The 57,350-nt window shown below is 57.8% G+C and carries 45 protein-coding genes, 7 tRNA genes, 3 rRNA genes, 1 pseudogene and 1 riboswitch (2 of these 57 running past the window's edge); of the genes and pseudogenes, 41 read left to right on the top strand and 15 right to left on the bottom strand.

Features of this window, described 5'->3' with window-relative positions; all coding sequences use genetic code 11:
* The 7 genes from ACRRSD_RS08065 to astE all read left to right on the top strand — a co-directional run.
* Positions 1 to 1,036, top strand: the 3' portion of a protein-coding gene (locus ACRRSD_RS08065) for an aspartate aminotransferase family protein (RefSeq protein WP_397482089.1). Its footprint begins 185 nt before the window's first position; 1,036 of the gene's 1,221 nt are visible here — the last part of the coding sequence; its start codon lies beyond the left edge, outside the window; its stop codon occupies positions 1,034 to 1,036.
* A 204-nt stretch (positions 1,037 to 1,240) separates the two neighbouring features.
* The gene (gene aruF, locus ACRRSD_RS08060; protein WP_150693342.1) at positions 1,241 to 2,260 is read left to right on the top strand and encodes an arginine/ornithine succinyltransferase subunit alpha; all 1,020 of its coding nucleotides are present in this window, start codon (positions 1,241 to 1,243) and stop codon (positions 2,258 to 2,260) included.
* Between the two features lie 51 nt (positions 2,261 to 2,311).
* Positions 2,312 to 3,337, top strand: a complete 1,026-nt coding sequence (astA, locus tag ACRRSD_RS08055) for an arginine N-succinyltransferase (protein WP_008077921.1) — start codon at positions 2,312 to 2,314, stop codon at positions 3,335 to 3,337.
* Complete coding sequence (gene astD, locus ACRRSD_RS08050) at positions 3,334 to 4,803, top strand: succinylglutamate-semialdehyde dehydrogenase (protein WP_435038487.1); 1,470 nt, start codon at positions 3,334 to 3,336, stop codon at positions 4,801 to 4,803. The genes astA and astD overlap by 4 nt, the downstream gene beginning before the upstream one ends.
* Positions 4,804 to 4,966: 163 nt before the next feature.
* Positions 4,967 to 6,313, top strand: a complete 1,347-nt coding sequence (astB, locus tag ACRRSD_RS08045) for an N-succinylarginine dihydrolase (RefSeq protein ID WP_016983957.1) — start codon at positions 4,967 to 4,969, stop codon at positions 6,311 to 6,313.
* Positions 6,314 to 6,370: 57 nt separating this feature from the next.
* On the top strand, positions 6,371 to 6,661 hold the full coding sequence (locus tag ACRRSD_RS08040) for a hypothetical protein (RefSeq protein WP_007919345.1): 291 nt from the start codon (positions 6,371 to 6,373) through the stop codon (positions 6,659 to 6,661).
* Positions 6,662 to 6,673: 12 nt separating this feature from the next.
* Positions 6,674 to 7,684 (top strand): succinylglutamate desuccinylase, encoded by a 1,011-nt coding sequence (gene astE / locus ACRRSD_RS08035; RefSeq protein ID WP_435037729.1) that lies wholly within the window; start codon positions 6,674 to 6,676, stop codon positions 7,682 to 7,684.
* A 156-nt stretch (positions 7,685 to 7,840) separates the two neighbouring features.
* On the opposite strand, the gene ACRRSD_RS08030 is transcribed toward astE, so the two are convergent.
* Complete coding sequence (locus tag ACRRSD_RS08030) at positions 7,841 to 8,350, bottom strand: 6,7-dimethyl-8-ribityllumazine synthase (protein ID WP_016983960.1); 510 nt, start codon at positions 8,348 to 8,350, stop codon at positions 7,841 to 7,843.
* A gap of 101 nt (positions 8,351 to 8,451) precedes the next feature.
* Positions 8,452 to 8,624: riboswitch (FMN riboswitch) on the bottom strand.
* Positions 8,625 to 8,822: 198 nt separating this feature from the next.
* Here ACRRSD_RS08030 and ltaE point away from each other — a divergent pair.
* From ltaE to ACRRSD_RS07990, 8 genes are all read left to right on the top strand, one after another.
* Positions 8,823 to 9,827: a low-specificity L-threonine aldolase gene (gene ltaE, locus ACRRSD_RS08025; RefSeq protein ID WP_435037728.1), complete on the top strand. Its 1,005-nt coding sequence runs from the start codon at positions 8,823 to 8,825 to the stop codon at positions 9,825 to 9,827.
* Positions 9,828 to 9,973: 146 nt separating this feature from the next.
* On the top strand, positions 9,974 to 12,592 hold the full coding sequence (gene alaS / locus ACRRSD_RS08020; protein WP_435037727.1) for an alanine--tRNA ligase: 2,619 nt from the start codon (positions 9,974 to 9,976) through the stop codon (positions 12,590 to 12,592).
* 90 nt (positions 12,593 to 12,682) lie between these two features.
* A complete protein-coding gene (locus ACRRSD_RS08015) occupies positions 12,683 to 13,924 on the top strand; it encodes an aspartate kinase (RefSeq protein WP_007919332.1) in 1,242 nt (413 codons plus the stop codon).
* Between the two features lie 187 nt (positions 13,925 to 14,111).
* Positions 14,112 to 14,300: a carbon storage regulator CsrA gene (gene csrA, locus ACRRSD_RS08010; RefSeq protein WP_002554426.1), complete on the top strand. Its 189-nt coding sequence runs from the start codon at positions 14,112 to 14,114 to the stop codon at positions 14,298 to 14,300.
* Between the two features lie 62 nt (positions 14,301 to 14,362).
* A tRNA-Ser gene (locus ACRRSD_RS08005) sits at positions 14,363 to 14,453 on the top strand.
* A gap of 107 nt (positions 14,454 to 14,560) precedes the next feature.
* A tRNA-Arg gene (locus tag ACRRSD_RS08000) sits at positions 14,561 to 14,637 on the top strand.
* A gap of 72 nt (positions 14,638 to 14,709) precedes the next feature.
* Positions 14,710 to 14,786, top strand: a tRNA-Arg gene (locus ACRRSD_RS07995).
* A gap of 72 nt (positions 14,787 to 14,858) precedes the next feature.
* Positions 14,859 to 14,935, top strand: a tRNA-Arg gene (locus ACRRSD_RS07990).
* A gap of 19 nt (positions 14,936 to 14,954) precedes the next feature.
* Here the strand turns inward: ACRRSD_RS07990 and ACRRSD_RS07985 are convergent.
* Positions 14,955 to 15,473: a cell envelope protein SmpA gene (locus tag ACRRSD_RS07985; RefSeq protein ID WP_435037726.1), complete on the bottom strand. Its 519-nt coding sequence runs from the start codon at positions 15,471 to 15,473 to the stop codon at positions 14,955 to 14,957.
* Between the two features lie 321 nt (positions 15,474 to 15,794).
* Here ACRRSD_RS07985 and mgtE point away from each other — a divergent pair, with 321 nt between their 5' ends.
* Complete coding sequence (mgtE, locus tag ACRRSD_RS07980) at positions 15,795 to 17,237, top strand: magnesium transporter (RefSeq protein WP_038366547.1); 1,443 nt, start codon at positions 15,795 to 15,797, stop codon at positions 17,235 to 17,237.
* Between the two features lie 319 nt (positions 17,238 to 17,556).
* Positions 17,557 to 18,804, top strand: a pseudogene (gene ltrA, locus ACRRSD_RS07975) (group II intron reverse transcriptase/maturase); the annotation flags it as partial.
* A 140-nt stretch (positions 18,805 to 18,944) separates the two neighbouring features.
* Here ltrA and ACRRSD_RS07970 read toward each other — a convergent pair.
* A complete protein-coding gene (locus tag ACRRSD_RS07970) occupies positions 18,945 to 19,271 on the bottom strand; it encodes an Arc family DNA-binding protein (protein ID WP_003178899.1) in 327 nt (108 codons plus the stop codon).
* A gap of 390 nt (positions 19,272 to 19,661) precedes the next feature.
* Here ACRRSD_RS07970 and phnN point away from each other — a divergent pair, with 390 nt between their 5' ends.
* On the top strand, positions 19,662 to 20,231 hold the full coding sequence (gene phnN / locus ACRRSD_RS07965; protein WP_435037725.1) for a phosphonate metabolism protein/1,5-bisphosphokinase (PRPP-forming) PhnN: 570 nt from the start codon (positions 19,662 to 19,664) through the stop codon (positions 20,229 to 20,231).
* Here the strand turns inward: phnN and ACRRSD_RS07960 are convergent.
* Both ACRRSD_RS07960 and ACRRSD_RS07955 read right to left on the bottom strand, forming a co-directional pair.
* Positions 20,206 to 20,385 carry a PA3371 family protein gene (locus ACRRSD_RS07960; protein WP_435037724.1) on the bottom strand — a complete coding sequence of 60 codons (180 nt, stop codon included), beginning with the start codon at positions 20,383 to 20,385 and terminating at the stop codon, positions 20,206 to 20,208. The genes phnN and ACRRSD_RS07960 overlap by 26 nt on opposite strands.
* A gap of 19 nt (positions 20,386 to 20,404) precedes the next feature.
* Positions 20,405 to 20,641, bottom strand: coding sequence for a hypothetical protein (locus ACRRSD_RS07955; protein ID WP_435037723.1), 237 nt, complete (start codon positions 20,639 to 20,641; stop codon positions 20,405 to 20,407).
* A gap of 294 nt (positions 20,642 to 20,935) precedes the next feature.
* On the opposite strand from ACRRSD_RS07955, the gene ACRRSD_RS07950 reads away from it, so the two are divergent.
* From ACRRSD_RS07950 to rrf, 6 genes are all read left to right on the top strand, one after another.
* Positions 20,936 to 21,012, top strand: a tRNA-Arg gene (locus ACRRSD_RS07950).
* A gap of 695 nt (positions 21,013 to 21,707) precedes the next feature.
* Positions 21,708 to 23,244: ribosomal RNA gene (locus tag ACRRSD_RS07945) — 16S ribosomal RNA — on the top strand.
* Positions 23,245 to 23,325: 81 nt separating this feature from the next.
* Positions 23,326 to 23,402: transfer RNA gene (locus ACRRSD_RS07940), tRNA-Ile, on the top strand.
* Positions 23,403 to 23,432: 30 nt separating this feature from the next.
* A tRNA-Ala gene (locus ACRRSD_RS07935) sits at positions 23,433 to 23,508 on the top strand.
* A 247-nt stretch (positions 23,509 to 23,755) separates the two neighbouring features.
* Positions 23,756 to 26,649: ribosomal RNA gene (locus tag ACRRSD_RS07930) — 23S ribosomal RNA — on the top strand.
* A 169-nt stretch (positions 26,650 to 26,818) separates the two neighbouring features.
* Positions 26,819 to 26,934: ribosomal RNA gene (gene rrf / locus ACRRSD_RS07925) — 5S ribosomal RNA — on the top strand.
* The 16S, 23S and 5S rRNA genes sit together here with 2 tRNA genes alongside, the layout of an rRNA operon.
* Positions 26,935 to 27,153: 219 nt before the next feature.
* Here the strand turns inward: rrf and ACRRSD_RS07920 are convergent.
* Positions 27,154 to 28,431 carry a lysozyme inhibitor LprI family protein gene (locus ACRRSD_RS07920; protein ID WP_435037722.1) on the bottom strand — a complete coding sequence of 426 codons (1,278 nt, stop codon included), beginning with the start codon at positions 28,429 to 28,431 and terminating at the stop codon, positions 27,154 to 27,156.
* A 282-nt stretch (positions 28,432 to 28,713) separates the two neighbouring features.
* On the opposite strand from ACRRSD_RS07920, the gene ACRRSD_RS07915 reads away from it, so the two are divergent.
* The 4 genes from ACRRSD_RS07915 (at position 28,714) to ACRRSD_RS07900 (ending at position 33,898) form a co-directional block, all read left to right on the top strand.
* On the top strand, positions 28,714 to 30,318 hold the full coding sequence (locus ACRRSD_RS07915; RefSeq protein WP_435037721.1) for a response regulator: 1,605 nt from the start codon (positions 28,714 to 28,716) through the stop codon (positions 30,316 to 30,318).
* The gene (locus tag ACRRSD_RS07910; protein WP_435037720.1) at positions 30,315 to 31,007 is read left to right on the top strand and encodes a sensor histidine kinase; all 693 of its coding nucleotides are present in this window, start codon (positions 30,315 to 30,317) and stop codon (positions 31,005 to 31,007) included. Before ACRRSD_RS07915 ends, ACRRSD_RS07910 begins: the two co-directional genes overlap by 4 nt.
* Before the next feature lie 200 nt (positions 31,008 to 31,207).
* Entirely contained in the window at positions 31,208 to 32,449 is a 1,242-nt protein-coding gene (locus ACRRSD_RS07905; protein ID WP_435038486.1) for a glutamine synthetase family protein, read from the top strand.
* 69 nt (positions 32,450 to 32,518) lie between these two features.
* Positions 32,519 to 33,898, top strand: coding sequence for an MFS transporter (locus ACRRSD_RS07900; RefSeq protein WP_435037719.1), 1,380 nt, complete (start codon positions 32,519 to 32,521; stop codon positions 33,896 to 33,898).
* A gap of 74 nt (positions 33,899 to 33,972) precedes the next feature.
* Here the strand turns inward: ACRRSD_RS07900 and ACRRSD_RS07895 are convergent, their stop codons facing one another.
* The 4 genes from ACRRSD_RS07895 to flgA all read right to left on the bottom strand — a co-directional run bounded on the left by ACRRSD_RS07895 (position 33,973) and on the right by flgA (position 36,560).
* Positions 33,973 to 34,719: a flagellar brake protein gene (locus ACRRSD_RS07895; RefSeq protein ID WP_435037718.1), complete on the bottom strand. Its 747-nt coding sequence runs from the start codon at positions 34,717 to 34,719 to the stop codon at positions 33,973 to 33,975.
* Positions 34,720 to 34,807: 88 nt separating this feature from the next.
* Positions 34,808 to 35,275, bottom strand: a complete 468-nt coding sequence (locus ACRRSD_RS07890; RefSeq protein WP_435037717.1) for a flagella synthesis protein FlgN — start codon at positions 35,273 to 35,275, stop codon at positions 34,808 to 34,810.
* 48 nt (positions 35,276 to 35,323) lie between these two features.
* On the bottom strand, positions 35,324 to 35,650 hold the full coding sequence (gene flgM, locus ACRRSD_RS07885) for a flagellar biosynthesis anti-sigma factor FlgM (RefSeq protein WP_435037716.1): 327 nt from the start codon (positions 35,648 to 35,650) through the stop codon (positions 35,324 to 35,326).
* A 148-nt stretch (positions 35,651 to 35,798) separates the two neighbouring features.
* Positions 35,799 to 36,560: a flagellar basal body P-ring formation chaperone FlgA gene (gene flgA, locus ACRRSD_RS07880; RefSeq protein WP_435037715.1), complete on the bottom strand. Its 762-nt coding sequence runs from the start codon at positions 36,558 to 36,560 to the stop codon at positions 35,799 to 35,801.
* A gap of 82 nt (positions 36,561 to 36,642) precedes the next feature.
* Between flgA and ACRRSD_RS07875 the strand changes: the two genes are divergently transcribed.
* The 6 genes from ACRRSD_RS07875 to flgE all read left to right on the top strand — a co-directional run bounded on the left by ACRRSD_RS07875 (position 36,643) and on the right by flgE (position 41,781).
* Positions 36,643 to 37,575: a chemotaxis protein CheV gene (locus tag ACRRSD_RS07875; RefSeq protein ID WP_007917585.1), complete on the top strand. Its 933-nt coding sequence runs from the start codon at positions 36,643 to 36,645 to the stop codon at positions 37,573 to 37,575.
* 46 nt (positions 37,576 to 37,621) lie between these two features.
* Complete coding sequence (cheR, locus tag ACRRSD_RS07870) at positions 37,622 to 38,449, top strand: protein-glutamate O-methyltransferase CheR (RefSeq protein WP_007917583.1); 828 nt, start codon at positions 37,622 to 37,624, stop codon at positions 38,447 to 38,449.
* A gap of 370 nt (positions 38,450 to 38,819) precedes the next feature.
* Positions 38,820 to 39,227 (top strand): flagellar basal body rod protein FlgB, encoded by a 408-nt coding sequence (flgB, locus tag ACRRSD_RS07865; protein ID WP_007917581.1) that lies wholly within the window; start codon positions 38,820 to 38,822, stop codon positions 39,225 to 39,227.
* A 3-nt stretch (positions 39,228 to 39,230) separates the two neighbouring features.
* Positions 39,231 to 39,674 (top strand): flagellar basal body rod protein FlgC, encoded by a 444-nt coding sequence (gene flgC, locus ACRRSD_RS07860; RefSeq protein ID WP_003227217.1) that lies wholly within the window; start codon positions 39,231 to 39,233, stop codon positions 39,672 to 39,674.
* A gap of 15 nt (positions 39,675 to 39,689) precedes the next feature.
* A complete protein-coding gene (flgD, locus tag ACRRSD_RS07855) occupies positions 39,690 to 40,415 on the top strand; it encodes a flagellar hook assembly protein FlgD (RefSeq protein WP_435037714.1) in 726 nt (241 codons plus the stop codon).
* A 31-nt stretch (positions 40,416 to 40,446) separates the two neighbouring features.
* A complete protein-coding gene (flgE, locus tag ACRRSD_RS07850; RefSeq protein ID WP_435037713.1) occupies positions 40,447 to 41,781 on the top strand; it encodes a flagellar hook protein FlgE in 1,335 nt (444 codons plus the stop codon).
* Positions 41,782 to 42,054: 273 nt separating this feature from the next.
* Here the strand turns inward: flgE and ACRRSD_RS07845 are convergent, their stop codons facing one another.
* Positions 42,055 to 44,949, bottom strand: a complete 2,895-nt coding sequence (locus ACRRSD_RS07845) for a ribonucleoside-diphosphate reductase subunit alpha (protein WP_095051108.1) — start codon at positions 44,947 to 44,949, stop codon at positions 42,055 to 42,057.
* 875 nt (positions 44,950 to 45,824) lie between these two features.
* Here ACRRSD_RS07845 and ACRRSD_RS07840 point away from each other — a divergent pair.
* Together ACRRSD_RS07840 and ACRRSD_RS07835 are read left to right on the top strand one after the other, a co-directional pair.
* A complete protein-coding gene (locus ACRRSD_RS07840) occupies positions 45,825 to 46,547 on the top strand; it encodes a response regulator (protein ID WP_435037712.1) in 723 nt (240 codons plus the stop codon).
* The gene (locus ACRRSD_RS07835; RefSeq protein ID WP_435037711.1) at positions 46,544 to 48,154 is read left to right on the top strand and encodes an ATP-binding protein; all 1,611 of its coding nucleotides are present in this window, start codon (positions 46,544 to 46,546) and stop codon (positions 48,152 to 48,154) included. The genes ACRRSD_RS07840 and ACRRSD_RS07835 overlap by 4 nt, the downstream gene beginning before the upstream one ends.
* Positions 48,155 to 48,271: 117 nt before the next feature.
* Here the strand turns inward: ACRRSD_RS07835 and ACRRSD_RS07830 are convergent, their stop codons facing one another.
* A complete protein-coding gene (locus ACRRSD_RS07830; RefSeq protein WP_435037710.1) occupies positions 48,272 to 48,997 on the bottom strand; it encodes a 4'-phosphopantetheinyl transferase family protein in 726 nt (241 codons plus the stop codon).
* Positions 48,998 to 49,147: 150 nt separating this feature from the next.
* The gene (locus tag ACRRSD_RS07825) at positions 49,148 to 49,939 is read right to left on the bottom strand and encodes a dienelactone hydrolase family protein (protein ID WP_435037709.1); all 792 of its coding nucleotides are present in this window, start codon (positions 49,937 to 49,939) and stop codon (positions 49,148 to 49,150) included.
* Between the two features lie 143 nt (positions 49,940 to 50,082).
* On the opposite strand from ACRRSD_RS07825, the gene ACRRSD_RS07820 reads away from it, so the two are divergent.
* The 3 genes from ACRRSD_RS07820 (at position 50,083) to ACRRSD_RS07810 (ending at position 52,856) form a co-directional block, all read left to right on the top strand.
* Complete coding sequence (locus ACRRSD_RS07820; protein ID WP_435037708.1) at positions 50,083 to 50,688, top strand: hypothetical protein; 606 nt, start codon at positions 50,083 to 50,085, stop codon at positions 50,686 to 50,688.
* 147 nt (positions 50,689 to 50,835) lie between these two features.
* Positions 50,836 to 51,513: a response regulator transcription factor gene (locus ACRRSD_RS07815; RefSeq protein ID WP_016987432.1), complete on the top strand. Its 678-nt coding sequence runs from the start codon at positions 50,836 to 50,838 to the stop codon at positions 51,511 to 51,513.
* Entirely contained in the window at positions 51,510 to 52,856 is a 1,347-nt protein-coding gene (locus ACRRSD_RS07810; RefSeq protein WP_435037707.1) for an ATP-binding protein, read from the top strand. The genes ACRRSD_RS07815 and ACRRSD_RS07810 overlap by 4 nt, the downstream gene beginning before the upstream one ends.
* Positions 52,857 to 53,058: 202 nt before the next feature.
* Here the strand turns inward: ACRRSD_RS07810 and ACRRSD_RS07805 are convergent, their stop codons facing one another.
* Complete coding sequence (locus tag ACRRSD_RS07805) at positions 53,059 to 54,057, bottom strand: AraC family transcriptional regulator (RefSeq protein WP_435037706.1); 999 nt, start codon at positions 54,055 to 54,057, stop codon at positions 53,059 to 53,061.
* A 351-nt stretch (positions 54,058 to 54,408) separates the two neighbouring features.
* Between ACRRSD_RS07805 and ACRRSD_RS07800 the strand changes: the two genes are divergently transcribed.
* Positions 54,409 to 55,743, top strand: coding sequence for a dicarboxylate/amino acid:cation symporter (locus ACRRSD_RS07800; protein ID WP_435037705.1), 1,335 nt, complete (start codon positions 54,409 to 54,411; stop codon positions 55,741 to 55,743).
* Between the two features lie 145 nt (positions 55,744 to 55,888).
* Positions 55,889 to 57,070, top strand: a complete 1,182-nt coding sequence (locus ACRRSD_RS07795; protein WP_435037704.1) for a CaiB/BaiF CoA transferase family protein — start codon at positions 55,889 to 55,891, stop codon at positions 57,068 to 57,070.
* A gap of 108 nt (positions 57,071 to 57,178) precedes the next feature.
* Here ACRRSD_RS07795 and ACRRSD_RS07790 read toward each other — a convergent pair whose 3' ends face one another.
* Positions 57,179 to 57,350, bottom strand: partial view of a SprT family zinc-dependent metalloprotease gene (locus ACRRSD_RS07790; RefSeq protein ID WP_007917517.1) — the end only. 323 nt of this gene lie beyond the right edge of the window; only the last 172 of its 495 coding nucleotides appear in the window; its start codon lies beyond the right edge, outside the window; its stop codon occupies positions 57,179 to 57,181.

Raw genomic sequence — 57,350 nt, 5'->3', positions numbered from 1 at the left:
GCTGGTCGGTGCCTTGACCGAGCAAGCGAACAAGCTGTGGCACGTGTCCAACGTGTTCACCAACGAGCCAGCGCTGCGCCTGGCGCACAAGCTGATCGACGCCACGTTCGCCGAGCGCGTGTTCTTCTGCAACTCCGGCGCTGAAGCCAACGAGGCCGCGTTCAAGCTGGCCCGTCGCGTTGCGTTCGACCGCTTTGGCACTGAGAAATACGAAATCATCGCCGCGCTGAACAGCTTCCACGGCCGTACCCTGTTCACCGTCAACGTCGGTGGCCAGTCGAAGTACTCCGACGGCTTCGGCCCGAAAATCACCGGCATCACTCACGTGCCTTACAACGACCTGGCAGCGCTGAAAGCGGCGGTTTCCGACAAGACCTGCGCGGTCGTGCTGGAACCGATTCAGGGCGAGGGCGGCGTACTGCCCGCCGAGCTGGCTTACCTGCAAGGTGCCCGCGAACTGTGTGATGCGAACAACGCGCTGCTGGTGTTCGACGAAGTGCAGACCGGCATGGGCCGCAGCGGCAAGCTGTTCGCCTACCAGCATTACGGCGTGACCCCGGACATCCTCACCAGCGCCAAGAGCCTGGGCGGCGGTTTCCCGATCGCGGCGATGCTGACCACCGAGGCGCTGGCCAAACATCTGGTCGTCGGTACTCACGGCACCACTTACGGCGGCAACCCGCTGGCGTGTGCAGTCGCGGAAGCGGTGATCGACGTGATCAATACCCCTGAAGTGTTGAGCGGCGTGAACGCCAAGCACGATAAGTTCAAGGCGCGCCTTGAGCAGATCGGCGAGAAGTACGGCCTGTTCACTCAGGTGCGTGGCCTCGGTCTGCTGATCGGCTGCGTGCTGAGCGATGCCTGGAAAGGCAAGGCCAAAGACATCTTCAACGCCGCTGAAAAAGAAGGCCTGATGATTCTGCAAGCCGGCCCGGACGTGATCCGTTTCGCCCCGAGCCTGGTGGTAGAAGACGCCGATATCGATGCCGGTCTGGACCGCTTCGAACGCGCTGCCGCCGCTCTGACGCAAGCCTGATAGACCCTTCGGCGCCTGGAGTTTTTTCAGGCGTCGAACCCAATTTTTGATGCCGGTGAGATTCATTGTGGGAGCGAGCCTGCTCGCGAAGAGGGAGTTTCAGTCGCCATCTATGCTGACTGATACACCGCTTTCGCGAGCAAGCTCGCTCCCACAGTGTCCGGTTATTTTTTCTGTGAATTCATAAGAGAAAGGAGTGACACCATGCTGGTGATGCGCCCCGCGCAAATGGCTGATCTGGGCGAGGTACAGCGTCTGGCTGCGGACAGCCCGATTGGTGTCACTTCCTTGCCGGATGACGTGGAACGTCTGAGCGACAAGATCGCTGCGAGCGAAGCCTCGTTCGCTGCTGAAGTGAGCTTCAACGGCGAGGAAAGCTACTTTTTCGTTCTCGAAGACTCGATCACCGGCAAGCTGGTCGGCTGCTCGGCCATCGTTGCTTCGGCCGGTTATTCGGAGCCGTTCTACAGTTTTCGCAACGAGACTTTCGTGCACGCTTCTCGCGAGCTGAAGATCCACAACAAGATCCACGTGCTCTCGCAGTGCCACGATCTGACCGGCAACAGCTTGCTGACCAGTTTCTACGTGCAGCGCGAGCTGGTGGGTTCACCGTGGTCGGAACTCAACTCCCGTGGCCGTCTGTTGTTCGTTGCCAGCCACCCGGAGCGTTTCGCCGATTCGGTGGTGACCGAGATCGTCGGTTACAGCGATGAAAACGGCGATTCGCCGTTCTGGGATGCGATCGGTCGCAACTTCTTCGACCTCAACTACGCCGAAGCCGAGCGTCTGTGTGGGCTGAAAAGCCGCACGTTCCTGGCCGAGCTGATGCCGCATTACCCGATCTACGTACCACTGCTGCCGGATTCCGCCCAAGAGGCGATGGGCCAGGTGCACCCGCGTGCGCAGATCACCTTCGACATCCTGATGCGCGAAGGCTTCGAGACCGATCACTACATCGATATTTTCGACGGTGGCCCGACCCTGCATGCACGTGTTTCGGGGATCCGTTCGATCGCCCAGAGCCGTGTGGTGCCGGTGAAGATCGGCGAGCCGGTCAAAGGTGCCGGGCGCCAGTATCTGGTGGCCAACGCGCAGTTGCAGGATTACCGCGCGGTGCTGCTGGAGCTGGATTACGCGCCGGGCAAACCGGTGACTCTGGATCTGGAAGCAGCCGAAGCCCTGGGCGTCGGTGAAGGTGCCAGCGTGCGCCTGGTGGCGGTTTAACGCCTTAGCGAGTTTCACGGGTGGCGAAGGCGGCCCGTTTGAGGAGATAGCATGATTGTTCGTCCTGTACGCAGCAGCGATTTAGCCGCTCTGATCGACTTGGCCCGCAGCACCGGCACCGGCCTCACGACCTTGCCGGCCAACGAAGAACGTCTGGCCCATCGGGTCGGCTGGGCCGAGAAGACCTTTCGCGGTGAAGCCGGCCGTGGTGATGCGGACTACCTGTTCGTGCTCGAAGACGATGACGGCCGCGTGGTGGGGATTTCCGCCATCGCTGGCGCGGTCGGCATGCGTGAGCCTTGGTACAACTTCCGAGTCGGCCTGACGGTCAGCGCTTCGCAAGAGCTGAACATCTATCGCGAAATTCCGACGCTGTTTCTGGCCAACGACCTGACCGGTAATTCCGAGCTGTGCTCGCTGTTTCTGCACGCCGATTATCGCAGCGGTCTCAACGGTCGCATGTTGTCGAAAGCGCGGATGCTGTTCATCGCCGAATTCCCTGAACTGTTTGGCAACAAGATCATTGCCGAAATGCGTGGTGTGTCTGATGACGCCGGCCGTTCGCCGTTCTGGGAAAGCCTCGGTCGGCACTTCTTCAAAATGGAATTCAGCCAGGCCGATTACCTCACCGGTGTCGGCAACAAGGCGTTCATCGCTGAGCTGATGCCGAAATTCCCGCTGTACACCTGCTTCCTCTCCGAAGGCGCGCGCAGTGTCATCGGTCAGGTTCACCCGGACACCGAGCCAGCCTTGGCGATGCTCAAGGGCGAAGGTTTCAGCTATCAGGGTTATGTCGACATCTTCGACGCAGGCCCAGCCATCGAATGCGAAACCGGCAAGATCCGCGCAGTACGTGACAGCGAAGCGCTGGTGCTGGCCGTCGGCACGCCGGGCGACGACGCCACGCCATTCATCATCCATAACCGCAAGCGCGAAGACTGCCGCATCACTGCTGCGCCGGCGCGTCTCGCCGCCGGCACCCTGGTGGTCGATCCGCAGACCGCCAAACGTCTTCAACTCAACGCTGGCGATCAAGTGCGCGCCGTGGCGTTGTCCGCTGCACGGGAGTCGAAATAATGAATTCGCTATACATCGCAGGTGAGTGGCTGGCCGGTCAGGGCGAAGCTTTTCAATCGCTGAACCCGGTGACCCAGCAAGTGCTGTGGTCGGGGGAGGGCGCAACCACCGCTCAAGTCGAGTCGGCTGTACAAGCTGCGCGTCAGGCGTTTCCGGGCTGGGCGCGGCGTTCGCTGGACGAGCGCATCACTGTGCTGGAGGCGTTTGCCGCTGCGCTGAAAAACCACGCTGACGAACTGGCCCGCACCATCGGTGAAGAAACCGGTAAACCGCTGTGGGAAGCCGCGACCGAAGTCACCAGTATGGTCAACAAGATTGCCATCTCGGTGCAGAGCTACCGTGAGCGTACCGGCGAGAAGAGCGGCCCGTTGGGCGACGCCACCGCCGTACTACGCCACAAGCCGCATGGTGTGGTGGCGGTGTTCGGTCCTTACAACTTCCCCGGCCACTTGCCGAACGGCCACATTGTTCCGGCGCTGCTGGCGGGTAACAGCGTGCTGTTCAAACCAAGCGAACTGACCCCGAAAGTTGCCGAGCTGACAGTCAAATGCTGGATCGAAGCCGGTCTGCCGGCAGGCGTTTTGAACCTGCTGCAAGGCGCTCGCGAAACCGGCATCGCGCTGGCGGCGAACCCGGGCATCGATGGTCTGTTCTTCACCGGCTCGAGCCGCACCGGCAATCACCTGCACCAGCAATTCGCCGGGCGCCCGGACAAGATTCTGGCGCTGGAAATGGGCGGCAACAATCCGCTGGTGGTCGATCAGGTCGCGGATCTGGATGCGGCGGTTTACACGATCATTCAGTCGGCGTTCATCTCTGCCGGTCAGCGCTGCACCTGTGCACGCCGCTTGCTGGTGCCGCAAGGCGCGTGGGGCGACAGTCTGTTGCAGCGACTGGTTAAAGTCAGCGCGACCATTGAAGTTGGTGCTTTCGATCAGCAACCGGCGCCATTCATGGGCTCGGTGATTTCCCTTGGCGCGGCGAAAGCGCTGATGGACGCTCAAGCACATCTGTTGGCCAATGGTGCGGTGTCGCTGCTGGAAATGACTCAGCCGCAGGCGCAAGCCGCGTTGCTCACACCGGGCATTATTGATGTGACGGCGGTTGCCGAGCGTCCAGACGAAGAGCTGTTCGGACCGTTGCTGCAAGTGATTCGCTATGTTGATTTCGAAGCGGCGATCACTGAGGCCAATGACACTGCTTATGGTCTGGCCGCTGGTCTGTTATCGGATTCCGAAGCGCGCTATCAGCAGTTCTGGCTGGAAAGCCGTGCCGGCATCGTCAACTGGAACAAACAGCTGACTGGTGCTGCGAGCAGTGCGCCTTTTGGTGGTGTCGGGGCTTCGGGTAACCATCGTGCCAGCGCCTATTACGCAGCGGATTATTGCGCGTATCCGGTGGCGTCGCTGGAAACCCCGAGCCTGGTGTTGCCATCGGCCCTCACGCCAGGCGTGAAAATGGCGTAACGGCCATTCGCGAGCAGGCTCGCTCCCACAGGATTTGTGTCGTGCACAACATGTGTGACCACCACCGAACCTGTGGGAGCGAGCCTGCTCGCGAAGGCCGCGCCTCGGTCGCAAAGAATAGTTACTGAAGCCTATAACAACAGATTCTCGTGGAGCCTCGCTGATGAAATCCTATGAAGTCAATTTTGACGGTCTAGTGGGGCCGACCCATAACTACGGTGGTCTGTCCTACGGCAACGTTGCCTCCCAGAGCAACAGCCAGCAGTCTTCGAATCCGAAGGAAGCGGCGCTGCAAGGTCTGGCGAAGATGAAAGCGCTGATGGAAATGGGCTTTCAGCAGGGTGTGCTGGCGCCACAGGAACGTCCGGACGTGGCCGCTCTGCGCCGCCTGGGTTTCAGTGGCACTGATGCGCAAGTGATCGAGCGCGCCGCCAAAGAAGCCATGCCGCTGCTGGTCGCCAGTTGCTCGGCGTCGAGCATGTGGGTAGCCAACGCTGCCACGGTCAGCCCGAGTGCCGACACCGCTGACGGTCGCGTGCACTTCACCGCCGCCAACCTCAACTGCAAATACCACCGCAGCATCGAGCACCCGACCACTAGCCGCGTGCTCGGCGCGATGTTCGCCAATCAGCAGCACTTCGCCCATCACGCCGCGTTGCCGGCAGTGGCGCAATTCGGCGACGAAGGCGCGGCCAACCACACGCGTTTCTGCCGTGAGTATGGCGAAGCAGGCGTCGAGTTTTTCGTGTTCGGTCGCAGTGCTTTCGACAATCGTTTCCCGGCGCCACAGAAATATCCGGCGCGCCAGACCCTCGAAGCCTCGCAAGCCGTTGCGCGTCTGCACGGTCTGCGTGACGAAGGCGTCGTCTACGCCCAGCAAAACCCGAACGTGATCGATCAGGGCGTGTTCCACAACGACGTGATCGCAGTGGGTAATGGCGAGGTGCTGTTCTATCACGAGGACGCCTTCCTCGACACCGAGTCGATGCTGGCCGAGCTGCAAAGCAAACTGGCCAAGGTCGGTGGCAACTTCCAGTCCGTGTGCGTGCCGCGTTCGGCGGTGACCGTGGATGACGCGGTGCGCTCGTACCTGTTCAACAGCCAATTGCTCTCGCGTCCTGATGGCTCGATGTTGCTGATCGTGCCGCAGGAGTGCCAGGCCAACGAGCGCGTCTGGGCTTACCTGCAAAGCCTGACCAGCTCCGGCGGTCTGATCCGCGAAGTAAAAGTCTTCGACCTCAAGCAAAGCATGCAGAACGGCGGTGGCCCGGCGTGCCTGCGACTGCGCGTCGCGCTTAACGAAACCGAACTGGCAGCCGTCAACCCAGGGGTTATCATGACGCCACCGTTGTACGGTTCGTTGACCGCATGGGTTGAAAAACACTACCGCGACCGCCTGAGCGAAACCGATCTGGCGGATCCGCAATTGCTGCTTGAATGCCGGACGGCACTGGATGAACTGACGCAAATCCTTAAACTGGGCGCGGTTTATCCATTCCAGATCAATTGATGGCCGGCGCGTCGCCTGAACGCGGCGCGCGGCTTGTCTCCCCAAGAGAGTAAAAACATGAGCGATTCCCTGCAGCTGATCCTTGAAGACACCGACGGCACGCAACTGGAGACCTCCTGCACCCGCGTCGCGGTCATGTGGCAAGGCAAAGAGCTGTGGATCCAGCAGGACGGCCGTGGCCAGCTGCTGATCGGCGTGGACGTTGAAGAAGGTGACGCCGAGTACGCCAACCTGCTGCTGCGCCCATTGGCGACTAATCTGGTAAGTCTGCAACTGGAAATGGAACCGGCTGACGTCGGCGACGACGAAGACCACGTGCACGGCCCGGATTGCAACCACGACCACTAAGGAAACCGCTCTATGCTCGCCCTCGGCAAACTGCTTGAACTGACCCTCGCCGGCCGCGAACCGGCGGAGAAGACTCAACTGACTGTCGAAGGCGTGCGTATGCGCTGGTTGAGCGAAGGTGCGCTGGAAGTCCGGCCACCGCAAGCACGCGACAATGGCCTGGACCTGCTGCTGTCGGCAGGCATCCATGGCAATGAAACCGCGCCGATCGAGTTGCTTGATCGGCTGCTGCACGACATCGCTCGCGGCGATCTTAAGCCGCGCGCACGCATTCTGTTCCTGTTCGGCAACCCGGAAGCGATTCGCAAAGGCGAGCGTTTCGTCGAGCAGGACGTCAACCGGCTGTTCAACGGCCGTCATGAACAAAGCAGTGGCTCGGAAGCTCTGCGGGCCTGTGAGCTGGAGCGTTTGGCCGCAAGTTTCTTCAGCCTGCCGGATCGCCAGCGCCTGCATTACGACCTGCACACGGCGATTCGCGGCTCGAAGATCGAGCAGTTTGCCTTGTATCCTTGGAAGGAAGGGCGCCGGCATTCGCGTCTTGAACTGGCGCGATTGCGCGCTGCCGGGATGGAAGCGGTGCTGTTGCAGAACAAACCGTCGATCGTGTTCAGCTCGTACACCTACGACAAGCTCGGTGCCGAGGCTTTCACGCTGGAACTGGGCAAGGCACGGCCGTTCGGGCAGAACGACGGGGTTAACGTCTCTCTGCTGGAAACCCGCCTGAAGCAGATCATCGAAGGCACCGAACCAGAGGTTGCCGTGGAAGGCCTGGACGGGTTGCAGCTGTTCAGCGTCGCGCGGGAAATCATCAAGCACAGCGATGCGTTCCGCCTCAACCTGCCGCAGGACATCGAAAACTTTTCCGAGTTGGAAGTGGGTTATGTGCTGGCCGAAGATCTGGCCAATACCCGCTGGATCATCGAGGAAGAGGGCGCGCGAATTATCTTCCCGAATCCCAAGGTCAAGAACGGTCTGCGGGCGGGCATCCTGATCGTCCCGACCACCGACGAAAATCTCGCCTGACCCCAGTTTCGGTTTCGGCATATAACCCTGTGGGAGCGAGCTTGCTCGCGAATGCTATCTGACATTCAATATTTGAGTTGGCTGTCAGTCCGCTTTCGCGAGCAAGCTCGCTCCCACAGTGGAAAGAGTGAGGCCCAAGGCCTCACCCATGGGCTATCAGACCGCTACAGCACGCGGCTCAGTACGGCGCAGCGCACGAACCTTCTGCAGTGTATCCGCGCAAGTCCTTGCTGCTTCCTGACCTTTATGCACAAAGTGCTCAAAGAAGAACTTCTGATGCTCGTCGCCAGCATGGAAGTGATGCGGCGTCAGCGACACCGAGAACACCGGCACTTCGGTTTCCAGCTGCACCTGCATCAGGCCGCTGACCACCGACTGGGCAACGAACTCGTGACGGTAGATGCCGCCGTCCACCACCAGAGCAGCGGCGACGATGCCGGCGTAACGGCCGGTTTTGGCCAGCAACTTGGCGTGCAGAGGCATTTCAAAGGCGCCGCCGACTTCGAAGATATCGATGTCCGATTCCTGATAACCCAAGGCAATCATTTCGGCGACGAAGCCTTTACGGCTCTGATCGACGATTTCCTTGTGCCAGCAGGCCTGGATGAACGCGACGCGCTCACCATGCGGGTGTTTGCTTTTGCTGTCGATAGCGGTGGGTTGCATGTTCTGACTCCTGTTTGTGTGAAAAACAGGGCGTTATGAATCGAAAGGGATTCAAGGGTGCGCACACGCACGACATCGCGCGGACGGCCCTTTGGCGTTAATCCCGTTCTCTCTTCATCCGGACTATGACCGTCGGCCCCGGGATCACACCGGGTCTGCTGACCTTGCCGTCGATCACTGCTTAATGCCGTGTTCGCCGCCAAGCGCTCGCGGGCTATGCGCATTGCGCGCAATTACCGCCGGTGGGGAATTGCACCCCGCCCTGAGAACGTTTTTGCCGCCCTTTCTCGGGCGGCGCCGCGTTTTTAACACAGATTGTGTGTCTGTGCATTGCGCCTTTCTGATGATTGCCATCGATTTTTTTGCAGGCTCGAAATGACTTTTCCTTGCGCAAGGGTTGATTAATCCACGCGGTGACCGCAGTAATTCCACTTCGTAAAGGGATTTCCCCTGCTGACTTGAGGCCAGGTTCATGAGCGTTATCGATCTTCGCAGCGACACCGTCACCCAACCGACTCCGGCCATGCTCGACGCGATGACTGCGGCGGACACCGGTGATGACGTTTACGGCGAAGATCCAACGGTCAATCGTCTGGAAGCGGAGTTGGCCAAGCGTTTGGGTTTCGCCGCCGCGTTGTTCGTGCCTACCGGCACCATGAGCAATCTGCTGGGGTTGATGGCGCATTGTGAGCGCGGCGACGAATACATCGTTGGCCAGCAGGCGCATACCTACAAGTACGAGGGCGGTGGTGCAGCAGTACTTGGCTCGATCCAGCCACAGCCGCTGGAAGTGCAGGCCGATGGCTCGCTGGATCTGGATCAGGTCGCGGCAGCAATCAAGCCGGACGACTTCCACTTCGCGCGCACTCGTTTGCTGGCGCTGGAAAACACCATGCAGGGCAAAGTCCTGTCGCTGGAATATCTGGCCCGCGCTCGCCGCTTCACTCAGGACAAAGGCTTGCAGCTGCATCTCGACGGCGCGCGCCTGTACAACGCAGCGGTGAAACTTGGTGTGGATGCTCGAGAAATCACCAGGCATTTCGATTCGGTATCGGTGTGCCTGTCCAAAGGCCTAGGCGCACCAGTGGGCTCAGTGTTGTGCGGTTCGGTCGAGTTGATCGGCAAGGCTCGTCGTTTGCGCAAAATGGTTGGTGGCGGCATGCGTCAGGCCGGCTTGCTGGCAGCGGCGGGGCTGTACGCGCTGGATCACAACGTCGAGCGTCTGGCAGACGACCACGCCAATGCGCAACTGCTGGCCGATGGTCTGCGTGAAGCAGGTTTCATCGTCGAACCGGTGCAAACCAACATGGTTTATGTGCAAATGGGCGACAAGGCCGAAGCGATCAAGGCCTTTGCTGCCGAACGCGGGATCAAGTTGAGCGCCGCCGCGCGCCTGCGTATGGTCACGCACATGGACGTCAATCGTTCGCAAATCGAGCAAGTGATCGCGACATTCGTCGAGTTTTCGCGCAAGTGACAGCGTTAGCCGTCCAATTGACCGTTTCTATCGTATAAACACGCTGTACCCCGCGCGTAGGGCCGATATAATGCGGCCCTTTGCCGTCGCTTCGTCTGTTGACGTTTCGAACAGGCCTTTGGCCGCAGCCTCCGTGGAAGAACCTAATGAAAAGCGCAGAAATCCGTGAAGCCTTCCTTCGCTTCTTCGAAGAGCAAGGCCACACCCGTGTAGCCTCCAGCTCTTTGATTCCGGGCAACGACCCAACCCTGCTGTTCACTAACGCGGGGATGAACCAGTTCAAGGACTGCTTCCTGGGCCAGGAAAAACGTGCGTACACCCGCGCGACCAGCAGCCAGAAATGCGTGCGTGCCGGTGGCAAGAACAGCGACCTGGAAAACGTCGGTTATACCGCTCGTCACCACACATTCTTCGAAATGCTCGGTAACTTCAGCTTCGGTGACTACTTCAAGAAGGACGCGATTACCTACGCGTGGACCTTCCTGACCGGCGTTCTGCAACTGCCGAAGGAAAAACTCTGGGTTACCGTCTACGCCTCCGACGACGAAGCGTATGACATCTGGACCAAAGAAATCGGTGTGCCGGTCGAGCGCATGATCCGCATCGGCGACAACAAAGGCGCGCCGTACGCTTCCGACAACTTCTGGACCATGGGCGACACCGGCCCGTGCGGCCCATGCACCGAGATTTTCTACGATCACGGCGACCACATCTGGGGCGGCCCGCCAGGCTCGCCGGAAGAAGACGGTGACCGTTACATCGAAATCTGGAACAACGTATTCATGCAGTTCAACCGCACCGCCGATGGCGTGTTGCATCCGTTGCCAGCGCCGTCGGTCGACACCGGCATGGGCCTGGAGCGGATCAGTGCGGTGATGCAGCACGTCAATTCCAACTACGACATCGACCTGTTCAAGAACCTGCTGAAGGCCTCGGCTGAAGCCATCGGTTGCGAAAACGGCGACCAGTCTTCGCTGAAAGTGGTGTCCGACCACATCCGCTCGTGCGGTTTCCTGATCGCCGACGGCGTACTGCCGTCCAACGAAGGTCGCGGCTATGTGCTGCGTCGGATCATCCGTCGCGCCTGCCGTCACGGCAACAAGCTGGGTGCCACCGGCAGCTTCTTCTACAAGATCGTCGCTGCACTGGTTGCCGAGATGGGCGAAGCCTTCCCGGAACTGAAGAAGCAGCAGAGCAACATCGAGCGCGTGCTCAAGGCTGAAGAAGAGCAGTTCTCCAAGACCCTGGAGCACGGCCTGAAGATCCTCGAGCAGGATCTGCTGGAACTCAAAGGCACCGTGGTGCCGGGCGATGTGGTGTTCAAACTCTACGACACCTACGGTTTCCCGATGGACCTGACCGCCGACATCGCCCGCGAGCGCAGCCTGACTGTCGACGAAGCCGGTTTCGAGCGTGAGATGGAGGCCCAGCGTGTTCGTGCGCGTTCGGCCAGCTCGTTCGGTCTGGACTACAACACCCTGGTCAAGGTTGATGTGGCCACCGAGTTCACCGGTTACATCGATACCAGCGGTTCGGCAAAAATCGTCGCTATCTATAAAGATGGCCAGTCGGTCGACGTCTTGAATGAAGGCGAAGAGGCGGTGATCGTTCTGAATCAGACGCCGTTCTACGCTGAATCCGGCGGCCAGATCGGCGACTGCGGTTTCCTTCAGGCGGGCAACGCACGTTTCGATGTACGTGACACCACCAAGACCGGCGGCGCCTTCCTGCACCACGGTGTGCTGGATTCGGGCAGCCTGACCATTGGCGCCCCTGTGGAAACTCACGTCGATGCCGAGGTGCGTCACGCAACATCGCTTAACCACTCGGCCACGCACTTGCTGCACGCTGCACTGCGTCAGGTACTGGGCGAGCACGTTCAACAGAAAGGTTCGTTGGTGGATAGCCAGCGTCTGCGTTTCGACTTCAGCCACTTTGAAGCGATCAAGCCTGAGCAGATCAAGGCGCTGGAAGACATCGTCAACGCCGAGATCCGCAAGAACTCCGCCGTTGAAACCGAAGAAACCGACATCGAAACCGCGAAGAACAAAGGCGCCATGGCGCTGTTCGGCGAGAAGTACGGCGACAACGTGCGCGTGCTGAGCATGGGCGGCGATTTCTCCGTCGAGCTGTGCGGCGGTATCCACGCCAACCGTACCGGCGACATCGGCCTGCTGAAAATCATCAGCGAAGGCGGTGTGGCTTCGGGCGTGCGTCGTATCGAGGCAGTCACCGGTGCTGCGGCACTGGCCTACTTGAATGCTGCAGAAGAACAACTCAAGGAAGCGGCCAGCCTGGTCAAGGGCAGCCGCGACAACCTGATCGACAAGCTGTCGGCTGTGCTGGAGCGCAACCGCCAACTGGAGAAGCAACTCGAGCAGTTGCAAGCCAAGGCGGCCAGCGCTGCGGGCGACGATCTGTCGTCTTCGGCTCTGGACGTCAAAGGCGTGAAGGTTTTGGCCGCACGTCTGGATGGTCAGGACGCCAAGGCGCTGCTGGCGCTGGTTGATCAGTTGAAGAACAAACTCGGCCGCGCAGTGATCCTGCTCGGCAGTGTCCATGAGGAAAAGGTCGTACTGGTTGCAGGCGTAACCAAGGACCTGACTGGCCAACTCAAAGCCGGTGATTTGATGAAGCAGGCTGCTGCGGCAGTGGGCGGGAAGGGCGGTGGTCGTCCGGACATGGCGCAGGGCGGCGGTATCGACGCCGGCGCGCTGGATGGTGCACTGGCGCTGACCGTTCCATTCGTCGAGCAGGGTTTATAAGGCAGTCCGTGCGGCCCGCAGTCTAGTGGCGGGCCGGGCGGCTGTTCGAGTGATTATTGGGCGCCCTTCATGGGCAGAGGCGGCTTTGAAATGGCTTTGATCGTACAGAAATTTGGAGGCACCTCGGTCGGTACTGTCGAGAGAATCGAGCAGGTCGCCGACAAGGTTAAGAAATTCCGCGATGCCGGCGATGACCTGGTGGTTGTGCTGTCTGCAATGAGCGGCGAAACCAACCGTCTGATCGATCTGGCCAAGCAAATCAGTGGCGACACGCAACCGGTTCCGCGTGAACTGGACGTGATCGTTTCCACTGGTGAGCAGGTGACGATTGCCCTGTTGGCCATGGCGCTGATCAAGCGCGGTGTGCCAGCGGTGTCGTACACCGGTAATCAGGTGCGGATCCTGACCGACAGTGCGCACAATAAAGCGCGTATCTTGCAGATTGATGACCAGAAGATTCGCGGTGATCTGAAAGCCGGTCGCGTGGTGGTTGTCGCCGGTTTCCAGGGTGTCGACGAGCACGGCAACATTACTACTCTCGGTCGTGGCGGTTCCGACACTACCGGCGTGGCACTGGCTGCTGCGTTGAAGGCTGACGAGTGCCAGATCTACACTGACGTTGATGGCGTTTACACCACCGACCCGCGCGTTGTGCCGGTCGCTCAGCGTCTGGACAAGATTACCTTCGAAGAGATGCTGGAAATGGCCAGCCTCGGTTCCAAGGTGTTGCAGATCCGTGCGGTGGAATTCGCCGGCAAGTACAACGTTCCGCTGCGCGTACTGCACAGCTTCAAGGAGGGTCCGGGCACCCTCATTACTATTGATGAAGAGGAAACCATGGAACAGCCGATCATTTCCGGCATCGCTTTCAACCGCGATGAAGCCAAGCTGACCATCCGTGGCGTGCCAGACACCCCGGGCGTGGCGTTCAAGATTCTCGGCCCGATCAGTGCCGCGAACATCGAAGTCGACATGATCGTGCAGAACGTCGCGCACGATAACACCACCGACTTCACCTTCACCGTGCACCGCAACGACTACCAGGCCGCACAGACCGTGCTGGAAAACACCGCTCGTGAGATCGGTGCCCGTGAAGTGGTTGGCGACACCAAGATTGCCAAGGTCTCGATCGTCGGCGTCGGCATGCGTTCCCACGCAGGCGTGGCCAGCCGCATGTTCGAATCCCTGGCAAAAGAAAGCATCAACATCCAGATGATCTCGACTTCGGAAATCAAGGTTTCCGTGGTCATCGAAGAGAAGTATCTGGAATTGGCCGTGCGCGCCCTGCACACGGCTTTCGAACTGGATGCTCCGGCCCGTCAAGGCGAGTAATTCCGTTTCTTGAAGGGCGCGGTCTGACCGCGCCCTTTATTTTTTGAATGGCGCGAGTCCTGAACTGTTCTTTTGCTCGCGCTGGTCAATACTCAGGCATGTAGGGCTACGATCGCTCCGGTTGTAGGTCGGGTGCCTTTTTTTTGCAGACTGTTGTCCCTGAAGTGAATTGCGTAAGGAGAAAGGTATGCTGATTCTGACTCGTCGGTGCGCAGAAAGCCTGATTATCGGTGATGGCGAAATCACCGTGACCGTGCTCGGCGTTAAAGGAAACCAGGTGCGTATTGGTGTGAACGCGCCGAAAGAGGTTGCCGTGCACCGTGAGGAAATTTACCTGCGTATAAAGAAAGAGAAGGACGAAGAACCAAGCCATTAATTTTTATCGATTTTTATGTTTGCAAACGGGGAAAAGGTTGGTTAAGATACGCCCCGTGTTGCGGAGAGCTGGCCGAGTGGCCGAAGGCGCTCCCCTGCTAAGGGAGTACACCTCAAAAGGGTGTCGGGGGTTCGAATCCCCCGTTCTCCGCCATTATTTGCTTAGTACGTCGTAATCTGGCTTTTTCTGTAAGTTGTTGAAATTAATAGAAAAAGTGGTTGGAATAGAGATTAGACGGGCTATAATGCGGCGCAACAAATGCACTCGTAGCTCAGCTGGATAGAGTACTCGGCTACGAACCGAGCGGTCACAGGTTCGAATCCTGTCGAGTGCACCATTTAAGAGTTAATTGCAGCAATGTAAGTAACTTGGTTTCAGCCAGTTGTGGTCTGGTCTAAAAACACAAATTGCACTCGTAGCTCAGCTGGATAGAGTACTCGGCTACGAACCGAGCGGTCACAGGTTCGAATCCTGTCGAGTGCACCATTTAAGAGTTAATTGCAGCAATGTAAGTAACTTGGTTTCAGCCAGTTGTGGTCTGGTCTAAAAACACAAATTGCACTCGTAGCTCAGCTGGATAGAGTACTCGGCTACGAACCGAGCGGTCACAGGTTCGAATCCTGTCGAGTGCACCATATACCGAAAAGCCCGCGTTTATCGCGGGCTTTTTGCTGTCCGGGATTTGGCTTTTCCTTTCACGCATCCCCTCTCATCAAAATCGACTTGAGCACTTCTGCCTCGCTTGAGGTCATAGCGATAGCTCATCGTTGACGTCCGAATATTTACCCTGTCTGGTTTGCCCAGCGCGCTTTCCACATCCTGCTGAGTCATACCGGCAATCACGCGTTGATTGATGATCGCTGCACGCCGTTGCCTGGCATCGATCAGGTTTCCACATGGGTCGTCAGCAACGCCTATGACGCCGGGTTCGCGTCCTTTGGTTTTCATACCGGTCATTTCTTCATGGTTGTGTTCCGGCATCACCGCCACAACGGATCCGGGCGAGTAGGGGTGGACCTCCTGCACTGAACGCTGTTCGCCGTTCGCGCAACTCATGCTGGTGAAGGTGACTCTGCCGTCAACGGCTTCACAGCGATGAAGGCTGGTGGCGGCCCCGGCGGGCGGGAGACAAAGCAGGCTGGCGAGTAAAAAGAATAGGGGTTTCGATGGCATTCGACGTCCTCCATGACGATCTACGCTGAAGGGTAGTCGATACATTTCTCGCCGGTGGTGTGTTTTCTTTTCAGGATAAGTCGTCGCATTTGCAGGGATCAGGACAGCGCTCAGGTTTGTTTCGCAAGCGCTTGTTTCGACCGCGATTTTTTAACGTTTTAAACCGTCAGGCGGTGTATCATTGCGCCCGTCAGCCCCGCCGGGGCTTATGGAAAACCTCCATGGACTTACCCAGTAGTTACTCAGTACCCCGTTTCACCAATCATGAATTGACTGATTGATCCTTCCGGCGTGCCCCGCTGCTGGGAGTGGAGTTCGCCTATGTCTGAAATCGAAGTAAAGAAAACACAAGAAAGCCTGCAGGATCGCCTGGCTCAGGTCGTTGAGCTGCTGCAGCGCCAGCGGGTCGTCGAAGATCTGACTCATCGCCAGGAAGGCGCCCATCACGATCGCGTCGAAAACCTGGTTCACCGACAAAATCTCGTCGAGCTACAACGCAAGCTCGATGATCTGCACTCCGCCGACGTCGCCTATATCCTTGAAGCCTTGCCGCTGGACGATCGTCTGACGCTATGGCAACTGGTCAAGGCTGATCGAGACGGCGACATTCTTCTCGAAGTATCCGATTCTGTTCGTGAGACGCTGATCGCCGACATGGATGATCACGAGCTCCTGGCTGCGGCCAAGGACATGGACGCTGATGAACTTGCTGACCTGGCTTCCGAGCTGCCGCGAGACGTCGTCCATGAGCTGATGGAGAGTCTGGATAACCAGCAGCGCGAGCGTGTGCGCTCGGCCTTGTCCTATGACGAGGAGCAGGTCGGTGCGCTGATGGACTTCGAAATGGTGACAATCCGTGAGGATGTCAGCCTCGAAGTCGTCTTGCGTTACCTGCGTCGTCTGAAAGAGTTGCCGGGCCATACCGATAAGCTGTTCGTGGTCGATTACGACGGTGTGCTCAAAGGTGTACTGCCGATCAAACGCTTGCTGGTCAACGATCCGGAAAAACAAGTGGCTGAAGTCATGGCCAGTGATCCGGTGAGTTTTCATCCCGACGAGGACGCTTACGACGCTGCTCAGGCGTTCGAGCGTTACGACTTGATCTCGGCTCCAGTGGTCGACAAGAACGGCAAGTTGATCGGCCGACTGACCATCGACGAAATGGTCGACCTGATTCGTGAAGAGAGCGAAAGCGAAGTCCTCAACATGGCGGGTCTGCGTGAGGAGGAAGACATCTTCGCCTCGGTCTGGAAGTCGCTGCGCAACCGTTGGGCGTGGCTGGCGATCAATCTGATCACTGCATTTGTGGCTTCGCGGGTAATCGGCCTGTTCGAAGGCTCGATCGAGAAGCTGGTAGCGCTCGCGGCACTGATGCCGATTGTGGCGGGTATTGGTGGCAACTCCGGTAATCAGACGATCACCATGATCGTTCGCGCGATGGCGCTCGATCAGGTCAGCACTGGCAATACTTCGCGCTTGATGCGCAAGGAGTTGGCCGTAGGCCTGATCAACGGTCTGGTCTGGGGTGGGGTGATCGGTGTGGTTGCTTATCTGCTCTACGGCAGTTGGTCGTTAGGTGTGGTGATGACGGCGGCGATGACGCTCAACCTGTTGCTGGCTGCGTTGATGGGGGTATTGATCCCTATGACCCTGGCGAAAATGGGGCGGGACCCGGCCATGGGTGCCAGTGTGATGATTACCGCCATGACCGATAGCGGTGGCTTCTTTATCTTCCTGGGGCTGGCGACAATCTTCCTGCTCTGATCTGCGCTATCGAAACAGCCCGCCCATCTGGCGGGCTTTTTTTGGGTGCGCCAGGCATGGCGCGTTGCGCGCAAGCGCAACCAGCTTGGCTGTGGTGGCCACGCTGGTGACTTGGAGGTGGAAGTCCTCTACACACCCGGCAAGGGGAAGTGTTAGCCAGAGGCAAGGGTGTCGCGGGTGACTGCGAATCTGAAGGAAGCCCGAGGCAAAATGCTGGCCTGACGAACAGGAAGCGGATAGAGGCGGCGCAGCGGGGTAAGACGGCCCAAACCGTTAAAGCCCAATACTTGCACGGAACGCTGTGACGTAGATGGGGTGGGTGCTTGCACCCGCCAACCTCAGGCGTGCGTATCAACGCGTAGCCAGCAACAAGGGCGCACCGGGTGCCGATGGCATGACGGTCGACCAGTTGGCGGGCTATGTGAAACAGTATTGGCCGACCCTCAAGACTCGGTTGCTGGCCGGCGAGTATCACCCGCAAGGTGTACGCGCCGTCGATATTCCCAAACCCAAAGGCGGAACACGGCAATTGGGTATTCCCAACGTTGTGGATCGCCTGATTCAACAGGCCCTGCTGCAACAGCTCACGCCGATCTTCGATCCGCTGTTCTCGGACTACAGCTATGGCTTTCGTCCGGGCAGAAGCGCCCACCAAGCCATCGAAACAGCCCGCGGCCATGTGGCGGCGGGTCACCGCTGGTGTGTGGAGCTCGATCTGGAGAAGTTCTTTGATCGGGTCAACCACGATGTATTGATGGCCTGCATCGAGCGCCAAATCGAAGACAAGCGGGTGCTCACGCTGATCCGTCGTTTTCTCGAAGCCGGGGCGATGGCAGGTGGTATTGCCAGTCGGCGGCAGGAGGGGACGACGCAAGGCGGCCCGCTCTCGCCGTTGCTGTCGAACATCCTGCTCAACGAACTCGACCGCGAGCTGGAACGGCGAGGCCATCGCTTCGTGCGTTATGCCGACGACGCGAACATTTATGTGCGCAGTCAGCGGGCAGGCGCGCGAGTAATGGCCGGTGTCGAGCGTTTCCTGAGCCAGCGCCTGAAACTGACGCTGAACCGGGAAAAGAGCCGCGTGGCGCGGCCTTGGGCCTGCGATTATCTGGGTTACGGAATGAGCTGGCACCAACAGCCGAGGCTGCGAGTGGCGACGATGAGCTTGGGTCGCTTGCGCGACCGACTCAGAGACCTGCTGCGCGGAGCGCGGGGCCACAAGATGGCGACTGTCATCGAGCGGATAAACCCCGTGCTGCGTGGTTGGGCTGGCTTCTTCAAGCTAAGCCAGAGCAAGCGACCGCTTGAGGAGTTGGATGGCTGGGTACGTCATAAGCTTCGCTGTGTCATCTGGCGTCAATGGAAGCGGCCCTCTACGAGGGCGCGCAACTTGATGCGTCTGGGACTCGGTGAGGCGCGGGCGTGGAAATCGGCAGTCAATGGCCGAGGCCCATGGTGGAACTCAGGAGCGCCACATATGAATCAGGCGCTACCGAAGAAGCTGTGGGATCGACTCGGACTGGTCTCGATACTGGATACGATAAACCGGCTTAACCGCATAACTTGAACCGCCGTATACGGAACCGTATGTACGGTGGTGTGAGAGGACGGCGGATGTGAATCCGCCTCCTACTCGATCCTGCGAATTCTCAAATTCCGCGCAAAAAAAAGCCAGCTGTTAAGCTGGCTTGAGATGTTCGGTATGACTCAGGACGCGTCTGCTGCCATTTCTGCGTCGTGGGCGATCAAGGACACCAAGGCGTTCTGCTGGCGATGAGAAAGTTGACGGAAGCGTTGCAACAGCTCGCGCTCGTGCAGTGACAGTTCCGGACTGTCGAGGCGCATGCTCAGCTCTTCGCCCAGTGCGCCTTCCTGAATAAGACTCTGCTCAAGGCGCGCAATGATCTCGGAGTTCATGCTGCGATGATGATTGCGAGCCACCTCGGCAATGCGTTCACGCATTCCGTCTGGCAGACGTACGACAAACTTGTCAGCCGTACGGCTGGAATAAATTGCCTGTTTCAATGGGCGCATATATTTAACCGGTTAGTTCAGGGGAGCGGTTCTCGGGATTGGCCGCAGGATGTGTGGTAGGACAAGCATCCGCGCCAAATGGTTCAACCTGAATTGTTAAGAGGCCCGCATCATGCCTCAAAATTGCCAGATCATTGGCGTCAATTCTGTGACAAATATTGAGCTGGGTAAAGGCGTAATGCCAGCACCAATTATCAGAAATGCGGACTGGTTTGAAATCTTCGCCTCTGTCCGCAACCTGGTCCGCCTCCTGCTGCACATCTGTTGATGTCCGAAGCCATCAGAACGTGCATGCTATGCGGGTTCTGCATCCTTGTTCCTTACCTGTACAGGATAGTGGCAAATTGCCGATTTACTAGTGCCATACACTTGCCGGAGGGCGTTTTCAGGATGGATGGCAAGCTGATTTATTTGATGGGGCCGTCCGGGTCAGGCAAGGACAGTCTGATTGAGGCTGCTCGCGAGCCATTGCGTGCGTTTAACTGTGAAGTGATGCGTAGGGTGATTACCCGATCGGCGGAATCGGTGGGGGAGGATGCTATTGGGGTGACGCCGGAAGAATTCGAGCGGCGCGAGCGTGCTGGTGATTTTTCACTGGCATGGCGTGCCAATGGTCTCGCTTACGGAATTCCAGTGGAAATGGATCGGCGGTTGAGTGCCGGGCAGTCTGTTTTGGTTAATGGCTCCCGGGCTAACCTTCGGCAAGCGCTAGAGCGTTACCCGACATTGTTGCCGGTTTTGCTGACGGTCAGGGATGAGGTGTTGCGAGAGCGTCTGCTGAGGCGTGGTCGAGAGACGCTTGAGCAAGTTGACGCAAGGCTCGCTCGTAATGCGCTGTTCAAGGATAGGGGGTCAAGTGACGGACCTGTCCATCACATCGATAATTCTGGTGATCTGAATGAAACGGTCAGTCATCTTTTGAGTTTGATCGATCTCAACGCAGTACCGGGTCAAATTTGATCTTTCGTCCTGCAGCCAGGGCTAGCACGAACATCACAGTGGCAACACCGCTGACAATTAGCGGCAGGGTGATTTCGGTGTCCTCGAACAGCGATAAATGCACAATGCCACTCAATAAGGCGAGGATCAGAAATCCTGCAGCTGACTTGGACATGTTGTACTCCTGAAAATATTCAAAAAACCAGATGTTCGGAGGCTGTTGTTGGCAGTGCCTGCTCGGAAATACTGACGGCCTCCGTGGTAAAGCCTTCCTGATCACTCAGGACTGCCAGCTGTGGTGTTCTCTGCACTTGCAAGTAATGGGGCATGCGCTGGGCAAACGTTTGAGGAGCACCTTCCTCAGGGAGAAAATGAGAACTCACCAAAACCGCCAGAGCAATTGCGTTTGCAAGCAAAAGGGTGCTGTTCATGGGCGTGGCTCCGAGTGTTCGTCTATAGAACAGCCAAAGCAGGCGTCGTGCCAATAGTCTAAACCCTGTTAAGTTCTTTAAAAACAGTCATTTAAGAAGGTTTTTCTGGTTTTTTTGGTTGCAATTTGCAATGGCGGGTTTTTGAGAGGAGTGCAAAATGCACGGTAAATCTTCCCGCAGCATGACGGGGTCCCTGCCTACACTTAAAAAGCCCTACGGACGACATGACAAACCGGGGTTCGGTGGTTAACATGCACGCCGTCCGTCATGCAGCGTCTGCTGCGACAAGCGTGTGTCTCAGTAGCTCAATTGGATAGAGCATCCCCCTCCTAAGGGGAAGGTTGGCAGTTCGAACCTGCCCTGGGACACCATCTATATATTCAATTCCATTCCTCCATAGCTCCTTCTCACTAAATCGCTCAATCCTCTCGTTTGTCTCCGCTATTGGTGTGGCTATGCATGCCCCGCCCGCGGCCAGCGTTGCCCCTCATGTTGATTTCGGGTGGCGTCGCGAGTTCTGCTTCTATATAGGTAGGGCTGCGGAGACGTCTTTGGCCGGATTTGGATAAAAACGAAATTAACGGTTGACGGCAGATTTCAGATGTCTATAATTCGCCCCACTTCCGGCGCAGTCGAAACGGAAAACTCCTTGATATTCAATGAGTTATGTAGGTTTCGGCGGCGAGGTGCTTCAGTTCATCGAAGCCAGAAAGGAAGTTGAAAAAGAGGTGTTGACAGCAGCGTGTAACGCTGTAGAATTCGCCTCCCGCTGACGAGAGATCGGAGGCGCAAGTGGTTGAAGTTGTTGAAGAATTCTTCGAAAACTTCTGAAAATAATCACTTGACAGCAAATGAGGCTGCTGTAGAATGCGCGCCTCGGTTGAGACGAAAGATCTTAACCAACCGCTCTTTAACAACTGAATCAAGCAATTCGTGTGGGTGCTTGTGGAATCAGACTGATAGTCAACAAGATTATCAGCATCACAAGTTACTCCGCGAGAAATCAAAGATGTAACCAACGATTGCTGAGCCAAGTTTAGGGTTTCTTAAAAACCCAAAGATGTTTGAACTGAAGAGTTTGATCATGGCTCAGATTGAACGCTGGCGGCAGGCCTAACACATGCAAGTCGAGCGGATGAGAGGAGCTTGCTCCTGGATTCAGCGGCGGACGGGTGAGTAATGCCTAGGAATCTGCCTGGTAGTGGGGGACAACGTTTCGAAAGGAACGCTAATACCGCATACGTCCTACGGGAGAAAGCAGGGGACCTTCGGGCCTTGCGCTATCAGATGAGCCTAGGTCGGATTAGCTAGTTGGTGAGGTAATGGCTCACCAAGGCGACGATCCGTAACTGGTCTGAGAGGATGATCAGTCACACTGGAACTGAGACACGGTCCAGACTCCTACGGGAGGCAGCAGTGGGGAATATTGGACAATGGGCGAAAGCCTGATCCAGCCATGCCGCGTGTGTGAAGAAGGTCTTCGGATTGTAAAGCACTTTAAGTTGGGAGGAAGGGCAGTAAATTAATACTTTGCTGTTTTGACGTTACCGACAGAATAAGCACCGGCTAACTCTGTGCCAGCAGCCGCGGTAATACAGAGGGTGCAAGCGTTAATCGGAATTACTGGGCGTAAAGCGCGCGTAGGTGGTTCGTTAAGTTGGATGTGAAATCCCCGGGCTCAACCTGGGAACTGCATTCAAAACTGTCGAGCTAGAGTATGGTAGAGGGTGGTGGAATTTCCTGTGTAGCGGTGAAATGCGTAGATATAGGAAGGAACACCAGTGGCGAAGGCGACCACCTGGACTGATACTGACACTGAGGTGCGAAAGCGTGGGGAGCAAACAGGATTAGATACCCTGGTAGTCCACGCCGTAAACGATGTCAACTAGCCGTTGGGAGCCTTGAGCTCTTAGTGGCGCAGCTAACGCATTAAGTTGACCGCCTGGGGAGTACGGCCGCAAGGTTAAAACTCAAATGAATTGACGGGGGCCCGCACAAGCGGTGGAGCATGTGGTTTAATTCGAAGCAACGCGAAGAACCTTACCAGGCCTTGACATCCAATGAACTTTCCAGAGATGGATTGGTGCCTTCGGGAACATTGAGACAGGTGCTGCATGGCTGTCGTCAGCTCGTGTCGTGAGATGTTGGGTTAAGTCCCGTAACGAGCGCAACCCTTGTCCTTAGTTACCAGCACGTTATGGTGGGCACTCTAAGGAGACTGCCGGTGACAAACCGGAGGAAGGTGGGGATGACGTCAAGTCATCATGGCCCTTACGGCCTGGGCTACACACGTGCTACAATGGTCGGTACAAAGGGTTGCCAAGCCGCGAGGTGGAGCTAATCCCATAAAACCGATCGTAGTCCGGATCGCAGTCTGCAACTCGACTGCGTGAAGTCGGAATCGCTAGTAATCGTGAATCAGAATGTCACGGTGAATACGTTCCCGGGCCTTGTACACACCGCCCGTCACACCATGGGAGTGGGTTGCACCAGAAGTAGCTAGTCTAACCTTCGGGAGGACGGTTACCACGGTGTGATTCATGACTGGGGTGAAGTCGTAACAAGGTAGCCGTAGGGGAACCTGCGGCTGGATCACCTCCTTAATCGACGACATCAGCTGCTCCATAAGTTCCCACACGAATTGCTTGATTCATTGAAGAAGACGAAAGAAGCAGCCCGAAATTGGGTCTGTAGCTCAGTTGGTTAGAGCGCACCCCTGATAAGGGTGAGGTCGGCAGTTCGAATCTGCCCAGACCCACCAATTTTGTGTGGGAAACGCCTGTAGAAATACGGGGCCATAGCTCAGCTGGGAGAGCGCCTGCCTTGCACGCAGGAGGTCAGCGGTTCGATCCCGCTTGGCTCCACCACTACTGCTTCTAAAGTTTGAAAGCTTAGAAATGAGCATTCCATCAAGATGATGATGAATGTTGATTTCTAGTCTTTGACTAGTTCGTTCTTTAAAAATTTGGGTATGTGATAGAAAGATAGACTGAACGTTACTTTCACTGGTAACGGATCAGGCTAAGGTAAAATTTGTGAGTTCTCTTAATTGAGGAATTCGAATTTTCGGCGAATGTCGTCTTCACAGTATAACCAGATTGCTTGGGGTTATATGGTCAAGTGAAGAAGCGCATACGGTGGATGCCTTGGCAGTCAGAGGCGATGAAAGACGTGGTAGCCTGCGAAAAGCTTCGGGGAGTCGGCAAACAGACTTTGATCCGGAGATGTCTGAATGGGGGAACCCAGCCATCATAAGATGGTTATCTTGTACTGAATACATAGGTGCAAGAGGCGAACCAGGGGAACTGAAACATCTAAGTACCCTGAGGAAAAGAAATCAACCGAGATTCCCTTAGTAGTGGCGAGCGAACGGGGACTAGCCCTTAAGTGGCTTTGAGATTAGCGGAACGCTCTGGAAAGTGCGGCCATAGTGGGTGATAGCCCTGTACGCGAAAATCTCTTGGTCATGAAATCGAGTAGGACGGAGCACGAGAAACTTTGTCTGAATATGGGGGGACCATCCTCCAAGGCTAAATACTACTGACTGACCGATAGTGAACTAGTACCGTGAGGGAAAGGCGAAAAGAACCCCGGAGAGGGGAGTGAAATAGATCCTGAAACCGTATGCGTACAAGCAGTGGGAGCAGACTTTGTTCTGTGACTGCGTACCTTTTGTATAATGGGTCAGCGACTTATTTTCAGTGGCGAGCTTAACCGAATAGGGGAGGCGTAGCGAAAGCGAGTCTTAATAGGGCGTCTAGTCGCTGGGAATAGACCCGAAACCGGGCGATCTATCCATGGGCAGGTTGAAGGTTGGGTAACACTAACTGGAGGACCGAACCGACTACCGTTGAAAAGTTAGCGGATGACCTGTGGATCGGAGTGAAAGGCTAATCAAGCTCGGAGATAGCTGGTTCTCCTCGAAAGCTATTTAGGTAGCGCCTCATGTATCACTGTAGGGGGTAGAGCACTGTTTCGGCTAGGGGGTCATCCCGACTTACCAAACCGATGCAAACTCCGAATACCTACAAGTGCCGAGCATGGGAGACACACGGCGGGTGCTAACGTCCGTCGTGAAAAGGGAAACAACCCAGACCGTCAGCTAAGGTCCCAAAGTTATGGTTAAGTGGGAAACGATGTGGGAAGGCTTAGACAGCTAGGAGGTTGGCTTAGAAGCAGCCACCCTTTAAAGAAAGCGTAATAGCTCACTAGTCGAGTCGGCCTGCGCGGAAGATGTAACGGGGCTCAAACCATACACCGAAGCTACGGGTATCATCTTCGGATGATGCGGTAGAGGAGCGTTCTGTAAGCCTGTGAAGGTGAGTTGAGAAGCTTGCTGGAGGTATCAGAAGTGCGAATGCTGACATGAGTAACGACAATGGGTGTGAAAAACACCCACGCCGAAAGACCAAGGTTTCCTGCGCAACGTTAATCGACGCAGGGTTAGTCGGTCCCTAAGGCGAGGCTGAAAAGCGTAGTCGATGGAAAACAGGTTAATATTCCTGTACTTCTGGTTATTGCGATGGAGGGACGGAGAAGGCTAGGCCAGCTTGGCGTTGGTTGTCCAAGTTTAAGGTGGTAGGCTGAGATCTTAGGTAAATCCGGGATCTTAAGGCCGAGAGCTGATGACGAGTGTTCTTTTAGAACACGAAGTGGTTGATGCCATGCTTCCAAGAAAAGCTTCTAAGCTTCAGGTAACCAGGAACCGTACCCCAAACCGACACAGGTGGTTGGGTAGAGAATACCAAGGCGCTTGAGAGAACTCGGGTGAAGGAACTAGGCAAAATGGCACCGTAACTTCGGGAGAAGGTGCGCCGGTGAGGGTGAAGGACTTGCTCCGTAAGCTCATGCCGGTCGAAGATACCAGGCCGCTGCGACTGTTTATTAAAAACACAGCACTCTGCAAACACGAAAGTGGACGTATAGGGTGTGACGCCTGCCCGGTGCCGGAAGGTTAATTGATGGGGTTAGCTAACGCGAAGCTCTTGATCGAAGCCCCGGTAAACGGCGGCCGTAACTATAACGGTCCTAAGGTAGCGAAATTCCTTGTCGGGTAAGTTCCGACCTGCACGAATGGCGTAACGATGGCGGCGCTGTCTCCACCCGAGACTCAGTGAAATTGAAATCGCTGTGAAGATGCAGTGTATCCGCGGCTAGACGGAAAGACCCCGTGAACCTTTACTATAGCTTTGCACTGGACTTTGAATTTGCTTGTGTAGGATAGGTGGGAGGCTTTGAAGCGTGGACGCCAGTTCGCGTGGAGCCATCCTTGAAATACCACCCTGGCAACTTTGAGGTTCTAACTCAGGTCCGTTATCCGGATCGAGGACAGTGTATGGTGGGTAGTTTGACTGGGGCGGTCTCCTCCTAAAGAGTAACGGAGGAGTACGAAGGTGCGCTCAGACCGGTCGGAAATCGGTCGTAGAGTATAAAGGCAAAAGCGCGCTTGACTGCGAGACAGACACGTCGAGCAGGTACGAAAGTAGGTCTTAGTGATCCGGTGGTTCTGTATGGAAGGGCCATCGCTCAACGGATAAAAGGTACTCCGGGGATAACAGGCTGATACCGCCCAAGAGTTCATATCGACGGCGGTGTTTGGCACCTCGATGTCGGCTCATCACATCCTGGGGCTGAAGCCGGTCCCAAGGGTATGGCTGTTCGCCATTTAAAGTGGTACGCGAGCTGGGTTTAGAACGTCGTGAGACAGTTCGGTCCCTATCTGCCGTGGACGTTTGAGATTTGAGAGGGGCTGCTCCTAGTACGAGAGGACCGGAGTGGACGAACCTCTGGTGTTCCGGTTGTCACGCCAGTGGCATTGCCGGGTAGCTATGTTCGGGAAAGATAACCGCTGAAAGCATCTAAGCGGGAAACTTGCCTCAAGATGAGATCTCACTGGAACCTTGAGTTCCCTGAAGGGCCGTCGAAGACTACGACGTTGATAGGTTGGGTGTGTAAGCGCTGTGAGGCGTTGAGCTAACCAATACTAATTGCCCGTGAGGCTTGACCATATAACACCCAAGCAATTTGCATGCTTCAAGCTGAAAAGCGGGAGAGCACCAGATTGCGGTGTGTGAAGACGAAATGAACCGAAAGTTCGAAAGACTCACAAAACACCAGCTGTCACATACCCAATTTGCTGAAGCGAGGCCATCTGGTCACGACTCGGTACCCGAATTTCTTGACGACCATAGAGCGTTGGAACCACCTGATCCCATCCCGAACTCAGCAGTGAAACGATGCATCGCCGATGGTAGTGTGGGGTTTCCCCATGTGAGAGTAGGTCATCGTCAAGATTAAATTCCGAAACCCCAATTGCGAAAGCAGTTGGGGTTTTGTTTTGCCTGTAGAAAAGTTTATCCGGGATAAAAGTTCGTGAAGACTATCAAGTTCAAATTCAAAGCCCCGTCACAATGGAAATTGCGACGGGGCTTTTTGCATTACCGTCAGCCGACGAATTGCCAAGGCGAGCCGCGACTGCATTATTGATCTTCAACATCACACTGGCTACGCGGTTAGCCCTCGTTCAGCTCAGTTTTACCGATTGAAGTGCTGACTTCGGTTATGTGTCGGCGACCGTAGACTTCGTATGTACGGCTGCCGTCATCGCTGTCCGGTTTACGCAATGCCAGTTGCGCGAACAAACCATTCTTTTCGCGGTAACTGCCGAACCAGTCGATCAAGGCGCCGATGTAACAATCATTGCCAATGAAGACCGGCAGGTCGGCGACTTTTTCAATGCTGTAATGCGCCGGGCCAAAGCTGTAGTAATCGTTTTCACCGACGCCGGTAGCCGGAATAGGGCAGAGCGGTTCTTTTGAAGGGATAGCGGCGGTTTCATTTACTTTCGCCACTGCGAGATTGAGCGCTCGGTGCAGATCGGGTTCGAGTTCGAATGTGCTGTTGCCGTCATCTTTGTGTTGAAGGACGGGCACGTCGAGGTCATAGCGATAACGGATCGTCACCGTAGGCACCTGGACGTTGATTTTCAGGGGGTTGAGCAAGTAGACCCGATCAGCGCCGTACTCGCTGTTTCGATAAGCCGCGTAAGTTTTGCCACGCAGGCTTATCCAGTCTACTGACTGATTAGCGCCGCGATCGTTGGTGTAGAACAGCGAACTTTCGGGCTCAACAGAGCGTTTGACGAACCGTTCTCCGTCTCGACGCCAGGTTTCCACATAGGTGAACAGACCTGTGCCCCCGGCGTAGGTATTTACGATCAGATCGCGCTGCCCGTCGCCATCCAGATCCTGCAAGGTATAAGAGGTCAGGCCGGCTTCGGCGGCGTCATTGATCCGCGAAGCGGTCAACGCTCGCCATTCATCGGCACCAACTCCTTCGGGCTGCGATGTCGGAAAGTGCGTTATCAAAGAGTCCTCGGCACTGGCCTCACCGTGAAAACCGCCAGCAGGAGTTTTCACGGCCAACACGGCAAGTACCCGATCCAGCGCAAATTCTGGATCATCTTTACTGGCGGCTTGAATGCGCTTTTGCAGATCTTCCAGTGCCAGTTCATCGAGGTCATCCGGTTGATAGGCAACCGCTGCCTGCCACTGCGCGCGTAACGCTTGCAGGCGCTCGCGATAATGCTGGCTCAGGCACGAAACGTTTTCGGCGCATTCATTGCGGGCTTTTAACCACAGCCGTTGAGTGCGCTTGAGTTCAGCTTGTGCGGGAGCAGAGGCTTTGAATAAATCCCGATAAACCAGGCCCATCTGCGCATCCAGTTCGTACAGCGATTTGTTCGCGCAAACAGTGTTTTCGACGGCATTCGCCGTTTTTGTGCAATCCATTCCAGTCGCCATTGCCTGCGGTATAAACAGCAGCGCACAGACAGACGTGATGCAGCGTCCTTTGATGTACACGATGTAAACCTTGTAGTGGAAAGTTAAACCGGCACGCAGGGTAATCGCCAGGCGATGAATCTTGAAGCGCCGGCTTCAGGGAATAGCGCTTCTGGCCGATAACCCATTCGGTGACTTAAAAGTCGCGCGAAATCGCTTGATAGCATTTGGCCGCCAGCTATTATCTGCGCGCCTCAAATTGCCCTCACTACAATTGTCTGGAAATCCTCGATGCAGTCGTATCACCAAAAGAGTTTTCTGATCGTCGATGATTTCTCGGATTTCCGCAGTTCCGTGCGTTCGATGCTGCGTGAACTCGGGGTCAAGGACGTCGACACAGCCGACACCGGCGAGCAGGCGCTGAAGATGTGTGCGCAGAAGTCGTACGATTTCATCCTGCAGGATTTCCACCTGGGCGACGGCAAGAAGAACGGCCAGCAGGTACTCGAAGACCTGATGCTGGAGAAACTCATCAGCCATGAAGCGGTGTTCGTCATGGTCACCGCCGAGACCAGTCAGGCGATGGTGCTTAGCGCTCTGGAGCACGAGCCGGATGCGTACCTGACCAAGCCGTTCAACCGCTCCGGTCTGGCCCAGCGTCTGGAGCGTCTGGAGCAGCGCAAGACGTTGCTCAAACCGATTCTGCAAGCCCTTGATCGTGGCAAACCGGTCGAGGTGCTCAACGCCTGCATTGCCTTGTGCAAACAGGACATTCGCTATTCGCCTTTGTGCCTGCGTTATCGCGCCGATGCGCTGCGCGACATGAACCAGAACGAAGCGCTGGAGCGTCTTTACGACAGCATCATCGCCGACCGACCGTTGCCGTGGGCCTTCGCCGGATTGGGCAAGTTGTTGTTCAAGCGCGGGCAGGTCGCCCAGGCTAAAGAAGTGTATGAAAAAGCCTTGAAAGTCTTCCCGATGATGCCAGCGCTGTACGACGGCATGGCCGATGTGCTGGTTGCCGAAGGCGACAGCAAAGGCGCACAGCGGGTGCTCGAAGAGGCTATTCGCCTGTCGCCCTTGGCGGTGCGCCGCCAGGCCTTGCTCGGCAAACTGGCGATGGCCAATGAAGATTTCGAGACGGCCTCACGGGCTTATCGCCAAGCGGTAGCGCAAGGCGCGCAGTCGCGTTTCAAGGATCCGGAGAGCAATCTCGGCCTCGCTCACGCGCTTATCAGCAAAGGCAGCGACCGCGGCCTCGACACACGCACGCGGCTGGAGATCAACACCACGCTCAGTGCGGTGGCCAAAGAGAATCCTACCGACCCCGGCCTGCAGATTCGCGCGCGTCTGATGAAGGCGACCAGCCTGCTGCTCAACGATGCCGAAACCGCCGACAAGCTCACTGAGCAAGCATTGATGCGCCTCGACGGCATGGAGCAATTCATGAGTCCGGAAGCGGCGCTGCTGGTCGCCAAGCAATTGCAGATGCTCGGGCAGGCCGAGGCGGGCACCTCGATGCTCAAGAGCTGCGCGGAGATCTACGGTGATGATCCAGCGGTGATGAAAGACATCGCCAAGCTGACCGATGACCCGACTATTCTCAGCTCCAGCAACGCTGCTGCCGATCTCAACCGTCAGGGCGTGCGGGTGTACAAGACCGGCAACCTGGTGGAGGCCCGCGAGGTTTTCCGCAAGGCGCTGAAAATGCAACCGAAGAACATCAGTATCGCGCTGAACATGGCCCAGTCGCTGCTCCACGGCACCGACACCAGTGTGCCGTCGGCGGAGCTGGACGAATGTCGGGCCTGCCTGAAAATGGTCGGCCTGATGCCCGACACCGACGCGCGTTTTGCGCGTTATCAGAAGCTGAAAAGCAAGGCGTTTGGCGAATGAACCACGACGAACAAGCTCTGGATTTTTCCACGGTGATCGCTTCCACCGTCCACGACATGAAGAACTCGCTGGCCATGCTGATGCAGGCCCACAGCCAATCGTTAAGACGTTTGCCGCAAGAGCTGCGCCAAGGCACGGAGCAGGGCGTGATCGACTTCGAGTTCGCCCATCTCAACGGCATGCTCGTGCAGTTGCTCGGGCTGTATAAGCTCGGCGTCAATCAGCTGCCGCTGCAACCGGCGTATCACGAACTTGATGACTTTATCGAGGCGCAACTGGCGGCGCATCAAGAGGTGTTTGCCAGTCGCGGGATCATCGCCACCTATGAAGTCGATCCACTGAGCCCGCTGGGTTTCTTCGACCGAGAGCTGATTGCTTCGGTGCTGGGCAACTGCATCAACAACGCCATTCGTTACGCCCGCGAATCGCTGCTGATTACCGTCAGTGACGAAGCCGGGCAACTGGTGCTGAGTATCAACGACGACGGCGACGGTTATCCGGCCGAGATGCTCGAGCGTCAGGCCGATTACGTGCAAGGCATCAATCACAGCAGCGGCAGCACCGGACTCGGTTTGTATTTTGCCAACCGTATCGCTGCGTTGCATCAGCGCAATGGTGTCGAAGGGCGCACCGAGATCAGCAACGGTGGACCGCTTGGCGGCGGGGTGTTCAGTCTGTATCTGCCGTGACAGGGTTTTTTGTTTGACGCTGCTTGATATTCCGAACAGCTGGAGCCTATTTTGTACGAGTCGCCGTTCGCGGCTCGCACAATAACAAGGATTGCGTCATGACAACCGATGGCCAGCGTTCACTCGCGCAGCGATTGACGGGCATTGATGAGATTGAATGTGTCACGCCGGATTTGAATGGCGTGCCGCGAGGCAAAGTGATGACCGCCGAAGGTTTTCTCGAAGGGCGGCGTTTGCAGTTGGCGCGAGGCGTGCTGCTGCAATGCATCATGGGTGGTTATCCTGCGGCGCGGTTTTACGGCAGCGATGATGGTGATCTCGCACTTATTGCCGAACCGACCCAGATCCATCGCTTGCCATGGAGTGACGAACCGCGTGCTCTGGCCATTTGCGATGCCGACGAACTGAGCGGCGAAAGCTCCAACCTGTCGACCCGCGGACAGCTCAAGAAGGTTATTGCCCGTTACGCCGCACGCGGCCTGGCGCCGGTGGTGGCGACCGAGCTGGAGTTTTTCGTCTTCGCGCCAAACACCGATCCGACACAACCGTTCCGCCCTCCCATTGGCCTCGACGGTCGTCGCGAGGATGGCCAGTCGGCGTTCAGCGTCAGTTCCAATAACGGCCTGCGACCGTTCTTCAGCGAAGTCTATAAATGCATGGCTGCACTCGGCCTGCCGCGCGATACCTTCATGCACGAGATGGGCGTCAGCCAGTTCGAGATCAATCTGCTGCACGGTGATCCGCTGCTGCTGGCCGACCAGACGTTCCTGTTCAAGCACCTGCTCAAGGAAGTCGCGCTCAAGCATGGCCTGAGCGTGGTGTGCATGGCCAAGCCACTGGCGCACACGCCGGGCAGTTCGATGCACATCCATCAGAGCATCGTCGAGATCGCCAGCGGCAAGAATGGGTTCAGTGACGCGCACGGTGAGCCGACGGCGATGTTCCGCCATTTCATCGCTGGTCAGCAGGCCGGCATGGCCGATTTCACCGCACTGTTTGCACCCAATGTGAATTCCTACCAGCGCCTGTGTCATCCGTACGCATCGCCGAATAACGCTTGCTGGTCCCACGACAACCGTGCGGCCGGGCTACGAATTCCGGCCAGTTCGCCGGTCGCTCGGCGGGTGGAAAATCGTTTGCCGGGAGCCGATGCGAATCCGTATCTGGCCATCGCCGCGAGTCTGGCCGCCGGCTTGCATGGCATCGAGCATGAGCTGGAGCCGAGCGCAGCCATTCAGGGTGAGTTCGAGGTGCCGGACAATCTTTCGCTGCCATGTACTTTGCATGCGGCGCTCGAGGGTCTGAAGCGTAGTCAATTGGCCAGGGAACTGTTCGGACAGGAGTTCATCGAAGGCTACATCGCTTCGAAGACCATGGAGTTGACCAGCTTCTTTGATGAAATCACTCCCTGGGAACGGCGTGTTCTAGCAGCCCAGGCCTGACGAACTGTCGCCACCGGGCTATCGTTTTGATAGTCCGGTCTTTACTGCAAGGAGCCGCTCGGAACGCCGATGCGCCAAATCTGGAAATCCTTTCGAGCGTTGTATTTCGCCTCGCTGATGATGTTGATCGGCTCGGGCCTTCTATCCACTTATCTGGCCTTGCGTCTGGCAGCTGACAACGTCGACGGCCTCTGGGTCGGTGCGCTGATGGCGGCCAACTATTTCGGTCTGGTGCTGGGCGGCAAGATCGGTCACCGGTTGATTGCGCGGGTCGGGCATATCCGTGCTTATTCAGCGTGTGCCGGGATCGTCGGGGCGGCGGTGTTGGGCCATGGGCTGGTCGATTGGCTGCCGGCGTGGCTGGTGCTGCGGACCATCGTCGGTCTGGGCATGATGTGCCAGTACATGGTCATCGAGAGCTGGCTCAACGAGCAGGCGGACGCCAATCAGCGAGGTCTGGTGTTCAGCGGTTACATGATCGCTTCGTACCTGGGCCTGGTGCTCGGTCAACTGATTCTGGTCATGCATCCGGGACTGGGTCTGGAATTGCTGATGCTGGTCGCGCTGTGCTTCGCGCTGTGTCTGGTGCCCGTGACGTTGACTCGACGGATTCACCCGGCGCCACTGCATCCGGCGCCGATGGAACCGCGCTTCTTTATCAAGCGAGTGCCGCAGTCATTGAGTACGGTGCTGGGGGCCGGTTTGATCATCGGTTCGTTCTACGGTCTGGCGCCGTTGTATGCCTCGCAACAAGGGCTGTCGACCGAGCAGGTCGGTCTGTTCATGGGTAGCTGCATCTTCGCCGGGCTGCTGGTGCAGTGGCCGCTGGGCTGGTTGTCCGATCGTTATGATCGAGCGCTGCTGATTCGCTGCTTTGCCGGATTCCTGGCGGTGGCGGCGTTGCCGTTGGCGGTGCTGCCGCAAGTCCCGCTGGAGGTGTTGTTCGGGGTTGGTTTCCTCTGTTCGCTGGTGCAGTTCTGTCTGTATCCGCTGGCGGTGGCGTTTTCCAATGACCACGTGGAAGGGGATCGCCGCGTTTCGCTGACCGCGATGCTGCTAGTGACTTATGGTGTCGGCGCGAGCATCGGGCCGTTGCTCGCGGGTGTGCTGATGAAGCTGTTCGGCAGCCAGAGCCTGTATGCGTTCTTCAGCTTCTTCGCGCTGGTGCTGGTGTGGCGGATCCGGCCGAAAGCCGTGACCAATCTGCATCAGGTCGACGACGCGCCGCTGCACCACGTGGCCATGCCGGACAGCATGTCCAGCTCGCCGCTGGTGGCCGCCCTCGACCCTCGCGTAGATGAGCAAGTGGTGCAGGAGCAGATGGTGCAGGACCCGGTGCAAACGCCGGCAAATCCCGAGCCTGAACCTGCTACTCCGTCAGAGCCTGCTGCAGAAGTCGAGCCGGATACCGATAATCCTGCGCCCGATCTCAGCGGCGGCAGACCCTGAACTGAGCAAAAAAACACCGCGCATAAAAAAGGGCAGTCCCGCCAGGGACTGCCCTTTTTATTGGTCGCTGCGAATCACATATCGTCTTTGTCGAAACGGCGGGCTTCACGTTGCAGCTGATAAACGAAACGCTCGACGTTACGCGCGGCCTGGCCACTGATGTTGTGGAAGCGCAGGCCGGCAAAGGTGATGTTGAGTTTTTCTTCGAAATGCAGGTAGCGCAGTTCGACGGAGATCGGCTGATTGCCAAACAGCGGCGGGGCGATCATGCGGTCGTAGACCTGACCCAATTGCAGACGGTCAGTGATGTCGCCTTCGAAACGCAGCTTGCAGCCGGTTGCGGAGATATCCAGCAGTTTGCCGTTGATCGGCGCCTTGAGCTTTTCGCCGCCCAGTTCAACGCTGACCAGATCAGTCAGTTTCAGCGCGGCGCGGAAAGCATTACGGCGCTGGTGGTAAACCACTTCAGTCGGTAGCTCGCCAGTGTAGAAGCGGTCGCCTTCGGATTCTTCAATGTTCAGCGTGCCGTTGCATTCCCAAGCGATACGAACGCCGTCGTGAAAACCTTCAACTCTGAACGGCTCGCCGGCCAGCAGAAAGCGTTCGCCATCACGCGGGATCATCTCGTCCAGGGCGATCGAAGCGCTGTCGCGGTCGACCTTGATCAGGTAGCTCTGAAAGCGCTGGCTGCGCTCATTGAAGGTAATGATCAGCGGATCGTGGCTCTCTTGCAGCTGGCGCAGGTTGCTGGAGATTTCCAGTGGCGTGGTAAGCACCTTAGGGGGCTGCGGAGCATCATCCGCGCTGAGGGCGTTGGACACGGTTTATCAATCTCCAGACAAAATATGACGACTTGCCAGCATTTTGCCAGCATGTTTCTCGGGTTGATAGTGCTGGCGCATCAACGGCTCATGCCTGGCTGAGCGGACGCGGTGTGGCGGGTTTGGCAAATGTACCGCTGGCGTTATAAAGCGCTGGCGCTTCACCACCGGTGAGGATCTTCAGCTGATTGGCCGTGGCGGCCTGCTGGATCTGAATCGACTGGCCATTTTTGACGTTGGCGGCCTGGCATTGCGCGATCAGATCGGTCAATGCGTCGCCTTGCGTCAACAACTGATCGCCAATGCTCGACTGGCCAGCCAATTGCACAAGACCTGTACGATCCGTCGGCAGGTTAAGGCTGGCGAGGATTTCGCTGCGTTTGCGGCCATGCTGTTCAAGCAGAATGATCAATGCCTGTTTGTGCGCCAGAATTTCTTCCAGCAGCGGCATGTCGCGACCGTGCAACGCGAGGGATTCGGTTTGCAACAACTCCAGCAATTGTTGAGCTGGAGCAAAGTCGTCGTTGATCAATTGCAATAAATTAGTGTCGTGCATGGCTGGCCTTGGGTTTTAAGCGTCCAAAAGCCTGGCGCAGGCAAAGGCCTAGCGCTGGGCTTCGAAGTTGAGCAGTTTGCTGGCTACACGGTTGCTGTCGACTTTATAGCTGCCATCGGCAATCGCGGCTTTCAACTCGGCCACGCGGGCTTTGTCGACAGCAGGTTGATCGCGCAGCTTGTCAGTGACCTTCTGCAACTGTTGAGCCTCATTACTGAGGTGTACCGATTCCCCGCTTTTTGCGGTACTGGCCGTATCGGCCTGGGTATTCAGCGGCGCGGAGGTGCCGGTTTCGGCGGTTTCCTTGGCGTTGCTGGTACGTGTACTGCCCGTAAGTGACGAGGAGCTGTTCAAACGGCTGAAATCGATGACCATGATAAAAACCTCTGGGAATTTGGACGCTTGCCATGTTTTCGGCCATCCCCTGGAAAACTTTAGGCACATTTACAATGAGCCTTGCATGCGCCGGCGCGTGTCCTGCTGCGGCACAGTTTAGGGAACAGCCGGGGCCAGCGCCAGTTTTCTACATCGCCACTTCCACTTGGCCCGGCGCGGTAACTTGCGCCTTGATGACCCGTTGCGAGTTGAGGTTTTTCACGCGGATCTGTTCTTTCAAACCGCCATTTGCCAGCGCTTCACCGGGCATGCGCACGGCGAGCGTGCCGCTGCGCGCAGTGATGACCACTTGATCGCCCTTGCGAATCACTTCGGCCTGTTCCAGATGAACCAGGGTAATGACCTGATCGGCTACCGTTGGTCGGGTTAATTTCTGCCCGATCGCTTCGTCTACCGAGGTCAGAAAGCCTTGGTTGATCGTGCTTACGTCGCGCTCTCGCAAGGTTACGTCTTGCGGCTCGATAATCCCTGCGCGTTTCAGCGGTCGAGTGGTTGTCACAATCTCGCGAAACAGGCGGACTTGAGCGGGCACGAACACGGTCCAGGGCGAGGCGCCCTCACAGCGAACCTTCACGGTAACCCGGCCCAGCGGGCGTGCCGAACTCTCCAAAGTCGCTGTCAATTCCTTGTCGCACATAGGCATGCGCATACGCGGGTCGAGCTGGTTGACTTCGATTTCGTAGCGGCCTTCCGTTTGACTGGTAGCGAGATAGTCTTCTACGGTGAACTCAAGAAAGCCCTGAGTGACGCCGATAAGCATGTCAGGCAAGGTAACCGCATCAGCAATGGCAGGGCTGCCAGCAAAAAAGCAGTAAATGGCGCACGCACTGCACAGCCCTCTGCGAAGGGGCGATGTCAGGCGTCGAAAAAATGTCGTTTGAGCGTTCATACGAGTTAAAAAGCAAGCGCCGTGCCGTTTAGCAATGAATGTGCGTCGCAACAACACTTGGCGTTGGTGTAGGAGTCTGGGCATGGCTGGTGTAATGGATTCGGTGAACCAGCGCACGCAACTGGTAGGGCAGAATCGCCTGGAGCTGCTGTTGTTCCGTCTTGACGGTCAGCAGCTCTACGGAATCAACGTGTTCAAGGTACGGGAAGTGTTGCAGTGCCCGTCGCTGACGTTGATGCCCAAGTCCAGTCCTGTCGTGTGCGGGGTGGCAAATATCCGGGGGGCGACCATTCCGATCCTTGATCTGGCAATGGCCACCGGTTCCGGAGCGTTGAAGGACAAGAACAACCCGTTTGTGATCATTACGGAGTACAACACCAAGACCCAGGGTTTCCTGGTCCGCTCGGTGGAGCGCATCGTCAACATGAACTGGGAAGAGATTCATCCACCGCCCAAGGGCACGGGGCGCGATCATTACCTGACCGCTGTGACTCGGGTGGACAATCAGTTAGTCGAAATCATCGATGTCGAGAAAGTGCTGGCGGAAGTTGCGCCGACACCGGAAGCGATTTCGGTGGGCGTGGTCGATGTCGAGACCCAGACCAAGGCATTGTCGTTGCGTGTCTTGACGGTCGATGACTCGTCGGTGGCGCGCAAGCAGGTCACGCGTTGTCTACAGACGATCGGTGTCGAAGTGGTGGCGCTGAACGACGGCAAGCAGGCGCTGGATTACCTGCGCAAGCTGGTCGATGAGGGCAAGAAGCCGGAAGAAGAGTTCCTGATGATGATTTCCGACATCGAGATGCCGGAGATGGACGGGTACACCCTGACGGCGGAAATCCGCGGCGACGCACGCATGCAAAAGCTTCATATCATCCTGCATACTTCGTTGTCCGGGGTATTCAATCAGGCGATGGTCAAGAAAGTCGGTGCTGATGACTTCCTGGCCAAGTTCCGTCCTGATGACCTGGCATCCCGGGTAGTCGACCGGATCAAAGCAGCAGATATCAGCTAGGAGCGTTTTGCTCCTGGCGGTCAACACGATTTAAGAGGCGGCATCATTGTCTACGGGTAATTTGGATTTCGAACAGTTCCGGGTCTTCCTGGAAAAAGCCTGTGGCATTTTGCTCGGTGAAAACAAGCAGTACCTGGTCTCGAGCCGTCTCAACAAACTGATGGAGCAGCAAGGCATCAAATCCCTGGGTGAGCTGGTTCAGCGCATCCAGACCCAGCCGCGCAGCGGTTTGCGCGAGCAGGTAGTCGATGCCATGACGACCAACGAAACCCTGTGGTTTCGGGACACCTATCCGTTTGAAGTCTTGAAGAACAAGGTGCTGCCTGAAGCGATCAAGGCCAGCCCCAACCAGCGTCTGCGGATCTGGTCGGCAGCCTGCTCGTCGGGTCAGGAACCGTACTCGCTGTCGATGTCGATCGACGAGTTCGAGCGCAGCAATCTCGGTCAGTTGAAAATGGGCGTGCAGATCGTTGCCACTGATCTGTCCGGCCTTATGCTGACCAACTGCAAGACCGGCGAATACGACAGCCTGGCGATCGGTCGCGGTTTGTCGCCGGAACGTCTGCAGCGTTACTTCGATCCGAAAGGGCCGGGGCGCTGGGTGATCAAGGCGCCGATCAAGAACCGCGTGGAGTTCCGCTCGTTCAACCTGCTCGACAGCTATGCGGCGCTGGGCAAGTTCGACATCGTGTTCTGCCGCAACGTGTTGATCTACTTCTCTGCCGAAGTGAAGAAAGACATCCTGTTGCGCATTCACAGCACGTTGAAGCCGGGCGGTTATCTGTTCCTTGGCGCTTCCGAGGCGCTGAACGGTTTGCCGGACCATTACCAGATGGTGCAGTGCAGCCCGGGGATCATTTACCAGGCGAAGTGATTGCAGTGGCGATACAAAAAAACGGCGGGCCCGCAAAGGCCTGCCGTTTTTTTTGCTCGAAGAAATTCTCCTTAACACCAAAAATCCCTGTGGGAGCGAGCTTGCTCGCGAAGAGGCCGTCACATTCTGCATTTGCATCGACTGACACACCGCCTTCGCGAGCAAGCTCGCTCCCACAGTTGTCCGGCGGTGATAGTGATGGGACGGCAAGCGGCAGAAAAGCGGCATCCGGCGGAAACCGGTTGCCGCTTTTCTGGCATTGCCGCTTTGCCGACTCCCGGCAAAGCCCCGGTTTATGAGGGTTTTGTGGTTTGGCACGGCGCTTGCTAAAGCTCAGTTACGAAAAACCGGTCACCTGAAGGTTCCCGACATGAGCATCAGCTTCGATAAAGCGCTCGGCATTCACGAAAAGGCATTGGGCTTCCGCGCCCAGCGTGCCGAAGTGCTGGCTAACAACATCGCCAACGCCGATACCCCGAACTACAAGGCGCGGGATCTGGACTTCTCCAAAGTGCTTGAAGCACAGACCCAGAAAAACGCCAACGGCACCATCGCGTTGAACATGACCAACAGCCGTCACATCGAAGCTGAAGGTCTGGGCAACGGCGACGAATCGCTGATGTATCGCACGCCGATGCAACCTTCGATCGACCAGAACACCGTGGACGCTCAACTGGAACAGTCGAACTACGCGGAAAACGCCGTCGGCTTCCAGGCCAGCTTCACCCTGCTCAACAGCAAATTCAAAGGGCTGGTGTCAGCCCTGCGCGGAGAGTAATTCATGTCCCTGTCCAGCGTTTTCAACATTGCCGGCAGCGGCATGAGCGCACAAACCACGCGTCTGAACACCGTGGCCTCGAACATCGCCAACGCCGAGACCGTCTCGTCGAGCATCGACCAGACCTACCGCGCCCGTCACCCGGTGTTCGCCACCATGTTCCAGGGCGGCCAGAACAGCGGCAGCAACTCGCTGTTCCAGAGCCAGGACGCGGCCGGTCAAGGCGTACAAGTGCTCGGTGTGGTCGAAGACCAGAGCAACCTCGAAGCGCGCTACGAGCCGAACCACCCGGCGGCCGACGCCAAAGGCTACGTCTACTACCCGAACGTCAATGTGGTGGAAGAAATGGCTGACATGATTTCCGCGAGCCGTTCTTTCCAGACCAACGCCGAAATGATGAACACCGCCAAAACCATGATGCAGAAGGTACTGACCCTCGGTCAGTAATAAGGGGCGACTGCCATGAGTGTTACCGATACCACCAGCACGCCGAGCCTGAAGGACATCCTCGCCAACTCGACGAAGACCAGCAGCACCACGACCGGCGGCATCGCCTCGGCGACCAACAGTGCCACTGGCGGTCAAGCGCTGGGCAAGGACGCGTTCCTGCAATTGCTGGTTACCCAGCTGAAAAACCAGAACCCGCTCGATCCGCAGGACAACAGTGCATTCGTTGCGCAGTTGGCGCAGTTCAGCAGCCTTGAAGGCATCACCACGCTCAACAGCACCGTGAGTGGCTTGGCCGGCAACTACAACTCGTCGCAAGCGCTGCAGGCTTCGTCGCTGGTCGGTCGCAACGTCATTGTGCAGACCAACACCGCGCAACTCGACGACCCGAGCAAAGGCCTGACCGGTTCGGTGAACCTGTCGACGTCCATTGCTGAAGGTGCCGTGACCATCACCGACAGCAGCGGCAAGACGGTTCGCACCATCGATCTGGGCAGTCGCGCCGCTGGCAGTGCCAGCTTCACCTGGGACGGCAAGGACACGTCCGGCACCCTCGTGCCGACCGGTACCTACACCTTCAAGGCGAGCGCACCGATCAACGGCACCGCGACCGATCTGGCCACTTACCTGCCGGCAACAGTCAACAGCGTGACGATCAGCCAGACCGGTGGCGAGCTGATGCTCAACCTGGCTGGCAAGGGCTCCGTTGCCCTGTCCAAAGTACAAACCATTGGTATATAGAGCCGACTAACCGGCAACAAAGGAGTGGAATATGTCTTTCAATATCGGCCTTAGCGGTCTCTATGCAGCCAACAAACAACTGGACGTGACCGGCAACAACATCGCCAACGTCGCGACCGCCGGTTTCAAATCGTCCCGTGCAGAATTCGAAGACGTTTACTCGGCAACCCGTCTGGGCACCGGTAGCAAAGTCATCGGCAACGGTGTGCGCCTGGCCAACGTTTCCCAGCAGTTCACTCAGGGTGACATCAACAACACCGGCAACGTGTTGGACATGGGTATCAACGGTTCCGGCTTCTTTACCATGAGCAACAACGGCTCGATTTCCTACACCCGTGCCGGTACTTTCAAAGTCGACGACGCCGGTTTCATCACCAACACCGACTACACCTCGCGCCTGCAAGGTTACGCTGTGGATTCCAGCGGCAAGATCATCAAGGGTGTGTTGACCGACCTGAAGATCGACACCTCGAACCTGGCACCGAAGTCCACTTCGGCCGTGGCTTCGAGCATCAACCTGAACTCATCGGCAAAGGTGATCGTTGATACCGGCGCCACCGCTGTCAAGTTCGATCCGTCCAAGGTCGAGACTTACACCGAGTCGTTCAGCACCCCGATCTATGACACCCAGGGCAACAAGCACAACATGGATCAGTACGTCGTGAAGACGGGCGAAAACACCTGGAAGGTGTACACGCTGGTCGATGGGCGCAATCCGGACGCGACCGGTAGTAATCCGGTGACGACCCCACCCACTGCTTCGACTCTGACGTTCGACAGTTCCGGCAAGCTGCTTCAGGTCAGCACTCCTGCCCCTGTTGCAGGTGATCCTGCGGTGATCAGCAGCGATCTGACACTGAAAAATTGGGTGCCGGGCACCGTGACCAATGGCAACTTCACGCCTAACGGCGCGGCTGCCAACCCGAATGGCGTGACCGTTTCCCTGGCCAAGACCACTCAGTACAACGCGGATACCTCGCGTACCATCCCGACTCAGGATGGTTACGCTACTGGCCAGATCACCAACCTGACCATCGACGGTACCGGTACGCTGTTCGCCAACTTCAGCAACAACCAGAACAAAGCGATCGGCCAGGTTGCACTGGCCAGCTTCACCAACGAGCAAGGTCTGCAAGCAGTAGGCGGTACCAGCTGGAAGGAAACCTTCGCTTCGGGTATCCCGGGTTATGACGCTCCGGAAACCGGCACACTGGGTTCCATTCAGTCCAACTCGCTGGAAGAGTCGAACGTGAACCTGACCAACGAGCTGGTAGACCTGATCAAGGGCCAGAGCAACTATCAGGCGAACGCCAAGACCATTTCCACTCAGAGCACCATCATGCAGACCATCATTCAGATGACCTGATTCTGGTTTGAGTCGTACCCAGGAGCCCCTCGTTTCGAGGGGCTTTTTTGTGGGCGTGGGAAGGGGTGGACGGCGGTTCTGCCGAACAGTTGTGCCGGAAGTATTCAGTCTGCCTCCGTTCACCTGGACACTCAGGGTTGTCAGATACGACGGGCGTGAGGGGGAAGGGCTTTTTCTCTCGGGCAAAAGAAAACCCCCGACACACCAGAAGTCTGTCGGGGGGTTCTTTTGCCTGGAAAGTCTCAGGCGTTTCGCAACGCCTGAGCGCTCAGCTTATTGGCAAGCTTCGCAATCCGGCTCGTCGATCGCGCAAGCCTTTGGCACTGGAGCAGGACCGGCAGGTGCTGCCAGAACCGAATCGTCGCCGTGGTTGCCGCCGCTGGAAACAGCGTTCAGCTTGCCGGTGTTGATGGTCGACTTCTCGGTGCTGGTCGCGGCCAGGGCACGGAGGTAGTAAGTGGTTTTCAGGCCACGGTACCAGGCCATGCGGTAGGTCACGTCGAGCTTCTTGCCCGATGCGCCAGCGATGTACAGGTTCAGCGACTGGGCCTGGTCGATCCACTTCTGACGACGGCTGGCGGCGTCAACGATCCACTTGGTGTCCACTTCGAACGCGGTCGCGTAGAGCTCTTTGAGTTCTTGCGGGATGCGCTCGATCTGCTGAACCGAACCGTCGTAGTACTTCAGGTCGTTGATCATGACCGAGTCCCACAGACCGCGAGCCTTGAGGTCGCGAACCAGGTACGGGTTGATCACGGTGAATTCGCCCGACAGGTTCGATTTCACATACAGGTTCTGGTAGGTCGGTTCGATCGACTGCGATACGCCAGTGATGTTGGCGATGGTCGCGGTCGGTGCGATGGCCATGATGTTCGAGTTACGAATGCCTTTCTGTACACGGGCGCGAACCGGTGCCCAGTCGAGGGTTTCGTTCAGGTCGACATCGATGTACTTCTGGCCACGGGCTTCGATCAGGATCTGTTGCGAATCCAGCGGCAGAATGCCTTTGGACCACAGCGAACCCTGGAATGTCTCGTACGCGCCGCGCTCGTCAGCCAGGTCGCAGGAGGCCTGGATCGCGTAGTAGCTGACCGCTTCCATCGACTTGTCGGCGAATTCGACGGCAGCGTCGGAACCGTAAGGAATGTGCTGCAGGTACAAAGCGTCCTGGAAGCCCATGATGCCCAGACCGACCGGACGGTGCTTGAAGTTGGAGTTCTTCGCTTGTGGCACCGAGTAGTAGTTGATGTCGATCACGTTATCGAGCATGCGCACGGCGGTATTCACGGTGCGTTGCAGCTTGGCGGTGTCCAGCTTGCCATCCACAATGTGGTTCGGCAGGTTGATCGAGCCCAGGTTGCAAACAGCGATTTCGTCCTTGTTGGTGTTCAAGGTGATCTCGGTGCACAGGTTCGAGCTGTGCACCACGCCGACGTGCTGCTGCGGGCTACGCAGGTTGCACGGGTCTTTGAAAGTCAGCCATGGGTGGCCGGTTTCAAACAGCATGGAGAGCATTTTGCGCCACAGGTCTTTGGCCTGGATGGTCTTGAACAGTTTGACCTTGCCTGGGTATTCGGTCAGGGCTTCGTAGTACTCGTAGCGCTCTTCGAAGGCTTTACCGGTCAGGTCGTGCAGGTCCGGTACTTCGGATGGCGAGAACAGGGTCCACTTGCCGTCATCGAAGACGCGCTTCATGAACAGGTCAGGGATCCAGTTGGCGGTGTTCATGTCGTGGGTACGACGACGATCATCACCGGTGTTCTTGCGCAGCTCGATGAACTCTTCGATGTCCATGTGCCAGGTTTCCAGGTAGGCACAGACAGCGCCTTTGCGCTTGCCACCCTGGTTAACGGCTACCGCGGTGTCGTTCACTACTTTGAGGAACGGTACAACGCCTTGGGATTTGCCGTTGGTGCCCTTGATGTACGAACCCAGTGCACGTACTGGCGTCCAGTCGTTGCCCAGGCCACCGGCGAATTTCGACAACATGGCATTGTCGTGGATCGCGTGATAGATGCCCGACAGGTCATCCGGCACGGTGGTCAGGTAGCAGCTCGACAGCTGTGGACGCAGGGTACCGGCGTTGAACAGGGTCGGGGTCGACGACATGTAGTCGAAGGACGACAGCAGGTTGTAGAACTCGATTGCACGGTCTTCTTTCTGCTTCTCTTCGATCGCCAGGCCCATGGCCACGCGCATGAAGAAAATCTGCGGCAGTTCGAAGCGCACGCCATCCTTGTGGATGAAGTAGCGGTCGTACAGGGTTTGCAGGCCCAGGTAGGTGAATTGCTGATCACGCTCGTGGTTGATCGCCTTGCCCAGTTTTTCCAGGTCGAAGGAGGCCAGCACAGGGTTCAGCAGTTCGAACTCGATACCTTTGGCGATGTAAGCCGGCAGTGCCTTGGCGTACAGGTCGGCCATTTCGTGGTGAGTGGCGCTTTCGGCCACACCGAGGAAGCCCAGGCCTTCGGCACGCAGGGTGTCCATCAACAGGCGTGCGGTCACGAACGAGTAGTTCGGCTCGCGCTCGACCAGGGTACGCGCGGTCATCACCAGCGCGGTGTTGACGTCGGTCAGGGCTACGCCGTCGTAGAGGTTTTTCAGGGTTTCGCGCTGGATCAGGTCGCCGTCGACTTCTTCCAGACCTTCGCACGCTTCGGTGACGATGGTGTTCAGGCGGCCCATGTCCAGCGGCGCCAGGCTACCGTCGGCACGGGTGATGCGGATCGACGGGTGAGCGTTGACTGCTTCTTCAGCCGGCGCGTGGGCAGCGCGTTCTTTCGAACGGCCGTCACGGTAGATCACGTAGTCGCGCGCGACTTTCTGCTCACCGGCACGCATCAGGGCCAGTTCGACCTGGTCCTGGATTTCTTCGATGTGGATGGTGCCACCCGACGGCATGCGACGCTTGAAGGTCGCGGTGACCTGTTCGGTCAGACGGGCAACGGTGTCATGGATTCGCGACGAAGCGGCAGCGGTGCCGCCCTCAACTGCGAGGAACGCTTTGGTGATAGCGACGGTGATCTTGTCATCGGTGTAAGGAACGACAGTGCCATTGCGCTTGATCACGCGCAGTTGACCAGGCGCGGTGGCTGCCAGATCCGAATTCGAATCAGCGGCCTGCGGCAAGGTGCCCTGCGGGTTCTCGCGAGTTGTGTCGGTTTGCATGGGGGGTGGTCTCCACATTCTCTATGTTTGTTTGGGCACCATCATGGTGCCCACCGTTCTGTCCAGAAGCACTACAGCCGACGGGCGTCGGGTATAACAACCTCGGGACAGTAGGAAAAAAGGCTGATGAAGCCGCATCCTTGCCGAAGTTTTTGGCTACGAGCCAGGGCCCGAACCGGATTCCTTCCCAGGTGACAGTAATGACTGCAACACCCGTACCGTTCTCGCCGCTGCGCGGTAAAAAACGGCGCCATCCGCAAGTGCGGTTTGGGCTTTGAAAAACTTGCTTGGTTCAACCGGAAACCGGCAATAAATCGCTTGAGTTTCAGGTCTGAAATGTGGTTGGGCGTTTAAGCGGAAAACCCTATATGTAGGGTCTCTCCCTGCGCCGTGCTACAAGATAATGCGTTTCACGGGTGCTTGCAACGTACTAGCTGTGGATAAACCTGTGCGTAAATTGTGTAAGAAATCCGGAATTCACGTGTAGGCCGCGAACCTGCTGAGCTAGACCGTCTGTCACTGTTTTTTTACCGGGAAAAACGCTTCAGCGGATTTTTAAGGGCGCGAACCCTATCACAAAAAACGGCCTTGTCCGAACGCATTTACCGACTTGTGTTCTGGCTGTACGCCGTTTATACAATCGGCCCATGCGCAGGCATTGTTATCCTCCAGAAACATGACAAAAGGACGGGAGGATCACGCTAAATATCGCGTACCCCTGTAGGAGCTGCCGAAGGCTGCGATCTTTTGATCCTGATCTTGAAAAGCAAGATCAAAAGATCGCAGCCTCGTTTCACTCGACAGCTCCTACAGGGGATTGTGTGTCCGGGCAATCGTCTTCCTTTATTAATAACAATAGAAAGCAGAGGTCACCGGTGGAGCAACAAGCCTTTCAGGTATTGATCGTCGAGGATGACCAGCGACTGGCCGAACTGACGCGCGATTACCTGCAAGCCAATGGACTGCGCGTGGACATCGAAGGCAACGGTGCGCTGGCAGCGGCGCGGATCATCAAGGAGCAGCCGGATCTGGTGATCCTCGACCTGATGCTGCCCGGCGAAGATGGCCTGAGTATCTGTCGCAAGGTGCGCAATGAGTATGACGGGCCGATTCTGATGCTCACCGCACGCACTGACGATGCCGATCAGATCCAGGGCCTCGACATCGGTGCCGACGATTACGTGTGCAAACCGGTGCGCCCACGTCTGTTGCTGGCGCGCATTCAAGCGTTGCTGCGACGTAGCGACACGCCCGAGCCGGTGGCAGAGAAATCCCGTCGCCTGCAATTCGGCCCGCTGGTGGTCGACAATGCCTTGCGCGAGGCATGGCTGAGCGATAACGGCATCGAGCTGACCAGCGCCGAGTTCGACCTGCTCTGGCTGTTGGTGTCCAACGCCGGGCGCATTTTGTCCCGCGAAGAAATCTTCACCGCACTGCGCGGCATCGGCTACGACGGCCAGGACCGCTCGATCGATGTGCGCATTTCGCGCATTCGCCCGAAAATCGGTGACGACCCCGACCATCCACGGCTGATCAAGACCATTCGCAGCAAAGGCTACCTGTTCGTCCCGGAAGCCTGCGTAGACCTGCCGCTGTGAACTCGATCTTCCTGCGCATCTACGGCGGCATGTGCGCAGCGCTGGTTCTGGTGGCGGTGCTCGGTGTGCTGGCGCTGAATCTGCTCAACACCGTACGCAGCGAGCAGTATCGCGAGCGTCTGGCCCACGGCACGTTTTCGCTGATGGCCGACAACCTGCAACCGATGAACGAAACCGAGCGCCATCGTGCGTTGTTGGTGTGGGAACGGTTGCTGGGGATTCCACTAGCGCTGAAGAAGTTTGCCGAGACCGATCTCGATCTGTCCCAGCGCACTCGCGTGCAGCGGGGGCAGGCCCTGGTCGAGCAGACCGGGCCGCACGCGGCCAAGGTCTATCGGATGGTCAGCGACAAGGAACAGCTTGTGCTGGTGGGAGAAGTGCAGCAGATCAGCGAGCAACTGGCCCGCGCAACCATTTACCTGCTGGCCGATGAACTGGTGCGCGTGCCGGTCGCCGAACAGCCCAAACGCCTCGTGCAGATCAAGCAAGAGAAGGGCTTCGGTTTCGATTTGCGGCTGGTCACGGTGAATGACGCCGACATGGACGAAGATCAGAGCCGCCGCGTGGCTGAAGGCGACACGGTGATGGCGCTGGGCAAGGGCGGCGATTCGATCCGCGTGTTTGCCGGCATGGTCGGTACGCCGTGGGTGCTGGAGATCGGCCCGTTGTATCAGATGAACCCGTACCCGCCGGAATGGCTGGTGCTGATTGCTGCGCTCGGCCTGACCTTGATCGGTCTTATCGTTTATCTGCTGGTGCGTCAGCTCGAACGGCGTTTACGCGGTCTCGAGGCGGCGGCCACGCGGATTGCCAAGGGCAGCCTGGAAACCCGGGTGCCGGCGCGCGGCGCGGACTCGGTCGGGCGCCTGGCGTCAGCGTTCAACGGCATGGCCGAGCACTTGCAACAGTTGCTGGCGATCCAGCGCGAACTGGTGCGTGCGGTGTCCCACGAGTTACGCACGCCAGTAGCGCGCCTGCGTTTTGGCCTCGAGATGATCGGAACTGCGACCACACCGCAAGCGCTGGAAAAGTACCGCGAGGGCATGGATCACGACATCGAAGACCTCGATAAGCTGGTCGATGAAATGCTCACCTATGCGCGGCTGGAGCAAGGTTCGCCGGCGCTGACCTTCCAGCGCATCGACCTGGACGCATTGGTCAATCAGGTGATCGAGGAGCTGGCGCCGTTGCGCGCCGAGGTCACCGTGCAGCGTGGTTTGTGCCTGTCCGCCGCAGATAACGATGATGCCTGGGTGGAAGCTGAGCCGCGTTATCTGCACCGGGCATTGCAGAATCTGGTGAGCAACGCCATGCGTCATGCGCGCTCGAGCGTGACGGTGAGTTATCAGGTCGGGCAATTGCGCTGTCGCATCGACGTCGAGGATGACGGGCCGGGCGTGCCGGAAGTGGCGTGGGAGCGGATTTTCACGCCGTTTCTACGCTTGGATGACAGCCGCACACGAGCGTCGGGCGGGCATGGTTTGGGGCTGTCGATTGTGCGGCGGATCATCCACTGGCATGACGGCCGGGCGATCATTGGCAAGAGCAAGAGTCTGGGCGGGGCTTGCTTTAGCCTGAGTTGGCCGAGGAATCAGGAACGCCGGTAATTCTTGTGTTGGCCGCGATGCCGCCTTCGCGAGCAGGCTCGCTCCCACAGGGGAATGCATTTCAAAATGTGGGAGCGAGCCTGCTCGCGAAGAGGCCTGAACAGACGCTGAAAGATTTCAGGCCTGAATGCTGACCAGACTCAACAAATGCCCATCCTGCACCCCGAACTGCGCCTCCAGTTCAGTGCCGTTGCGCCATTCAGCAGACAAGTCCGTCAACAACCGCAACCGGACTTCACCGGCCTCAGTCCACTCCAGCACTTCAGCATGCTCGAAATAAAAGCGCTGCTGCACGATCGGGTACAGCGCCTTGAACAAACTCTCTTTCACCGAGAACGTCAACGTTACCAGCAGCGCCAACTGCTCCCGTGGCCCGGCAGTCATGCGCTGCATTTCCGCCGGCGTGAGAATCTCCCCGGCCAGACGCTCGGCACGTTCGGTACTCAGCAGATTTTCCAGATCCATACCCAAACCGCGCCAGTGCTGCTTGCTGGCGACAATCGCTGCCGCGCGTCCGGTGCTGTGAGTGATCGAGCCGCAAATATGGGCTGGCCAGATCGGCGCGCGATCTTCGCCAATCGCCGGGACAATGCAGCTGCCTTCCAATTGCTGCAACGCCGCGCGGGCACAAATCCGCCCGGCGAGAAATTCTGCCTGTCGCTTGGCTACTGAACGTTGAATGCTTGGCGGCGCAACGACGGCGCTACGTTGGAAATCATCGCCGAGTAGTCGTGCCGGGTCGAAATGGGTGCTGAGCAGCACGGTGTCGGGCAATACCGTTGGCAACGGCCAGTGGCTGTCGAGCGCGGTGCAGCAGGCGGGGAGGGCGGGGGTGAGATTCATGGCGCGCATTTTGCCGGTTAGTCGAGACAAGGTCGAGATTGGCGGTGAAGCTTTCGCGAGCAGGCTCGCTCTCACACTGGATCTATGCCGCCAAGTAGATCCCCTGTGGGAGCGAGCCTGCTCGCGAAGGCCGCGCCGCGGTCTCTCTGATCAGCTAAAGATTTTCTGGAAAAACGCTTTCATGTCCGCCCAGGATTGTTCATCCGCTGCCTTGTTGTAACCGATGTCCGGGCCACCGTGCTCGCCATGGCTCAGGCGATCGGCATCCGGATTGGTAAAGCCATGCTTGGCGCCATCCAGGCTGACAAATTTATAGTCAGCGCCGGCCTTGTCCATTTCCGCTTTGAACGCCGTGACATTGTCGGCCGTGACCATGCTGTCCAGTGCGCCGTGCTCGACCAGAATCTTCGCCTTCACACTGCCGGGCGTCGCTGGGGTTTTGGTCGCCAGCGCACCGTGGAAACTCACCACCCCCGCCAATGGCTCACCTTGACGCGCGGCGTTGAGCACTACGCCACCGCCGAAGCAGTAACCGATGGCGGCGATTTTGTTGACGTCGGTCTGCGGCTGTTTCTTCAGCAAATTCAGCCCCGCCTCAAAGCGCTTGCTGGAAGCCGCGGCGTCCTGAGTCGCTGCCTGCATGAACGCCATCGCGTCTTTCGGGTGCTCGGTGTTCTTGCCTTCGCCGTACATATCGATCGCCAGGGCGCTGTAGCCGAGCTCGGCCAAATCCCGCGCACGGCGCTTGGCGTAATCGTTCAAGCCCCACCATTCGTGCACCACGACGACACCCGGACGCTTGCCTTTGATGGCGTCGTCATAGGCGTAGTAGCCAATCAGCTTGGTGCCGTCGGCGCTCTGGTAGGGGATTTCTTCAGTCTTGATCGCAGCCTGAGTAAGGCTGCTGACAGCCAACAACGTTAGGGCAAGGAACAGGCGCATGGTCGGGTCTCCTGACAATAAAAGGTCAAAACAGCCTAGTTCATTTGGTTCAGGTCAGGTTCAGAGACGGTTCAGGGGCGGTACAGGGGGAGGTCAGTAACCTTGCGCCATACCCAAACAGCACTGTGAAAGAGGAAATACCCATGACTCGTTTTAACAAACTGTTGCTGGCATTGAGCGTAATGAGCGCCAGTATTGCGGCCCAGGCCGACACCACTTCGAACTTCGCCGGCCTGACCTTCGGCCAGACCAGTGACAAGATCGACAAGTCCCATGCACTGAACAACAACCTCGACCACCCGAACGCCACTGGCGCCATCGACGGCAACAACACCTACGGCGTACGCCTCGGTCAGCAAAACAGCCAGGGTCGTTACTACGCCACCTACGACAACGTGTCGGGTTCGCACAATGGCATTAAACTGCGTCAGGAAAACCTGTTGGGCAGCTACGATCTGTTCTACCCGGTGGGTGGCAGCACCAAGCTGTTCGGCGGTGCAACGGCCGGTCTGACCAAACTGACTCAGGAGTCGCCAGGCTTTAGCCGCGACAGTGATATCGGTTATGCCGTCGGCGGTCAGCTCGGTGTGTTGCAACAAGTATCGCAAAACACTTCGGTCGAACTCGGTTACCGTTACCTGCGCAGCAACGCCAGCACCGAGATGAGCGAGCGCGGTGGCAGCAAGCAAGGCTCGCTGGATTTGACCAGCAGCGCGCAGACTTACCTGTCGGCCAACTACAATTTCTAAGGAGCGAATCGCCTTGGAACCCTGTGGGAGCGAGCTTGCTCGCGAAAGCGATGTTTCATTCAACATCATCGTTGACTGAATAACCGCCTTCGCGAGCAAGCTCGCTCCCACAGTGGTTGTGGAGATTTCAAGTGATTAGGAGAAGTCATGAAACTGTTGGTCGTCGAAGATGAAGCGCTGTTGCGCCATCACCTGCAAACCCGCCTGACGGAAAGTGGTCACGTGGTCGAATCCGTGGCCAATGCCGAGGAGGCGCTGTACCAGACCGGGCAGTTCAACTTCGACCTGGCGGTGATCGATCTCGGCCTGCCGGGCATGGGCGGTCTCGACTTGATCCGCCAGTTGCGCGCGGGCGGCAAGACCTTCCCGATCCTGATCCTCACCGCGCGCGGCAACTGGCAGGACAAGGTCGAAGGCCTCGCCGCCGGTGCCGACGATTACGTGGTCAAACCGTTCCAGTTCGAAGAACTCGACGCGCGCCTGAATGCCTTGCTGCGCCGCTCCAGCGGTTTCACCCAGTCGACCATCGTCGCCGGGCCGCTGCTGCTCGACCTCAATCGCAAACAGGCCACCCTCGACGAGCAACCGCTGGCGCTGACCGCCTACGAGTACCGCATCCTTGAATACCTGATGCGTCATCACCAGCAAGTGGTGCCCAAGGATCGCTTGATGGAGCAGCTCTATCCGGATGACGACGAGCGCGATCCGAATGTCATTGAAGTGCTGGTCGGCCGTCTGCGCCGCAAACTCGAAGGCCCGGCCGGGTTCAAGCCGATCGACACCGTGCGCGGCCTCGGCTACCTGTTCAATGAGCGCTGCACTTGATTCGTTCTCTTCGCGTTCGCTTGATGCTCGCCGCCACCACGTTGGCGGTGTTGTTTATGCTCGCCTTGCTGCCGGCGATGCAAGGCGCGTTCAGCCTGGCGTTGCAAGACTCGATCGAGCAGCGCCTGGCCTCGGACGTGACCACGCTGATCTCGGCCGCGCGCATCGAAAACGGTCGGCTGGTGATGCCCAATCAGTTGCCGGATGAGCGTTTCAACCTCACCGATTTCCGTTTGCTCGGCTACATCTACGACCGCGAAGGGCATCTGGTCTGGCGCTCGAAAGCCACCCAGGAAGAGCAGATCAACTACAAGCCACGCTATGACGGACTCGGTAACGAGTTCGCGCGGATCCGCGAAAGCAACGGCCAGGAATTCTTCGTCTACGACGTTGAGGTCAAGCTGCTCGGCGGCAAAAGCGCGGCGTTCAGCATCGTCGCCCTGCAACCGGTGCGCGAGTACGAAACCACCCTCGAAGGCCTACGCGAGAATCTCTATCTGGGCTTCGGTGCTGCGTTACTCGTGTTGCTGGCGCTGTTGTGGATCGGTCTGACCTGGGGCCTCAAAGCCTTGCGCCGGCTCAGTCAGGAACTCGACGAAATCGAGGGCGGCACCCGTGAAAGTCTGACTGAGCAACATCCGCGCGAACTGCTGCGCCTGACCGGCTCGCTCAACCGTTTGCTGCACAGCGAACGGCAACAGCGCAGTCGTTATCGCGATTCCCTTGATGACTTGGCGCACAGCCTGAAAACCCCGTTGGCGGTGCTGCAGGGCGTCAGCGAGGACATGGCCCAACGTCCCGAAGAACGCGATCAGGCCTGGGTGCTGCAAAGCCAGATCGAACGCATGAGCCAGCAGATCAGCTATCAACTGCAACGGGCCAGCTTGCGTAAAAGTGGACTGGTGCGACACCAGGTGCGCCTGCAACCGGTGCTCAAAAGCCTTTGCGACACGCTGGACAAGGTTTACCGCGATAAACATGTGCGGGTGGCGTTTGATCTGCCCGAGCATTGTTATGTGCCGATCGAGCAGGGCGCGCTGCTGGAGATGCTGGGCAACTTGCTGGAGAACGCCTATCGCCTGTGTCTGGGCGAAGTGCGCATCAGCGTGCGCGAGACCCTCGCCGGGATCGAACTGTGCGTCGAAGACGACGGCCCGGGCGTACCGCCGGACCAGCGTGCACGGATTCTGGAGCGCGGTGAAAGGCTGGATGCCCAGCATCCGGGGCAGGGCATCGGGTTGGCGGTGGTCAAGGACATTATTGAAAGCTACAACGCCAAACTGGCGTTGGGTGATTCGCCGATGGGTGGGGCGGCGTTCAGGATTCATTTTCCGGCGGTGTGATTGCGAGTGCCCTCACCCCAGCCCTCTCCCAGAGGGAGAGGGGGCCGACCGAGGTGTCTGGCGCTTTACATCGACCTGAAATAGCCAGTCGATTATGGATTCAGTAGCGATGTTTCAGGTCGGCGTACTTCTTGAGCATCCCCCAATCAGTCCCCTCTCCCTCCGGGAGAGGGTTAGGGTGAGGGGCTTTTGATTTATAGCCTCATTGCTCCTGCGCCCGATAAGCCCCCGGCGTCAGCCCCGTCCACTTTTTGAACGCCCGATGAAACGCCGACGGCTCGGAGAACCCGAGCTGCTCGGCAATCTGCTGCAACGACAGATCCGCCCGCCCCAAATGATAAATGGCGATATCCCGCCGCAACTGATCCTTCAACTCCTGAAAGCTGCTGCCTTCCTCACGCAAGTGCCGACGCAAGGTCTGCGGGCTGATGTGCAAGTGCGCCGCCACCGCCTCGAGATCCGGCCAGTGTGCCGTGTCGCGACTGAGCAAGCGGCGCAGGCGACTGCTCAGGCTGTCACCGTCGTCCGGGCGTGAGAGCAGGTCGGCGGGGGAGCGTTCGAGGAAATGTTTGAGCGTGCGTTCGTCCTGCAACAGCGGCATGTGTAGATATCTGCTGTGGAACAACAGGCTGCTTTGCTCGGTGCCGAAAGTCAGCGGGCAGGGGAACAACAAGTCGTATTCAGCGCCGTGCTCGGGGCGTGGATAGCTGAAGCTCGCCTGTTCAAGGCGAATCCGCTGGCCAATCAGCCAACTGCCGAGGCGATGCCAGATCACCAGCAGGCTCTCGGTGAGAAAGTGATCCGGGTCCCACATCTGCGAATCATCGAGGCTCAAACGTACCCATTCGTCTTCACGTGTCAGGCTCAGGCGCGGGGCTTCGGGGAATAGGCTATAAAACAGTAAACCGCGTTGCAGGGCTTTCTCCAGATTGCGGCAGTGAATCGAGGCGTGGCACATCATGGCGAAACTGCCGGGTTTGCTTGGCGCGTTGCCGAAACCCAGGTATTCGTCGTCCAGCGCCAGCCACAGGCCCTGAATCAACCGGGTGAATTGTTCCGGAGCTATGCGCGCACGCGGCTCATCGAGCAGTTCCGGGCTGATGCCCAGTTGCAACAGCAGGCCCGAGTAATCGAACCCTTGGCGGCGCGCACCACCGAGGGCGGCGCGGGCGAAATGACTGGCAATGGTGCGTTCGCGCATAAGCGGCAGATCCTTCCTCAGGCGCCGGATGGTAGCCGGCGGCTGGACACGCCTACAAGGCGGATTTCCGCCAAATTGTAGGACGAGAGGCGGTGAGTTGGCGGAAATCCGCCACACTTGAGTCACCGGATGGTGACACCCATGAGCCTGTAATCCCTGATATCAAAAGGCTTGCAGGCAATCGCACCAAAGTGGCACGACGTTTGCGATACAAGCCACAGAAGCGTGCGTTTCGCCCTGATGGAAAACGCTGCTCCAACAACAAATCCCTCCAGTGCAGGAGGGTTCGCAATTCAGGTTTCGCGGTCAACAGATGGATGTTGCCACGCGAGGCTCTTGAGGAAATCTGCAATGACGACTCGTCAGCCACTGTACAAATCCCTGTATTTCCAGGTGATCGTTGCCATCGCCATCGGCATCCTGCTTGGTCACTTCTACCCTCAGACCGGTGTAGCCCTCAAGCCGCTGGGTGACGGGTTCATCAAACTGATCAAAATGGTCATCGCCCCTATCATCTTCTGTACCGTTGTCAGCGGCATCGCCGGCATGCAGAACATGAAATCCGTGGGCAAGACCGGCGGCTATGCGCTGCTGTACTTCGAAATCGTTTCCACCATTGCCCTGCTGATCGGTCTTATCGTGGTCAACGTTGTGCAACCGGGCGCCGGCATGCACATCGACGTCACCACCCTGGACGCCTCGAAAATCGCCACTTATGTGACGGCCAGTAAAGACCAGAGCATTGTCGGTTTCCTCCTCAATGTAATCCCGAACACTATCGTCGGCGCGTTCGCCACCGGTGACATCCTGCAAGTGCTGATGTTCTCGGTGATCTTCGGCTACGCCCTGCATCGCCTGGGTTCGTACGGTCGTCCGCTGCTGGACATGATCGATCGCTTCGCCCATGTCATGTTCAACATCATCAACATGATCATGAAACTGGCGCCACTCGGTGCACTGGGCGCCATGGCGTTCACCATCGGTGCCTACGGCGTCGGCTCGCTGGTGCAACTGGGCCAGTTGATGATCTGCTTCTACATCACCTGCATCCTGTTCGTGGTGGTGGTGCTGGGTGCGATCTGCCGTGCTCACGGTTTCAGCGTGTTTAAGCTGGTGCGCTACATCCGTGAAGAGCTGTTGATCGTACTGGGCACGTCCTCGTCGGAATCGGCATTGCCACGCATGCTGATCAAGATGGAGCGTCTGGGCGCGAAGAAATCCGTAGTCGGTCTGGTGATCCCGACCGGTTACTCGTTCAACCTCGACGGTACTTCGATCTACCTGACCATGGCGGCCGTGTTCATCGCTCAGGCGACCGACACCCACATGGACATCACTCACCAGATCACCCTGCTGCTGGTATTGCTGCTGTCCTCCAAAGGCGCGGCTGGCGTGACCGGTTCGGGCTTCATCGTACTGGCCGCGACCCTGTCGGCGGTAGGTCACCTGCCGGTGGCCGGTCTGGCGCTGATCCTCGGTATCGACCGCTTCATGTCCGAAGCCCGCGCACTGACCAACCTGGTCGGTAACGCAGTAGCCACCATCGTGGTTGCCAAGTGGGTCAAAGAGCTGGATACCGACCAACTGCAAACCGAGCTGGCCTCGGGCGGTCGCGGTATCTCTGACGAGCGTGAAGAAGATGACCTGGGTGTGGCTGAAGGCCCAACCCCAAGCAATGTGAAGTAAGCATTGCTTGCCTGGAAAAACCCGCTTCGGCGGGTTTTTTCTTGCCTGATATTTGAGCGTAACGGTCACACCCGCTGACATTTGCGGTGATTGCCGTTCGCGGCATCGCTGCCTAGGCTGAGTGCATCGCCCAAGGAGTTCACCCATGTCCGCACCGCTGGCCTCACTGAAGATCCTCGATTTCTCGACACTGCTACCGGGGCCGTTCGCCTCATTGTTGCTGGCGGACATGGGCGCTGAAGTGCTGCGCATCGAGTCACCGACGCGCCTGGACCTGCTGCGGGTGTTGCCGCCGCATGATGGCGGAGTTTCGGCCAGTCACGCTTACCTGAACCGCAACAAACGCAGCCTGGCGCTGGATCTCAAGCAGCCCGAGGCGCTGGAAGTGATCAAGCAATTGCTGGCCGATTACGACATCGTCCTCGAGCAGTTTCGCCCCGGTGTGATGGAGCGCCTGGGCCTGGGTTATGAAGCGCTGAAGGCGATCAATCCGAAGCTGATCTACGTGTCGATCACCGGTTACGGCCAGAGCGGGCCGTACAAGGATCGCGCCGGGCATGACATCAATTACCTGGCGCTGGCGGGGCTGGCCAGTTACACCGGTCGCGCCGACAGCGGGCCGTTGCCGCTGGGCATGCAAGTGGCGGATGTTGCCGGTGGTTCGTTGCACGGGGTGATCGGCTTGTTGGCGGCAGTGATTGCGCGTCAGCAGAGTGGGCAGGGCACGCATCTGGATGTGAGCATGACCGATTGCGCGTTCAGCCTGAATGCCATGGCGGGGGCGGGATATCTGGCGTGCGGAGAAGAGCCGGAGTGGGAAGACCAGATGCTCAACGGCGGCAGCTTCTACGATTATTACCGCTCTCGCGATGGCCGCTGGATGTCGGTGGGCAGTCTGGAACCAGGCTTTATGCAGCAACTGTGTACGGCGTTGGGGCGGCCGGAGTTGGCCGCGCAAGGGCTGTCCCCAAAGCCTGAGCAGCAGCGGGCGTTGAAATACGCACTGACGGTCGAGTTTGAAAAACATGACTTTGCTGAACTATGTGAAATGTTTGCCGGGATCGATGCGTGTGTCGAGCCGGTGTTGAGTCTGGGTGAGGCGGTGCGCCATCCGCATTTGCAGGCTCGGGAACTGGTGACGCAGGTGCCGCGTGGGGATGGCACGACGCAGGCGCAAATGGCCTGTCCGTTGAAGTTTTCCGAAGCGTTGCCGGCGCCGCGGCATGTTGGCGCGGCGTTGGGGCAGCATACGGATCAGGTGTTGGCGGAGTTGGGGTTGAGTCCTTCGAAAATTGAAGAGCTGCGCCAGGCCAAAGTCATTCTTTAGTGCCTGTGCCGACCCTTTCGCGAGCAAGCTCGCTCCCACAGGAGAATGCATTCCAAGGTGGGAGCGAGCTTGCTCGCGAAGAGGCCAGTACAGGCAATAAAAAACTGACTATTCGACGCGCATCTCACCACTGAACACCAAGGTATTCCGGCAGCGCCGACACAGGTAGCGCCGCCCCTGCCGCACCAGACTATGGCGCTGTGCCGAAAACGGAAAATCACTGTCGGCACACGGGCATTTGTAGATATAGCGGGTCACGCTGCGGCGCTTGATTGCATAG

Origin of the sequence: Pseudomonas neuropathica, from assembly GCF_051174785.1 — a bacterium.
In the GTDB taxonomy this organism is placed as follows: domain Bacteria; phylum Pseudomonadota; class Gammaproteobacteria; order Pseudomonadales; family Pseudomonadaceae; genus Aquipseudomonas; species Aquipseudomonas neuropathica_A.
This window is presented reverse-complemented; position numbering and strand designations above follow the sequence as displayed.

Coding starts and splice junctions, on each gene's coding strand:
- ACRRSD_RS07905 (WP_435038486.1), top strand. CDS start 31,208: ATGACCGCCGAAGGTTTTCTCGAAGGGCGGCGTTTGCAGTTGGCGCGA.
- ACRRSD_RS07900 (WP_435037719.1), top strand. CDS start 32,519: ATGCGCCAAATCTGGAAATCCTTTCGAGCGTTGTATTTCGCCTCGCTG.
- ACRRSD_RS07955 (WP_435037723.1), bottom strand. CDS start 20,641: ATGAACAGCACCCTTTTGCTTGCAAACGCAATTGCTCTGGCGGTTTTG.
- astE (WP_435037729.1), top strand. CDS start 6,674: ATGCTCGCCCTCGGCAAACTGCTTGAACTGACCCTCGCCGGCCGCGAA.
- flgE (WP_435037713.1), top strand. CDS start 40,447: ATGTCTTTCAATATCGGCCTTAGCGGTCTCTATGCAGCCAACAAACAA.
- astA (WP_008077921.1), top strand. CDS start 2,312: ATGATTGTTCGTCCTGTACGCAGCAGCGATTTAGCCGCTCTGATCGAC.
- ACRRSD_RS08015 (WP_007919332.1), top strand. CDS start 12,683: ATGGCTTTGATCGTACAGAAATTTGGAGGCACCTCGGTCGGTACTGTC.
- ACRRSD_RS07910 (WP_435037720.1), top strand. CDS start 30,315: ATGAACCACGACGAACAAGCTCTGGATTTTTCCACGGTGATCGCTTCC.
- ACRRSD_RS07815 (WP_016987432.1), top strand. CDS start 50,836: ATGAAACTGTTGGTCGTCGAAGATGAAGCGCTGTTGCGCCATCACCTG.
- ACRRSD_RS08040 (WP_007919345.1), top strand. CDS start 6,371: ATGAGCGATTCCCTGCAGCTGATCCTTGAAGACACCGACGGCACGCAA.
- aruF (WP_150693342.1), top strand. CDS start 1,241: ATGCTGGTGATGCGCCCCGCGCAAATGGCTGATCTGGGCGAGGTACAG.
- ACRRSD_RS07820 (WP_435037708.1), top strand. CDS start 50,083: ATGACTCGTTTTAACAAACTGTTGCTGGCATTGAGCGTAATGAGCGCC.
- ltaE (WP_435037728.1), top strand. CDS start 8,823: ATGAGCGTTATCGATCTTCGCAGCGACACCGTCACCCAACCGACTCCG.
- ACRRSD_RS08030 (WP_016983960.1), bottom strand. CDS start 8,350: ATGCAACCCACCGCTATCGACAGCAAAAGCAAACACCCGCATGGTGAG.
- ACRRSD_RS07805 (WP_435037706.1), bottom strand. CDS start 54,057: ATGCGCGAACGCACCATTGCCAGTCATTTCGCCCGCGCCGCCCTCGGT.
- ACRRSD_RS07970 (WP_003178899.1), bottom strand. CDS start 19,271: ATGCGCCCATTGAAACAGGCAATTTATTCCAGCCGTACGGCTGACAAG.
- csrA (WP_002554426.1), top strand. CDS start 14,112: ATGCTGATTCTGACTCGTCGGTGCGCAGAAAGCCTGATTATCGGTGAT.
- ACRRSD_RS07795 (WP_435037704.1), top strand. CDS start 55,889: ATGTCCGCACCGCTGGCCTCACTGAAGATCCTCGATTTCTCGACACTG.
- mgtE (WP_038366547.1), top strand. CDS start 15,795: ATGTCTGAAATCGAAGTAAAGAAAACACAAGAAAGCCTGCAGGATCGC.
- flgA (WP_435037715.1), bottom strand. CDS start 36,560: ATGAACGCTCAAACGACATTTTTTCGACGCCTGACATCGCCCCTTCGC.
- flgB (WP_007917581.1), top strand. CDS start 38,820: ATGAGCATCAGCTTCGATAAAGCGCTCGGCATTCACGAAAAGGCATTG.
- flgC (WP_003227217.1), top strand. CDS start 39,231: ATGTCCCTGTCCAGCGTTTTCAACATTGCCGGCAGCGGCATGAGCGCA.
- ACRRSD_RS07825 (WP_435037709.1), bottom strand. CDS start 49,939: ATGCGCCTGTTCCTTGCCCTAACGTTGTTGGCTGTCAGCAGCCTTACT.
- ACRRSD_RS07985 (WP_435037726.1), bottom strand. CDS start 15,473: ATGCCATCGAAACCCCTATTCTTTTTACTCGCCAGCCTGCTTTGTCTC.
- ACRRSD_RS07890 (WP_435037717.1), bottom strand. CDS start 35,275: ATGCACGACACTAATTTATTGCAATTGATCAACGACGACTTTGCTCCA.
- ACRRSD_RS07830 (WP_435037710.1), bottom strand. CDS start 48,997: ATGAATCTCACCCCCGCCCTCCCCGCCTGCTGCACCGCGCTCGACAGC.
- ACRRSD_RS07920 (WP_435037722.1), bottom strand. CDS start 28,431: ATGGATTGCACAAAAACGGCGAATGCCGTCGAAAACACTGTTTGCGCG.
- ACRRSD_RS07960 (WP_435037724.1), bottom strand. CDS start 20,385: ATGTCCAAGTCAGCTGCAGGATTTCTGATCCTCGCCTTATTGAGTGGC.
- flgM (WP_435037716.1), bottom strand. CDS start 35,650: ATGGTCATCGATTTCAGCCGTTTGAACAGCTCCTCGTCACTTACGGGC.
- ACRRSD_RS07875 (WP_007917585.1), top strand. CDS start 36,643: ATGGCTGGTGTAATGGATTCGGTGAACCAGCGCACGCAACTGGTAGGG.
- flgD (WP_435037714.1), top strand. CDS start 39,690: ATGAGTGTTACCGATACCACCAGCACGCCGAGCCTGAAGGACATCCTC.
- ACRRSD_RS07845 (WP_095051108.1), bottom strand. CDS start 44,949: ATGCAAACCGACACAACTCGCGAGAACCCGCAGGGCACCTTGCCGCAG.
- astB (WP_016983957.1), top strand. CDS start 4,967: ATGAAATCCTATGAAGTCAATTTTGACGGTCTAGTGGGGCCGACCCAT.
- ACRRSD_RS07800 (WP_435037705.1), top strand. CDS start 54,409: ATGACGACTCGTCAGCCACTGTACAAATCCCTGTATTTCCAGGTGATC.
- alaS (WP_435037727.1), top strand. CDS start 9,974: ATGAAAAGCGCAGAAATCCGTGAAGCCTTCCTTCGCTTCTTCGAAGAG.
- phnN (WP_435037725.1), top strand. CDS start 19,662: ATGGATGGCAAGCTGATTTATTTGATGGGGCCGTCCGGGTCAGGCAAG.
- ACRRSD_RS07915 (WP_435037721.1), top strand. CDS start 28,714: ATGCAGTCGTATCACCAAAAGAGTTTTCTGATCGTCGATGATTTCTCG.